52 protein-coding genes and 1 other annotated feature (2 of these 53 only partly in view) are annotated in these 57,671 nt (G+C 53.5%); of the genes, 31 read left to right on the plus strand and 21 right to left on the minus strand.

Features of this window, described 5'->3' with window-relative positions:
• A protein-coding gene (gene pspA / locus KP80_RS00580) for a phage shock protein PspA (protein WP_052281619.1) crosses the window boundary here: on the minus strand, positions 1-601 show its 5' portion. It extends 68 nt beyond the left edge of the window; 601 of the gene's 669 nt are visible here — the first part of the coding sequence; its start codon is at positions 599-601; its stop codon lies off the left edge, out of view.
• A gap of 152 nt (positions 602-753) precedes the next feature.
• Here pspA and pspF point away from each other — a divergent pair, with 152 nt between their 5' ends.
• The 19 genes from pspF (at position 754) to osmB (ending at position 21,875) form a co-directional block, all read left to right on the plus strand.
• Entirely contained in the window at positions 754-1,737 is a 984-nt protein-coding gene (gene pspF / locus KP80_RS00585) for a phage shock protein operon transcriptional activator (RefSeq protein ID WP_052281620.1), read from the plus strand.
• A gap of 311 nt (positions 1,738-2,048) precedes the next feature.
• A complete protein-coding gene (locus tag KP80_RS00590; protein WP_052281621.1) occupies positions 2,049-2,588 on the plus strand; it encodes a fimbrial protein in 540 nt (179 codons plus the stop codon).
• Between the two features lie 53 nt (positions 2,589-2,641).
• A complete protein-coding gene (locus KP80_RS00595; protein WP_052281622.1) occupies positions 2,642-3,328 on the plus strand; it encodes a fimbria/pilus periplasmic chaperone in 687 nt (228 codons plus the stop codon).
• Positions 3,329-3,348: 20 nt separating this feature from the next.
• Complete coding sequence (locus KP80_RS00600; protein ID WP_072129020.1) at positions 3,349-5,898, plus strand: fimbria/pilus outer membrane usher protein; 2,550 nt, start codon at positions 3,349-3,351, stop codon at positions 5,896-5,898.
• Complete coding sequence (locus KP80_RS00605; RefSeq protein ID WP_052281623.1) at positions 5,899-6,450, plus strand: fimbrial protein; 552 nt, start codon at positions 5,899-5,901, stop codon at positions 6,448-6,450.
• A 22-nt stretch (positions 6,451-6,472) separates the two neighbouring features.
• Entirely contained in the window at positions 6,473-7,543 is a 1,071-nt protein-coding gene (locus tag KP80_RS00610; protein WP_072129027.1) for a type 1 fimbrial protein, read from the plus strand.
• Between the two features lie 167 nt (positions 7,544-7,710).
• Positions 7,711-8,373 carry a helix-turn-helix domain-containing protein gene (locus KP80_RS00615; protein WP_082221699.1) on the plus strand — a complete coding sequence of 221 codons (663 nt, stop codon included), beginning with the start codon at positions 7,711-7,713 and terminating at the stop codon, positions 8,371-8,373.
• A 183-nt stretch (positions 8,374-8,556) separates the two neighbouring features.
• On the plus strand, positions 8,557-10,206 hold the full coding sequence (sapA, locus tag KP80_RS00620; protein WP_052281626.1) for an ABC transporter substrate-binding protein SapA: 1,650 nt from the start codon (positions 8,557-8,559) through the stop codon (positions 10,204-10,206).
• Positions 10,203-11,168 (plus strand): putrescine export ABC transporter permease SapB, encoded by a 966-nt coding sequence (gene sapB / locus KP80_RS00625; RefSeq protein ID WP_052281627.1) that lies wholly within the window; start codon positions 10,203-10,205, stop codon positions 11,166-11,168. The genes sapA and sapB overlap by 4 nt, the downstream gene beginning before the upstream one ends.
• Positions 11,155-12,045 carry a putrescine export ABC transporter permease SapC gene (sapC, locus tag KP80_RS00630; RefSeq protein ID WP_052281628.1) on the plus strand — a complete coding sequence of 297 codons (891 nt, stop codon included), beginning with the start codon at positions 11,155-11,157 and terminating at the stop codon, positions 12,043-12,045. Before sapB ends, sapC begins: the two co-directional genes overlap by 14 nt.
• A complete protein-coding gene (sapD, locus tag KP80_RS00635; RefSeq protein ID WP_052281629.1) occupies positions 12,045-13,037 on the plus strand; it encodes a putrescine export ABC transporter ATP-binding protein SapD in 993 nt (330 codons plus the stop codon). Before sapC ends, sapD begins: the two co-directional genes overlap by 1 nt.
• 1 nt (position 13,038) lies before the next feature.
• Positions 13,039-13,845, plus strand: a complete 807-nt coding sequence (gene sapF / locus KP80_RS00640) for a putrescine export ABC transporter ATP-binding protein SapF (protein WP_052281630.1) — start codon at positions 13,039-13,041, stop codon at positions 13,843-13,845.
• A 123-nt stretch (positions 13,846-13,968) separates the two neighbouring features.
• Positions 13,969-14,757 (plus strand): enoyl-ACP reductase FabI, encoded by a 789-nt coding sequence (fabI, locus tag KP80_RS00645; protein WP_052281631.1) that lies wholly within the window; start codon positions 13,969-13,971, stop codon positions 14,755-14,757.
• Between the two features lie 206 nt (positions 14,758-14,963).
• Positions 14,964-16,121 carry a carboxymuconolactone decarboxylase family protein gene (locus KP80_RS00650; protein ID WP_052281632.1) on the plus strand — a complete coding sequence of 386 codons (1,158 nt, stop codon included), beginning with the start codon at positions 14,964-14,966 and terminating at the stop codon, positions 16,119-16,121.
• An 81-nt stretch (positions 16,122-16,202) separates the two neighbouring features.
• Positions 16,203-18,137: an exoribonuclease II gene (locus tag KP80_RS00655; protein WP_052281633.1), complete on the plus strand. Its 1,935-nt coding sequence runs from the start codon at positions 16,203-16,205 to the stop codon at positions 18,135-18,137.
• A gap of 150 nt (positions 18,138-18,287) precedes the next feature.
• Positions 18,288-20,273 (plus strand): cyclic di-GMP phosphodiesterase, encoded by a 1,986-nt coding sequence (gene pdeR / locus KP80_RS00660; protein WP_052281634.1) that lies wholly within the window; start codon positions 18,288-18,290, stop codon positions 20,271-20,273.
• A gap of 81 nt (positions 20,274-20,354) precedes the next feature.
• The gene (locus KP80_RS00665; protein ID WP_052281635.1) at positions 20,355-20,537 is read left to right on the plus strand and encodes a hypothetical protein; all 183 of its coding nucleotides are present in this window, start codon (positions 20,355-20,357) and stop codon (positions 20,535-20,537) included.
• A 72-nt stretch (positions 20,538-20,609) separates the two neighbouring features.
• On the plus strand, positions 20,610-21,359 hold the full coding sequence (locus tag KP80_RS00670) for a DNA-binding transcriptional regulator YciT (protein WP_052281636.1): 750 nt from the start codon (positions 20,610-20,612) through the stop codon (positions 21,357-21,359).
• 297 nt (positions 21,360-21,656) lie between these two features.
• Positions 21,657-21,875: an osmotically-inducible lipoprotein OsmB gene (osmB, locus tag KP80_RS00675; RefSeq protein ID WP_052281637.1), complete on the plus strand. Its 219-nt coding sequence runs from the start codon at positions 21,657-21,659 to the stop codon at positions 21,873-21,875.
• Between the two features lie 115 nt (positions 21,876-21,990).
• Here osmB and yciH read toward each other — a convergent pair whose 3' ends face one another.
• The 5 genes from yciH to pgpB form a co-directional block, all read right to left on the minus strand.
• Positions 21,991-22,317, minus strand: a complete 327-nt coding sequence (yciH, locus tag KP80_RS00680) for a stress response translation initiation inhibitor YciH (RefSeq protein ID WP_052281638.1) — start codon at positions 22,315-22,317, stop codon at positions 21,991-21,993.
• Positions 22,314-23,051 (minus strand): orotidine-5'-phosphate decarboxylase, encoded by a 738-nt coding sequence (gene pyrF, locus KP80_RS00685; protein WP_052281639.1) that lies wholly within the window; start codon positions 23,049-23,051, stop codon positions 22,314-22,316. Before pyrF ends, yciH begins: the two co-directional genes overlap by 4 nt.
• 150 nt (positions 23,052-23,201) lie before the next feature.
• Positions 23,202-24,371, minus strand: coding sequence for a lipopolysaccharide assembly protein LapB (gene lapB / locus KP80_RS00690; protein ID WP_052281640.1), 1,170 nt, complete (start codon positions 24,369-24,371; stop codon positions 23,202-23,204).
• A 6-nt stretch (positions 24,372-24,377) separates the two neighbouring features.
• Positions 24,378-24,686, minus strand: a complete 309-nt coding sequence (locus tag KP80_RS00695) for a LapA family protein (protein ID WP_052281641.1) — start codon at positions 24,684-24,686, stop codon at positions 24,378-24,380.
• 168 nt (positions 24,687-24,854) lie between these two features.
• Positions 24,855-25,580, minus strand: a complete 726-nt coding sequence (gene pgpB, locus KP80_RS00700; RefSeq protein WP_052281642.1) for a phosphatidylglycerophosphatase B — start codon at positions 25,578-25,580, stop codon at positions 24,855-24,857.
• A 167-nt stretch (positions 25,581-25,747) separates the two neighbouring features.
• Between pgpB and ribA the strand changes: the two genes are divergently transcribed.
• On the plus strand, positions 25,748-26,338 hold the full coding sequence (gene ribA, locus KP80_RS00705; protein ID WP_052281643.1) for a GTP cyclohydrolase II: 591 nt from the start codon (positions 25,748-25,750) through the stop codon (positions 26,336-26,338).
• A gap of 270 nt (positions 26,339-26,608) precedes the next feature.
• On the opposite strand, the gene acnA is transcribed toward ribA, so the two are convergent.
• The 5 genes from acnA to topA all read right to left on the minus strand — a co-directional run bounded on the left by acnA (position 26,609) and on the right by topA (position 33,989).
• A complete protein-coding gene (acnA, locus tag KP80_RS00710) occupies positions 26,609-29,284 on the minus strand; it encodes an aconitate hydratase AcnA (protein WP_052281644.1) in 2,676 nt (891 codons plus the stop codon).
• Between the two features lie 206 nt (positions 29,285-29,490).
• Positions 29,491-29,658 (minus strand): hypothetical protein, encoded by a 168-nt coding sequence (locus KP80_RS22970; RefSeq protein WP_156315542.1) that lies wholly within the window; start codon positions 29,656-29,658, stop codon positions 29,491-29,493.
• 2 nt (positions 29,659-29,660) lie between these two features.
• Complete coding sequence (locus KP80_RS22085) at positions 29,661-29,777, minus strand: YmiA family putative membrane protein (RefSeq protein WP_231625894.1); 117 nt, start codon at positions 29,775-29,777, stop codon at positions 29,661-29,663.
• 459 nt (positions 29,778-30,236) lie between these two features.
• Complete coding sequence (gene cysB / locus KP80_RS00715) at positions 30,237-31,211, minus strand: HTH-type transcriptional regulator CysB (protein ID WP_052281645.1); 975 nt, start codon at positions 31,209-31,211, stop codon at positions 30,237-30,239.
• 180 nt (positions 31,212-31,391) lie between these two features.
• Complete coding sequence (topA, locus tag KP80_RS00720) at positions 31,392-33,989, minus strand: type I DNA topoisomerase (protein WP_052281646.1); 2,598 nt, start codon at positions 33,987-33,989, stop codon at positions 31,392-31,394.
• A 394-nt stretch (positions 33,990-34,383) separates the two neighbouring features.
• On the opposite strand from topA, the gene KP80_RS00725 reads away from it, so the two are divergent.
• Complete coding sequence (locus KP80_RS00725) at positions 34,384-34,635, plus strand: YciN family protein (RefSeq protein WP_052281647.1); 252 nt, start codon at positions 34,384-34,386, stop codon at positions 34,633-34,635.
• A gap of 82 nt (positions 34,636-34,717) precedes the next feature.
• Here the strand turns inward: KP80_RS00725 and sohB are convergent, their stop codons facing one another.
• Entirely contained in the window at positions 34,718-35,764 is a 1,047-nt protein-coding gene (gene sohB / locus KP80_RS00730) for a protease SohB (protein ID WP_052281648.1), read from the minus strand.
• 252 nt (positions 35,765-36,016) lie between these two features.
• Here sohB and KP80_RS00735 point away from each other — a divergent pair, with 252 nt between their 5' ends.
• A complete protein-coding gene (locus KP80_RS00735; protein ID WP_052281649.1) occupies positions 36,017-36,778 on the plus strand; it encodes a YciK family oxidoreductase in 762 nt (253 codons plus the stop codon).
• A complete protein-coding gene (gene cobO / locus KP80_RS00740) occupies positions 36,775-37,365 on the plus strand; it encodes a cob(I)yrinic acid a,c-diamide adenosyltransferase (protein WP_052281650.1) in 591 nt (196 codons plus the stop codon). Before KP80_RS00735 ends, cobO begins: the two co-directional genes overlap by 4 nt.
• On the opposite strand, the gene KP80_RS00745 is transcribed toward cobO, so the two are convergent.
• From KP80_RS00745 to KP80_RS00765, 5 genes are all read right to left on the minus strand, one after another.
• Positions 37,337-38,311 (minus strand): helix-turn-helix transcriptional regulator, encoded by a 975-nt coding sequence (locus KP80_RS00745; RefSeq protein ID WP_052281651.1) that lies wholly within the window; start codon positions 38,309-38,311, stop codon positions 37,337-37,339. The two genes, cobO and KP80_RS00745, sit on opposite strands and share 29 nt — an antisense overlap.
• Positions 38,312-38,334: 23 nt before the next feature.
• A complete protein-coding gene (locus KP80_RS00750; protein ID WP_052281652.1) occupies positions 38,335-40,686 on the minus strand; it encodes a beta-glucosidase in 2,352 nt (783 codons plus the stop codon).
• Between the two features lie 17 nt (positions 40,687-40,703).
• Positions 40,704-42,065 (minus strand): MFS transporter, encoded by a 1,362-nt coding sequence (locus tag KP80_RS00755; protein ID WP_052281653.1) that lies wholly within the window; start codon positions 42,063-42,065, stop codon positions 40,704-40,706.
• A 186-nt stretch (positions 42,066-42,251) separates the two neighbouring features.
• Positions 42,252-43,157 carry a 23S rRNA pseudouridine(2605) synthase RluB gene (gene rluB, locus KP80_RS00760; RefSeq protein WP_052281654.1) on the minus strand — a complete coding sequence of 302 codons (906 nt, stop codon included), beginning with the start codon at positions 43,155-43,157 and terminating at the stop codon, positions 42,252-42,254.
• Between the two features lie 242 nt (positions 43,158-43,399).
• Positions 43,400-43,891 (minus strand): GNAT family N-acetyltransferase, encoded by a 492-nt coding sequence (locus tag KP80_RS00765; protein ID WP_052281655.1) that lies wholly within the window; start codon positions 43,889-43,891, stop codon positions 43,400-43,402.
• A gap of 95 nt (positions 43,892-43,986) precedes the next feature.
• On the opposite strand from KP80_RS00765, the gene KP80_RS00770 reads away from it, so the two are divergent.
• On the plus strand, positions 43,987-44,898 hold the full coding sequence (locus tag KP80_RS00770; RefSeq protein WP_052281656.1) for a LysR family transcriptional regulator: 912 nt from the start codon (positions 43,987-43,989) through the stop codon (positions 44,896-44,898).
• A 30-nt stretch (positions 44,899-44,928) separates the two neighbouring features.
• On the opposite strand, the gene KP80_RS00775 is transcribed toward KP80_RS00770, so the two are convergent.
• Positions 44,929-45,549 carry an L-threonylcarbamoyladenylate synthase gene (locus KP80_RS00775; protein WP_052281657.1) on the minus strand — a complete coding sequence of 207 codons (621 nt, stop codon included), beginning with the start codon at positions 45,547-45,549 and terminating at the stop codon, positions 44,929-44,931.
• Positions 45,546-46,427: an RNase RNM gene (rnm, locus tag KP80_RS00780; RefSeq protein WP_052281658.1), complete on the minus strand. Its 882-nt coding sequence runs from the start codon at positions 46,425-46,427 to the stop codon at positions 45,546-45,548. Before rnm ends, KP80_RS00775 begins: the two co-directional genes overlap by 4 nt.
• A 166-nt stretch (positions 46,428-46,593) precedes the next feature.
• Positions 46,594-46,686: a sequence feature (Trp leader region), on the plus strand.
• Between the two features lie 36 nt (positions 46,687-46,722).
• Between rnm and KP80_RS00785 the strand changes: the two genes are divergently transcribed.
• From KP80_RS00785 to trpA, 5 genes are read left to right on the plus strand one after another with little or no spacing between them, the layout of a single operon-like run.
• On the plus strand, positions 46,723-48,285 hold the full coding sequence (locus KP80_RS00785; protein WP_052281659.1) for an anthranilate synthase component 1: 1,563 nt from the start codon (positions 46,723-46,725) through the stop codon (positions 48,283-48,285).
• Positions 48,285-49,880, plus strand: coding sequence for a bifunctional anthranilate synthase glutamate amidotransferase component TrpG/anthranilate phosphoribosyltransferase TrpD (gene trpD / locus KP80_RS00790; protein WP_052281660.1), 1,596 nt, complete (start codon positions 48,285-48,287; stop codon positions 49,878-49,880). The genes KP80_RS00785 and trpD overlap by 1 nt, the downstream gene beginning before the upstream one ends.
• A 3-nt stretch (positions 49,881-49,883) precedes the next feature.
• Positions 49,884-51,242: a bifunctional indole-3-glycerol-phosphate synthase TrpC/phosphoribosylanthranilate isomerase TrpF gene (trpCF, locus tag KP80_RS00795; protein ID WP_052281661.1), complete on the plus strand. Its 1,359-nt coding sequence runs from the start codon at positions 49,884-49,886 to the stop codon at positions 51,240-51,242.
• Positions 51,243-51,251: 9 nt separating this feature from the next.
• Positions 51,252-52,445, plus strand: a complete 1,194-nt coding sequence (trpB, locus tag KP80_RS00800; RefSeq protein WP_052281662.1) for a tryptophan synthase subunit beta — start codon at positions 51,252-51,254, stop codon at positions 52,443-52,445.
• On the plus strand, positions 52,445-53,254 hold the full coding sequence (gene trpA / locus KP80_RS00805) for a tryptophan synthase subunit alpha (RefSeq protein WP_052281663.1): 810 nt from the start codon (positions 52,445-52,447) through the stop codon (positions 53,252-53,254). Before trpB ends, trpA begins: the two co-directional genes overlap by 1 nt.
• Positions 53,255-53,285: 31 nt before the next feature.
• Here the strand turns inward: trpA and KP80_RS00810 are convergent, their stop codons facing one another.
• Positions 53,286-53,741: a MarR family winged helix-turn-helix transcriptional regulator gene (locus KP80_RS00810; protein ID WP_052281664.1), complete on the minus strand. Its 456-nt coding sequence runs from the start codon at positions 53,739-53,741 to the stop codon at positions 53,286-53,288.
• Between the two features lie 74 nt (positions 53,742-53,815).
• On the opposite strand from KP80_RS00810, the gene KP80_RS00815 reads away from it, so the two are divergent.
• Both KP80_RS00815 and KP80_RS00820 read left to right on the plus strand, forming a co-directional pair.
• Positions 53,816-54,763 carry a quinone oxidoreductase family protein gene (locus tag KP80_RS00815; RefSeq protein ID WP_052281665.1) on the plus strand — a complete coding sequence of 316 codons (948 nt, stop codon included), beginning with the start codon at positions 53,816-53,818 and terminating at the stop codon, positions 54,761-54,763.
• A gap of 312 nt (positions 54,764-55,075) precedes the next feature.
• A complete protein-coding gene (locus tag KP80_RS00820; protein ID WP_052281666.1) occupies positions 55,076-55,708 on the plus strand; it encodes a LysE family translocator in 633 nt (210 codons plus the stop codon).
• 202 nt (positions 55,709-55,910) lie between these two features.
• Here the strand turns inward: KP80_RS00820 and KP80_RS00825 are convergent, their stop codons facing one another.
• Positions 55,911-57,671: the 3' portion of an alkyl/aryl-sulfatase gene (locus tag KP80_RS00825; protein WP_052281667.1), read on the minus strand. The gene runs 213 nt beyond the window's last position; the window shows 1,761 of its 1,974 coding nt (coding positions 214-1,974); the start codon falls outside the window, past its right edge — the gene reads right to left on this strand; its stop codon occupies positions 55,911-55,913.

The raw sequence follows: 57,671 nt of genomic DNA on the forward strand, positions 1-57,671 counted from the left end.
TCAGCTCTGCAAACTGCTGATCGAGTGATGGCTGTTTGCCAAAACGATGGCTTTCCGCTTCTGCTTCCATATGGTCAATACGGCGTTCAAAGGATTCGAAACGCGCCATCGCTTCATCCAGTTTACCGCTGTCCAGCTGACGGCGCACATCGCGGGAAGAGTTCGCCGCCTGATGACGCAGTGCCAGAGACTGCTGCCGAGCGCGGGTTTCACTGAGTTTATTTTCCAGCTCTCCGATCTCTTTTTTCATTCGCGCCAGGGTTTCATCCACCAGCGTCACTTCGTGCTCCAGCGTGGCGATAACGTCAGTGAGTTTTTGCTTCTCGATCAGTGCAGCGCGCGCCAGATCTTCTTTCTCTTTACGCAGCGCCAGTTCGGCTTTCTCTTGCCACTCATGCTGCTGCGCTAGCGCTTTCTCAACGCGACGGCTCAGCTCTTTCTTTTCTGCCAGCGCACGGGCAGAAGTGGAGCGGACTTCAACCAGCGTGTCTTCCATTTCCTGAATCATCAAACGCACCAGCTTTTGCGGGTCTTCCGCTTTCTCCAGCAGTGAGTTGATGTTGGCGTTCACGATGTCGGCAAAACGAGAAAAAATACCCATAATTCAATCCTCATAGTTCTGTGTATCGGGCTTAGCCCTGTGCAAAGACTATTACAACTTCCGTGCCAACTTTTTATCTTATTGATTATAAACGAAGTGATTGAAATCCGCACCGCGAACGCCTACAGTGAAATGGCGAATTACACCAACAAATGGCGAATTTCATCATGGCAGAATACAAAGATAACCTTCTCGGCGAAGCTAACCGTTTCCTTGAGGTGTTGGAACAGGTGTCACGCCTGGCGCCACTCAATAAGCCGGTGCTAATTATCGGCGAACGGGGAACCGGGAAAGAGCTTATCGCCAACCGCCTGCACTATCTCTCTTCCTGCTGGCAGGGGCCATTTATCTCGCTTAACTGCGCGGCGTTAAACGAAAATCTTTTGGACTCCGAACTGTTTGGCCACGAGGCTGGCGCGTTTACCGGGGCACAGAAACGCCACCCGGGCCGCTTTGAGCGTGCCGATGGCGGTACGCTATTCCTTGATGAATTGGCCACCGCGCCGATGCTGGTGCAGGAAAAACTGCTGCGCGTCATTGAATATGGCGAACTCGAGCGCGTTGGCGGCAGCCAGCCGCTGCAGGTGAACGTGCGTCTGGTATGCGCCACCAACGCCGATTTACCGAAGATGGTGGAAGAAGGGACTTTTCGCGCTGACCTGCTCGACCGCCTGGCCTTCGACGTGGTGCTGCTGCCTTCACTACGTGAGCGACGCAGCGATATTATGTTGATGGCAGATCATTTTGCGATTCAGATGTGTCGTGAACTGAAGCTGCCGCTGTTCCCTGGTTTTACCGAGCGCGCCCGCGATACCCTGCTGAACTACCGTTGGCCGGGCAATATCCGTGAACTGAAAAACGTGGTGGAGCGTTCGGTTTATCGTCACGGCAGCAGTGAAATCCCGCTTGATGAGATTGTTATCGACCCGTTCCACCGCCAAACAGTGGCTGAGCCGCAGCCTGTCGGCCAAGGGCCTGTGCTGCCGCTTGATCTCCGCCAGTTTCAATCGGTGCAGGAAAAGGAGCTGCTTGAGCAAAGTTTGCAGCAGGCACGATTCAATCAAAAACAGGCGGCCGAACTGTTGGGGCTTACCTATCATCAACTCAGAGCATTGCTCAAAAAGCATCAACTCTAACCTTCTCTCAGCCATATGCCCTCTCTGCCGAGGGCTGTCTCACTTTCAATGCGGCTGATTTATAAAAGATATTATTCACATGGCCATGTTAGTATCGGACAATAACGTCACGCCCTCTGTATTTTAAAAAATAAAAGATCCAAAAAGAGACAAATAATCACCGAAGATGGCTTTTAAAAGATTGAAATCCATTTCCGGGACGCCAATAATACCTATTAATATATACTTCGCCATTACACAGCTTGTAATGTCATTGTTCCACAATTCATTTTTTATATATCTAACGCTTAATTCATTTTGGAATTAAATAAATGTTAATCAACAAACCCCTCACATTCTGTGCATTGACGCTCTGTGGCATTTTTGCTGCTAATGCCGCAGACAGCAATACCATTACATTCACAGGCACAGTCATTGAAGATGCTTGTACCATTTCAATCAATAACGGCAATGCCACGCTGGATTTAGGTTCAACCTCAGCCAGTGATATCGCCATAGCAGGGCAAACAGGCGCACCGAAAGAGTTTCAGGTCAGTTTAACCTCCTGTCCAGAAGCCGCTGCAGGTGTACCGACTAAAGCATTTATTAAATTTACCGGTAAAACAGATGGTAATCAGACCTACTTTATAAATGATACCACCAGCGATACCCCAGCAACCAATACCGGCGTCATGATTAAAGATAATCACGGCACCGCCATTGTGAGTAACGACGGCAATACTCAGATCGATTTACCTGCCGCAGGTGGCGATATCAACATGCAATACACTGCCATGCTGGTCGCTACGGCAGATCTGCCAACCAAAGGTGATGTCTCCAGTACGATGACCTACACCGTTAGCTACGAATAATTAATCGGCAAGTGCTAAATCCTCATTTAGCACTTGCTTTAATGAGTATCTAAATGAATCTTTTAAAACTTGCTCTTATTCCTGTTATCAGCGGCCTATATATTAACAGTGCTGCGGCGAGCGTGACCATCGGTGGTACTCGGATAATTTATGATGGCAGTAAAAACGAGACCTCGTTATCGGTCGAAAATAAAGATAAAGTCAGTAATCTGGTGCAATCCTGGATTACCCCTGCCGACGCCAGTACGCCGGGAAAAGAGGCAATAATTGTTACCCCGCCCCTATTTCGTCTGGATGTCGGCGATAAAAATGCATTGCGTATTGTCCGCTCAGGATTGCCAATGCCGGAAGACCGCGAAAGTATGTACTGGCTAAATGTGAAAGGCATACCCTCCACCGGTGACATTCAACCTGGTAATTCGGTACAAATTGCCGTCAATTCCCGAATTAAACTCATTTATCGTCCAAAGTCACTCTCTGGGACGTCCCCGGAGCAATTTACACAAAATATCAAATGGTCTATTTCAGCAGGCTCACTCATCGTCAATAACCCGACGAATTACTACATGAACTTTGCTGTGGTTAAAATTAATGGTCAGGTCATCGACAATGCTACCTGGGTGTCACCAAAATCTACAGCCAGCTTCAAATTAGCCTCGGGGATCACCGGCGGGAAGATATCGTGGAGGCTGTATAACGATTTTGGAATGGCCGGAAAAGAACACACCGCGTCAATTTAAATTGATATTCAAGAGTGAGCATGAGTCGATTATTAATATCAACACCGCCCCTCATTTTATTAATTATTTATTCCTCAAGCGAAGTAGCGTCTGCCCGGGAGCACTTCAACCCGGCGCTACTTGAAACAGGACAGGGAATATCTGCTAATGTCGATCTTTCAGCTTACGAGAGAGGCTCGCAGGCGCCCGGAAAATATCGCGTTGATATTTATCTCAATAATAAGCAAGTAGACACGCGTGACGTCGATTTTATCGAGCAAATTGCCTCCGCCGATAAAAGCAACCTCATCCCCTGCCTTTCGCTGAAACAGCTAAAGGAATGGGGCGTAAAAATTGATGAATATCCTGGCATAGCGACTGATGACAGCCGCTGTGCCAATCTCTCGGCGATCCCCGCAGCCGCTACGGAACTTCAGTTTTCTCGTCAGCGTCTGAATATCAGTATCCCGCAGGCGGCTCTGCTCTCACGACCTAAGGACTATGTGTCCCCTGATAAATGGGATGAGGGCATTTCCGCCCTACTGCTTAGCTATAACCTGAGTGGTATCACGACCCGTAAGCGCAATAGCAGCGGCCAGGATGGCGACAGTCAATATGGCAGCTTTCATCCAGGCCTCAACATAGGCCCCTGGCGATTCAGGAATTTTACCACGTGGAACCATGATAATACCGGGGAGAACAACCTTGATTCCGTATACAACTATGTTTCCCGAGACATCAAGTCGTTAAAAAGCCAGTTAGTGCTTGGGGATAGTAATACCAAAAATGACGTCTTTGATAGCCTTGCGTTTCGCGGTGCCTCGCTCGCATCTGACGATGACATGACGCCCGATAGCGTCAGAAACTATGCGCCCGTGATTCATGGTATTGCTAAATCCAATGCCGTCGTGACCGTGATGCAAAATGGCCACAGTATTTATAAAACAACGGTGGCGCCTGGCGCATTTGAAATTAACGACCTCTTTTCCACCGGCAGCGCGGGCGATCTTCAGGTTGAAATTAAAGAGTCAGATGGCAGCGTACAGACACTTATCGTTCCATACGCCTCATTACCGGTACTGCACCGGGAAGGCCATTACGATTACAGCATCGTCGCCGGTAGAACTCACGTCGGTAGCGGTAAAGAAGCCAGCTTTACACAATCTACGCTCATCTATGGTCTGCCACATGGCCTGACGTTATACGGTGGCGTGCAATATGCCGATATCGACTACACCGCGCTATCGGCCGGGCTGGGCGAAAACCTGGGTAACTTCGGTGCCCTCTCTTTTGACATCACTCAGGCCTGGTCAAAACCTTACCGCACAGGCATGGACGACACCCGAACTCAGTCCAACGATAGCGGCCAGTCTCTTCGTTTGCGATACAGCAAAGATATTCTGACGACCGGCACCAATTTCAGCATCGCCGGGTATCGTTACTCTACCCGCGGCTATATGTCGCTTCCGGACGTGCTGCAAAGTTACGATGATACGAATTTTACTGGCCACAGCAAAAACCGCACCGAATTTACTATTTCACAAGACATCGTGTACGGTTCGATTGCCGCTAGTTATGTCAATGAGCATTATTGGGATAAGAGCCGCATGTCATCCGTCAGCGTCAGCTATAACAATAGCTGGCGCGGTATAACTTACGGATTCAGCTATACCTATAATCTGAATAATGATGACAATACGGATAGCGACGACGTCCACAATACAAGCGACAGCAGTGACGAGCGCCAATTTTCCTTTAACCTCAGTATTCCCTTCGACTCGTTTTCATCAGGCAGCTTTGTTAACTACAGCCTGAATAACACCCGTCACGGAGCAACAACGCACAACGTCGGCATTTCCGGTACCGCGCTGGCTGACAATAGCCTGAACTGGAGCGTTCAGGAAGGCTATTCCAACGACGACAATCAAACCAACGGCAGTCTCTACGGCAATTATCAGGGCCGTTATGCCGAGCTCAGCAGCGGCTATGCCTATGACGGCAATAGCCATCGACTGAACTACGGGATTCAGGGCGGTATCGTTGCGCATAAAAATGGCATTACGCTGGCACAATCACTGAACGACACCATCATATTAGTCAATGCCCAAGGGGCAAAAGACGTTCCCGTCAGCAGTCAGACGGGCGTCATGACCGATAGCCGTGGTTTTGCCGTGGTTCCCTACGCCAATCCTTATCACAAAAACAGTATCTCTTTGGATACTGAACAGATAACCAGCAGCAACGTCGATCTGCACGATACCACCCAATACGTTTACCCCACCCGTGGCGCCGTTGTAGAGGCAGGATATCGTGCCAGCATTGGCTATCGCGCCCTGTTCACATTGATACAGGCAAATGGCAAACCGGTGCCATTTGGCGCGATGGTGAGCCCGACCGGCACGCCAACGGAGAAAGACAACAGCAGCATTGTTGGCGATGAAGGGCAGGCTTATTTATCCGGCTTGCAAGACACGGGGAAACTGCAGGTTAAGTGGGGAACCACCCGCGTAACCCAATGCGTTGTGAACTATTCATTGCCTAAGAAGAAAAGTCTCTCGGGTATCGAAATACTGCATGCTGAGTGCCTCTAAATGACGCTTCATTTATTGAAAAAAACCTGTACGGCAAGTCTGGTAAGCGTTCTGTTAAGCGGACCCGCTTTGGCCTACAACACCAGCGATACCATTCAGGTACAGGTGATGGGGCAAATCGTGACTGCGGTTTGCGAAGTTGCCGTTGATAGCACCGTCGACCTTGGTCAAGTCGAAAGAAGCGATCTTTCTATTCCGGGCGGGAACAGCGGCTCCGTCACCTTTGCGGTCACACTGACCCAATGCTCACCGGAGCTAACGCAGGTCACCATTGGTTTTAGCGGCACGCCCTATACCGCCGATCCTGCCTACGCTCAGGCGATTTACGCCAATGAACTCGCCGACGGTGCCTCCGATGTTGGCCTTCAACTTCTCAATCTGGACGGCAAAACGATGGTTAATTTAGCCAACGGCGTGAACTACACCATGCCACTGGATGCAGGGGTCGATAGCAAGGTGCTGCACTTTATGAGCCGAATGTATACCCCGCACGGCACACCCGGCGCAGGCGACTTTAAAAGCGCCGTGACGCTCAACTTTACCTATCAATAATAATCACGGTACTCAGATGCACATGAAGACAAAATGGCTACTCTTTCTCTTTTCCCTGCTGGTATTCACCCAGCATAGTCTCGCTGCCTGCAAACGCGGTGGCGGCGTGTTTGCCGATAAAAGCATGGCCACCTCAACAGTCGCGCTACCCGCAAACGTGGTGGTCGAAAGCCGGAGTTACGCTGCCGGCGAAAGCATTTATCAATCGGGCTGGAAGGCAGGGTCCAATGATGACCTCACCATTGAAGGCTGCGGCAGGAACTATGTTGTCGGCTTTTTCTATCTCAACAGCCCACAGGTTGATAGTGCTGCAGGCACCCAGGTCATGCCCACCAATATTCCTGGTCTTGGTGTAAAAGTCACAACCCAAAATCAGGCGGGGCCCTACGATGGCGTGATGGCCATTGATAATGACTGGCACGACGGTGACGGTAAAAGTACCCATACGCTAAGTAATTCACAATATCAGGTTGAACTGGTGGCGCTTGGCGGCCCTATTTCATCCGGCAATCTAACCTTCAGCAGCCCTCTTGCCCAGGTTGAGTTTCGTGAAAGTAAAAGCCATAGCAACGGCGATGTCGCCTCAAACGTGGTGCTGACCAATACCGCAGTGACCGTTAAAGCGATGGGCTGTAACGCCGATGTTTCCTCAATCAGCTTTAATTTTGGCATGATCAAGCTGGCGGCATTTGATGCCGCAAGTAAAGTTTCCGCCCCTGATACGCAGAACATCACCCTAAGCTGTGAGCCTGGCACCAACGTCTCTTTATCCGTCAATGCAACGGCAGCCGCGGGAGATAACGCTAATAATACGGTGTTAGCCTTAACGGGTGCCGGCAGTGACGGCGTTGCCACCGGCATAGGCGTACAGTTAGGGTTAAAAGCCAGCGGCTACGATAGCGGTGCAAATGGCCTGCCTCTTAACCAAAGCATTCCTTTGTTCACCTCTTCAAGAAGCGGTGTGTCCTACAACAGCGGCGGAGCCTCCGCTCAGGAGCAGCTAACCTTCAGCGCCAGCTACTATAAAACCGCAGCAGCAGTAACGGCGGGATCGGCAAATGCCACCGCGGTGCTTTCGCTAACATATAATTGATATGAATATTTTCAACCATAAGTAATATAAAAACAGAATATATAATGCACACGCATGCGGTAATTATGAATTTATGATTTAGTGAAAAGCGATTTACAGTTCATGTGATGATTCATACCATTCATAACTTGTTTTATGTGAATTAATATATCAAGGACGATAAATTCATGAATAATTCAATAAGAAATTCCGCGCATCAACTCTGGGGAGAAAAGCCGATTCTCCACTACCACATCATTATGGATACCATCCTGCCGCTGGCGAGAATCATAGACTGTCCCAAAAATAAAAAACTTAACCTGATTCACTCTGGACAAGACGTTTGCTACTTTTTATTCGAAGGCTACGCCGCGCTGTGCCGAAGTCCTGATGGTCTGGTGCTCAGCAATATCCGTACCCCGCATATTTTCGGTCTCAATAACATCATCTTGCCGTATATCGAAAAGTATTATATCCGGGCAGAGAAAGAGTGCGTGATCATGATGGCCGATGCGTTGGCCGTTAAAAAAGCCATTGAAGATAACAATCTCTGGGAGAGTCTGGCCATTATTCTGGCCTACCAGTCATATGAATTCAGCAGCATCATCAATCTGTTCACCGGGCGTTCCAGTTATGAACTGATTTGCTACCAAATCATCGCATTAATGAATGAACCCGCAGAGATCCGGATGAACGTGACGCCTGCCCAATACATTATGGATAAAACTCTACTTTCACGCAGCTATGTGATGAAAATCATCGCCCAACTCAAGCACAGTGAAAAAATTACGATTGAAAACAAAACGCTAGTCTGCGCAACGCCACTGATTAACGAGCTAGCACAGCATTAACGCCCCTATACTGGCGGCCACACCCAGCCCTCTATTCTCATGTTGAACAGAGGGCAGAAACCTTCTTTTATTCAGATAACCCTACTCGACTGGCGACTTTTAAGGCAGTTGAATTCATACATTTTCCCCTGACCGCCGTAAGTGCGATACACTTTGCAGATCAATCGAAAAAACAATGAAACTATGCGCCTGAATTTGTCACCTTTACTGGCAGCACTGGGGTTAATCTGCGGCCAGGCGATTGCCGCACCGCAACCGCTCTCCCCGCCCCGTGCCGACATACGCGACAGCGGCTTTGTCTACTGCGTTAGCGGGCAGGTTAACACCTTTAACCCGCAAAAAGCGGGCAGCGGACTGATTGTGGATACTCTGGCAGCTCAGCTTTACGATCGCCTGCTGGATGTCGATCCCTATACGTATCGCCTGGTACCGGAGCTGGCTGAAAGTTGGGAAGTCCTGGACAATGGCGCGACCTACCGCTTCCATTTACGCAGCGATGTTCAGTTCCAGACCACCCGCTGGTTTACCCCAACGCGCGCGCTCAATGCCGACGACGTGGTATTTACCTTTGAGCGTATTTTCGACCGCAAGCATCCGTGGCATAACGTCAACGGTAGCGCCTTCCCCTATTTTGACAGTCTGCAGTTTGCCGACAGCGTGCAGAGCGTTCGCAAGCTGGACAACCATACCGTTGAGTTTCGTCTGACGCGTCCGGATGCATCGTTCCTTTGGCATCTGGCCACCCACTACGCCTCGGTCATGTCAGCAGAATATGCCGCGAAGCTGACTCAGCAGGATCATCAAGAGCTGCTCGACCGCCAACCGGTTGGCACCGGCCCCTTCCAGCTTGATGAGTACCAGGCTGGGCAATATATTCGCCTGCAGCGTCACCCTAAATTCTGGCGAGGTACGCCGTTAATGCCGCAGGTGGTGGTTGACCTGGGGTCCGGGGGAACCGGACGTCTATCGAAACTGTTAACCGGCGAGTGCGATGTCCTGGCCTGGCCTGCCGCCAGTCAGCTCACTATTTTACGTGATGATCCGCGGTTACGCCTGACGCTGCGCCCGGGCATGAACATTGCCTATCTGGCGTTTAATACCGACAAACCTCCGTTGAATAATCCCGAGGTGCGTCATGCACTGTCGCTGGCCATCAACAACCAGCGTCTGATGCAATCGATTTATTACGGTACCGCTGAAACCGCGGCCTCTATTTTGCCGCGCGCTTCCTGGGCTTACGATAACGAAGCTAAAATTACCGAATACAACCCGAAAGAGGGTCGCCGACGGTTGCAGGCGTTGGGAATCGACAAGCTAACGCTGCACCTGTGGGTGCCAACCAGTTCACAGGCATGGAACCCAAGCCCGCTCAAAACTGCGGAACTTATTCAGGCGGATATGGCGCAGATTGGCGTGAAAGTGGTGATTGTGCCGGTTGAGGGACGTTTCCAGGAAGCCCGGTTGATGGACATGAACCACGACCTGACGCTTTCTGGCTGGGCCACAGACAGTAACGACCCGGATAGCTTCTTCCGTCCGCTGTTGAGCTGCGCGGCCATCAACTCGCAGACGAATTTTGCCCACTGGTGCAATCGCGAGTTTGACAGCGTACTGCGAAAAGCGCTGGATTCGCAGCAGCTGGCTTCACGCATTGATGCCTATGATGAAGCACAGCAGATTCTGGCACGCGAACTGCCTATTCTGCCGCTCGCCTCTTCGCTGCGTTTGCAGGCCTATCGCTACGACATGAAAGGACTGGTGCTGAGTCCGTTTGGCAATGCTTCATTCGCGGGCGTATCACGGGAAAAAGAAGAGAAGGTGCAGAAACCATGATTATTTTCACCCTTCGTCGCCTGCTACTGCTACTGGTCACGCTCTTTTTTCTGACCATCGTCGGCTTTTGTTTAAGCTACTTTACGCCGCACGCTCCGCTGCAGGGAGCATCGCTGTGGAACGCCTGGGCATTCTGGTTCGATAGCGTAATGCACTGGGACTTCGGCGTCTCCAGTATCAACGGCCAGCCCATTTCCGAACAGCTTCGTCAGGTTTTTCCAGCGACCATGGAGCTGTGCATCATGGCCTTTGGCTTCGCGCTGCTGGTCGGTATTCCTGTCGGCATGCTGGCGGGGATAACCCGCAATAAATGGCAGGATAAAGTTATCAGCTTTTTCGCCCTGCTCGGTTTTTCTATTCCGGTATTCTGGCTGGCGCTGCTGCTCACGCTGTTCTTCTCGTTAACGCTGGGCTGGCTGCCGGTGTCCGGTCGCTTTGACTTGCTCTATGAAGTCAAAAATGTCACCGGTTTTGCGCTGATTGATGCCTGGCTGTCCGACTCGCCATGGCGTCACGAGATGATCATGAGCGCCCTGCGCCATATGGTGCTGCCGGTGCTGACTCTGGCCGTCGCGCCAACCACCGAAGTGGTTCGACTGATGCGCATCAGCACCATTGCTATTTACGATACCAATTACGTGAAAGCGGCTGCCACCCGCGGGGTGTCGCGCCTGACCATTCTGCGTCGCCATGTGTTACACAACGCACTGCCGCCGGTGATCCCACGTTTAGGGCTGCAATTTTCCACCATGCTGACGCTGGCGATGATTACCGAAATGGTCTTTAGCTGGCCTGGACTTGGGCGCTGGATGATCAACGCCATTCGCCAGCAGGACTACGCGGCGATTTCTGCGGGCGTGATGGTAATCGGTGCATTGGTGATCATTATTAACGTGATCTCCGATATTTTGGGTGCTATGGCTAACCCGCTGAAACATAAGGAATGGTATGCCTTACGATAGCGTCTACCTTGAAAAGCGGCCGCCGGGCGCACTGCGCACCGTGTGGCGCAAATTCTACGGTGATACCACCGCCATGATTGGCTTTTACGGCTGCATTGGGCTGGTTGTTGTCTGCGTATTCGGCGGCTGGTTTGCCCCGTACGGCATCGACCAACAGTTCCTGGGGTATCAGCTGTTACCGCCGTCATGGTCGCGCTATGGAGAAGTGTCCTTCTTCCTGGGGACCGACGATTTAGGCCGCGACGTACTGAGCCGCTTGCTAAGCGGTGCTGCGCCAACGGTTGGCGGTGCCTTTGTCGTGACGCTTGCTGCCACGGCATTTGGCCTCGTACTGGGTGCGTTTGCCGGATCAACCCATGGTTTACGTTCTGCGGTACTTAACCACATCCTGGATACCCTGCTGTCGATCCCTTCTCTGCTGCTGGCGATTATTGTGGTGGCCTTTGCTGGCCCGCATCTCTCCCACGCTATGTTTGCTGTGTGGTTGGCCCTGCTGCCGCGTATGGTGCGTTCCATCTATAGCATGGTGCACGATGAGCTGGAGCGTGATTACGTTATCGCGGCCCGCCTCGACGGCGCTACCACGCTGAATATTCTGTGGTTCGCCATTTTGCCTAATATCGCCGCGGGCCTGGTCACCGAGATCACCCGCGCCCTGTCAATGGCGATCCTCGATATCGCCGCGCTCGGTTTCCTCGATCTTGGCGCGCAGCTGCCGTCACCAGAATGGGGCGCGATGCTGGGCGATGCGCTGGAACTGATTTATGTAGCACCGTGGACGGTGATGCTGCCGGGTGCCGCAATCATGGTTAGCGTACTGCTGGTTAACCTGCTGGGTGACGGCATTCGCCGCGCCATTAATGCGGGGGTGGAATAATGCCATTACTTGATATTCGCAATCTCACCATTGAGTTTAAGACCAATGATGGCTGGGTAAAGGCCGTCGATCGCGTCAGCATGACGCTGGCGGAAGGCGAAATCCGCGGGCTAGTTGGCGAGTCGGGTTCAGGCAAAAGTCTTATCGCAAAAGCCATTTGTGGCGTGAACAAGGACAACTGGCGCGTCACCGCTGACCGCATGCGTTTTGATGATATCGACCTATTACGCCTTTCTAACCGTGAACGTCGTCGGCTGGTTGGGCACAACGTGTCGATGATCTTCCAGGAACCGCAGTCATGTCTCGACCCGTCTGAGCGCGTCGGCAAACAGCTGACGCAAAACATTCCCGGCTGGACCTTTAAGGGCCACTGGTGGCAGCGTTTTGGCTGGCGTAAACGTCGCGCCATTGAGCTGCTGCACCGCGTCGGCATCAAAGATCATAAAGATGCTATGCGTAGCTTCCCCTACGAGCTGACCGAAGGGGAATGTCAGAAAGTGATGATCGCCATCGCGCTGGCTAACCAGCCGCGCCTGCTGATTGCCGATGAGCCGACCAACGCCATGGAGCCGACCACTCAGGCGCAGATCTTCCGTCTGCTGACCGGCCTTAACCAAAATAACAACACCACTATTCTGCTGATTTCACATGACTTACAGATGCTGACCCACTGGGCGGATAAAATTAACGTCATGTACTGTGGGCAAACGGTAGAAAGCGCTCCCAGCGAGGAACTGGTCAGTATCCCTCATCATCCTTATACCCAGGCACTTATCCGCGCCATCCCGGATTTCGGCCGTTCGATGCCGCATAAAAGCCGTTTGAACACCCTTTCGGGCGCGATCCCACTTTTGGAACAGCTGCCCATGGGCTGCCGCCTTGGGCCTCGTTGCCCCTACGCCCAGCGTAAATGCATTGAAACCCCGCGTCTGACGGGAGCGAAGAATCACCTGTTCGCCTGTCATTTCCCGCTCAATATGGAGAAAGAGTGACATGGTCGAAACCTTACTCGAAGTGCGTAATCTGAGTAAAACCTTCCGCTATCGCACCGGTTGGTTCCACCGCCAAACGCTTCAGGCGGTGAAGCCGTTAAGCTTTACCCTGCGTGAAAAACAGACGCTGGCGATTATTGGCGAGAACGGTTCCGGTAAATCGACGCTGGCCAAAATGCTGGCCGGTATGGTTGAACCGACCACCGGTGAGCTGCTGATTGATGACCATCCGCTTGAATATGGCGATTATTCGTTCCGTAGCCAGCGTATTCGCATGATTTTCCAGGACCCGAGCACCTCGCTGAACCCACGTCAGCGTATCTCGCAAATCCTCGATTTCCCGCTGCGTTTGAATACCGACCTCGAACCGGAAGATCGCCGTAAACAAATTATCGATACCCTGCGGCTGGTCGGGCTGCTGCCAGACCATGTGAGCTACTATCCCCATATGTTGGCCCCAGGGCAAAAACAGCGTCTGGGGCTAGCACGTGCGCTGATTCTGCGCCCCAAAGTCATCATCTGTGACGAAGCGCTGGCGTCGCTGGATATGTCGATGCGTTCGCAACTTGTTAACCTGATGCTGGAATTACAGGAAAAACAGGGTATCTCTTATATCTACGTCACCCAGCATTTGGGGATGATGAAACACATTAGCGATCAGGTTCTGGTGATGCATCAGGGCGAAGTGGTCGAACGCGGCAGCACGGCTGACGTGCTCGCCTCCCCGCTTCACGATTTAACTAAACGGTTGATTGCCGGGCATTTTGGCGAGGCACTGACCGCCGATGCGTGGCGCAAAGACCGCTAGTCAGACCGCGCTGTAGTGGTCGGAGTAACGATTTCTGGCGACTCATGCTAGAATCGCCGCGATTTAACGGCCGTCTGCGTTTTTAACAGGCTGCCATAACAATGAATATAAGGATTAATAGCTATGGGTTTTCTTTCCGGTAAGCGCATTCTGATTACTGGCGTCGCCAGCAAACTGTCCATCGCCTACGGTATTGCACAGGCAATGCGTCGCGAAGGAGCTGAACTGGCGTTCACCTACCAGAACGACAAACTGAAAGGCCGTGTAGAAGAGTTCGCTGCCTCTCTGGACTCCAGCATTGTGCTGCCGTGCGATGTGGCTGAAGATGCGAGCATCGAATCCCTGTTCACTGAACTGGCAAAAGTATGGCCGAAGTTTGACGGCTTCGTTCACTCCATCGGTTTCGCTCCAGCAGACCAGCTGGACGGTGACTACGTGAACGCAGTCACCCGTGAAGGCTTCAAAATCGCTCACGACATCAGCGCATACAGCTTCGTTGCAATGGCCAAAGCCTGCCGCAGCATGCTGAACCCAGACTCTGCCCTGCTGACGCTGTCCTACCTGGGCGCAGAACGTGCGATCCCTAACTACAACGTGATGGGTCTGGCAAAAGCGTCTCTGGAAGCGAACGTACGCTACATGGCTAACGCCATGGGCCCAGAAGGTATCCGCGTGAACGCCATCTCTGCGGGTCCAATCCGTACGCTGGCCGCTTCCGGTATCAAAGATTTCCGTAAAATGCTGGCACATTGCGAAGCAGTGACCCCAATCCGTCGCACTGTGACCATCGAAGACGTGGGTAACTCCGCCGCCTTCCTGTGCTCTAACCTCTCCGCTGGTGTTTCCGGCGAAGTCCTGCACGTTGACGGCGGTTTCAGCATCGCTGCAATGAACGAGCTGGAACTGAAATAAGTTTACTGCACTAAAAACCGGGGTCGCCGCTCGACGCGGCCCCGGGGATTCCCCCTATCCCGCCTTTGTTATTCCTGTAAGTTATTAATTAGCACCGAACAATATTTTCTCCCTCGTCACGCATGCGCCAGGATAATTACCCATAACGATCCGGCAACATCATTTTTGAAGCGGCTGGCTCGCCACCTTCAAATCAAGGAACTCCCATGGAGCCACGCCACGTTTCCGGCAAAAACCACTGGTATCATGAAACCCAGTCCAGAACCCAGCACAGCGATGTGATGCCGCTGGTTCCTGAAGCCGCGCACGTTGACGACCGATTTTTACTCGATTTGGCGCTGCCTGATGCCCTGCAAAGCGCTGGCCAGCAGTGGCTCTGCGCGGCACGCCAGTTAGCTAACACGCTTTTCCCCGATGCCGTTGCCACCAGCCGACTGCGCACCTTCAGCGCCTACGACCGCTTAAGCACCGCCTTGACCGTCGCCCAGGTTTCCGGCGTACAGCGCCTGTGCAACCATTACGCCGCCCGTTTGGCACCATTGCCTGGCCCGGACTCCTCACGTGAGAGCAACCGCCGTCTGGCGCAGATAACCCAATATGCGCGCCAACTGGCAAGCTCACCGTCGATAATTACGCCAAGATCGCGACAGCAGCTGGACGATGTTGGGCTCACACAGCACGATATTATCCTGATAAACCAGGTTGTCGGTTTTGTCGGCTTCCAGGCGCGTGTCATCGCGCTATTCCAGGCCTATATGGGCTTCCCGGTGCGTTGGATCCCCGGTATGCCGATACAGGAAGATGCCGATGGCGGACCGTTCCAGCAGGAAAACCTGCCGTGGCACACCGATATGGATGTCATCGAGGCGCATCAAGCCAATACCCCACAGGGTGAAGCGCTTGCTCGTTGGCTGCATGTCCCTGAACTGACGGCCCTGGCGCCCGTTCTCGCCCAGGAAGAAGCGGTACTCAACCGTTTGGGCGAGCTGATCGACGCGCTATCGTTTGCCCATCCACTTCAGCCGCTTTTTTCGCTGATTCCCGCGCGGATTAACGGTAGCGTCAGCTGTTTTAATGACTACAGTAGCCAGTGGCAAGGTGCCAGCGGCCTGCCGGAGGCGGTACGCAACGGCGAGCGGGCAATCCAGGCATGGTGTCACCATTATCCCTGTGAACGCGCTGTAGCGCTGGCAACCCAGTTGCTCACCCGCGCACCGGACCGTTTTAGCACCGCTCAGTTGACACCCCTCATTGAACAAGGGCTTTCCACGCCGGATGCCATTGCACTGCTCGCCTGGAGCGCGTTAAGCGGCTGGTTAAACCGCCTGCGCATCGCGCTTGGCAGCGCGCAACAAGTTACGTAAAAGGGTGAAACAGCGCTTGCTGCGACCCCTGGATTCGCGTAAAAATGTCAGCCGCTCTTTTGGCCACGAAAATAGAACATTATGCTTCAGGATAACCCGCTGCTCGCGCAGCTAAAACAGCAACTTCATTCCCAGACGCCACGTGCAGAAGGGGTCGTTAAAGCCACGGAAAAAGGTTTCGGTTTCCTCGAGGTAGACGCGCAAAAAAGCTACTTTATTTCGCCGCCGCAGATGAAAAAAGTGATGCACGGCGACCGTATTATTGCTGTGATCCACGCCGATAAAGGGAAAGAGAGCGCCGAGCCGGAAGAACTGGTTGAGCCGTTCCTGACGCGCTTTGTGGGGAAAGTTCATCGTAAAGATGATCGTCTGTCCATCGTGCCCGATCACCCGCTGTTAAAAGATGCCATTCCTTGTCGCGCTGAGCGCAGCGTGACACACGATTTCAAAGAGGGTGACTGGGCCGTTGCAGAAATGCGCCGTCATCCACTTAAAGGCGACCGTACTTTCTACGCCGAGCTGACCAAATTCATCACCTTTGGCGATGACCACTTTGTTCCGTGGTGGGTCACCCTCGCCCGCCATAACCTGGAAAAAGAAGCGCCAGACGGCGTCGCCACCGAGATGCAGGATGAAGGGCTTGAGCGTCGCGATCTGACCGCGCTCGACTTCGTCACCATCGACAGCGCCAGCACCGAAGATATGGACGATGCGCTGTATGTTGAAGAAGGCGCAGATGGCAAACTGCTGCTCACTGTCGCTATCGCCGATCCTACGGCCTGGATTGTTGAAGGCAGTAAGCTTGACGATGCTGCGAAGATTCGCGCATTCACCAACTACCTCCCGGGCTTTAACATCCCGATGCTGCCGCGTGAGCTGTCCGACGATCTGTGTTCGCTGCGAGCCAACCTGGTACGCCCGGTTCTGGCCTGCCGCATGACGCTCTCCGCCGACGGTACCATTGAAGACAATATCGAATTCTTTGCCGCCAACATCGAGTCCAAAGCCAAACTGACCTACGACGATGTTTCGGGCTGGCTGGAAAATAGCGGCAATTGGCAGCCACCGAGTGAGGCCATTGCCCAACAGATCGCCCTGCTCGCCCGCGTTTGCCAGGTGCGTAGCGAATGGCGTAAAACCCACGCGCTGGTCTTTAAAGATCGCCCTGACTACCGCTTCGTATTGGGCGAGAAAGGCGAAGTGTTGGATATCGTCGCTGAACCGCGTCGTATTGCGAACCGCATTGTCGAAGAGTCGATGATTGCCGCTAACATCTGCGCTGCCCGCGTGCTGCGCGATAAACTCGGCTTTGGCATCTACAACGTCCACACCGGTTTTGCCCCAGACAACACCGAAGCGCTGGCCGCTCTGTTGAAAACGCACGATGTTCATGTCGATCCGGTTGAAGTGCTGACGCTGGAAGGCTTCTGCAAACTGCGCCGCGAACTGGATGCTCAGCCAACCGGCTTCCTCGATAGCCGTATTCGTCGCTTCCAGTCGTTTGCGGAAATCAGCATTGAGCCAGGCCCGCACTTTGGTTTAGGTCTTGAAGCCTACGCCACCTGGACATCGCCAATCCGTAAGTACGGTGACATGGTCAACCATCGTCTGCTGAAGGCAATTATCAAAGGTGAATCCATTGCTCGTCCGCAGGATGATGTGACCGTACAGATGGCCGAGCGCCGCCGTCTCAACCGCATGGCGGAGCGCGATGTGGCCGATTGGCTGTATGCGCGTTATCTCAAGCCGCAGGCCGATACAGAGACGCGCTTTGCCGCTGAGATTATCGATGTCAGCCGCGGCGGTATGCGCGTGCGTCTGGTCGATAACGGCGCCGTTGCCTTTATCCCGGCCCCCTTCCTGCACGCCGTGCGTGATGAGATGGTATGTAGCCAGGAAAATGGCACCGTGCAGATCAAAGGTGAAGTGGCCTATAAAGTCACCGATGTCATCGATGTCACCATTGCAGAGGTTCGCATGGAGACCCGCAGCGTGATTGCCCGTCCGGTTGTCTAATCCGCACTAAACGGCCCTCCGGGGCCGTTTTTTTTATCTTCCGCACATCTCCCCACTTTTTTCCCAGCGAAATCGCGAAAAACGTTCACACTAATTACCAGGGTTTAGGTTTCCGGGCACACTTGAACGCGGGTGTAAATGGGAGAAAAAATGACTCAGTCTTTGGCGCAGAATCTTCTTGATCCCAATACCGGTGAAACCAGTCTCTATTGGCGGCTATCACGCGATAACCCTATCCTACACCTCAGTGTTGACCCGGACTCCACTGCCGAACTCACGGTAACATTGAGTGAAGATAATGTCCGCCGTATCCAGGCGATGACCGTCACCACCTCCAGCGCCGCCGTGAATATCCAGCTCAATGGCTACGACGTCCCTGTTCACTTGATTGGTCGAAAAATCAGTTGTACCGAATGGGCCGGGACGGCTTCTTCCTGGTTTGATACTTCTTCCGTCGCCCGCGACCTGCTTCAGGGTTTACTTTTCGCCGAGCAGGTTGTGTCTGAGGCCAATGCGGTGATCGTCATCCTCGATCGCGATGGAAAAATTCAACGCTTCAACCGCTTGTGCGAAGAGTACTCCGGTCTGAAAGAGCAGGATGTGATTGGCAAAACGGCGTTTGAACTGTTCATGACCAACACCGAAGCCGCAGCGGCAAGACATAACGTGACCCAGTTTTTTTCTAACGGCGGCCCCTATGAGGTTGAGCGTTGGATAAAAACGCGCAAAGGCCCGCGGCTGTTTTTGTTCCGTAACCGCTTTGTCCACAGCGGTAGCGGTAAAAATGAAATTTATCTCATTTGTTCAGGCACCGATATTACCGAAGAGCGCCGCGCACAGGAACGCCTGCGGGTACTGGCGAATACCGATACGGTGACCGGGTTGCCTAATCGCCACGCGATAAATGAACTTATCGGTGACGCGATTGACCATCGTAGCCCCGAAGAACAAATCGGCCTGGTGTACTTTGATCTCGATAACTTCAAGAAGGTCAACGACGCCTACGGCCATATTTTTGGCGATCAGCTGCTGCAATCGGTAGCGCTGTCCATTTTGAGCTGTCTTGAAGAGGGTCAGACGCTCGCCAGGCTCGGGGGCGACGAGTTTATCGTCCTGGCGACCAAAACATCTCAGAGCGCGTTAGAGGCGATGGCATCACGTGTGCTTACCCGGCTTCGTGACCCTTTCCGTATCGGACTGATCGAAGTGTATAGCGGATGTTCGCTGGGGATTTCTATCGCCCCACAGCACGGCCAGGACCGGGAAAGCTTGATTCGTAATGCCGATACCGCTATGTACACCGCAAAGGAGAACGGTCGTGGGCGTTTTAGCGTCTTTACGCCGGAAATGAATCAGCGCGTATTTGAGTACTTATGGCTGGATACCAATCTGCGTAAAGCGCTGCAAACCGATCAACTGGTGATTCATTATCAGCCGAAAGTGGCGCTGGATGGCACAGTACACAGTCTGGAAGCGCTGGTACGCTGGAATTCACCGGAGCGTGGGCTTATCCCACCGATGGACTTTATCTCCTACGCGGAAGAATCGGGGCTCATCGTACCGCTGGGGCGATGGGTTATGCTGGATACGATTCGCCAGGCGGCGCTCTGGCGCGATAAAGGCATCAATCTGCGGATCGCTGTGAATGTCTCGGCCAGGCAGTTGGTCGACCAATCGATCTTCAGCGAGCTCACTCAAGCCCTCAAAGCACAGAACTTTGATCGTTGCCCGATCGATATTGAGTTAACCGAAAGCTGCCTTATCAATAACGCCGAACAGGCGCTGGAGGTCATCCAGCAGTTCCGTTCGCTGGGCGCACAGATCCATCTCGATGATTTCGGCACCGGCTACTCTTCTCTGTCACAGTTGGCGCGCTTTCCCATTGATACCCTCAAACTCGACCATACCTTTGTGCAGCGCGTGCATGACCGTTCAGTTTCGCAGTCACTGGTGCTGGCGATCATTGCCGTGGCTCGCGCGCTAAATTTGCGTATTATTGCGGAAGGGGTTGAAGACGTCGCCGATGATCTATTTTTGACGCAAAATGGCGTCGATGAACGCCAGGGTTACCTTTTCGCACGCCCCATGCCCGCCGCCGAGCTTGAACACTGGCTGCAGGCGCATTTGGGGTTATAAGCTAAGCCATTTTTTCACTTCTCTTTTGGCAGTATTTTTTGCATCATTGATTTCAATCGAATTTATCAACAGGATCCTACTATGACCGAGCTCGATGCGCGTCAGTTAGCCCAACGTATTGATACCGTCCTTGATATTCTGGTCGGCGGCGACACCCATTCCGCTATCCATAATCTGGAAATATTAAAAGCGGAATTACTGGCGCACGCTGCAGACGAACGCGACAACCGATCAGGTCAGCCAAAATCCCCGTGGGAAATCTGACACCATTCGCCCTGCGTAGCGCGGTTAGCATATTAACCGCCATCTTCGCACAGAGATATTGATGCATTGATTATGAATTCCCGACAGCAAACCATTTTACAGCAGGTCATTGATAAAGGCCGGATGAGCGTTGCCGAACTGGCAAAATTAACCGGCGTCTCGGAAGTGACCATTCGCCAGGATTTGAACCTGCTGGAGAAACAGAGCTACCTGCGCCGCACCCACGGTTTCGCCGTGCCGCTGGACAGTGAAGATGTTGAAACTCGCATGATGAATAATTTTGCGCTCAAACGTGAGCTGGCCGATTTTGCCGCTTCACTGGTGCGTCCGGGCGAAACGGTCTTTATCGAAAACGGCAGCAGCAATGCCCTGCTGGCGCGTGCGCTGGCCACGCAGCCGGATATTACGATTATCACCGTCAGCAGCTATATTGCGCATCTGCTTAAAGAAACGCCGGGCGAAGTGATTCTGCTGGGGGGCATCTATCAGAAAAAAAGCGAAAGCATGGTCGGACCGCTTACCCGCCAATACATTCAGCAGGTGCATTTTAGCAAAGCGTTTATTGGCATCGATGGCTGGCAGCCAGAAACCGGTTTTACCGGTCGCGATATGATGCGTGCGGATATCGTCAATGCGGTGCTGGAAAAAGGCAGCGAGGCGATTGTGTTAACCGACAGCTCAAAATTCGGTGCGATTCATCCCTATCCACTGGGCCCAATGAGCCAGTTCAATCGGGTGATTACCGACGATCATTTGTCGACGGAAAAACAGCTGCAGCTTGAGCAAGCCGGACTGACGGTTAATATCGTCAAACGCCCGTAGTCATCTCCACCCGGTGCAATCTTGCATCGGGTTTTCCCTCCGTTTTCACCAAAGAATACCCCGTCTCGCTATGAGAGTTTTCCGACCCCGCAATTAAGATTTTTTACCTGTCTACAACATCACAAAATCGTAAAATTACTGTTAGCGATATAACAGGAAGTAACTATCACTTGCGTAACTTTTAGCAACCAATTTACAACCTGCGCAACCAGTTTCACGGACATCGCTCTGAGTACTTCTGGCAACTGCTATAATGAAAGGGCTTCTTCCGTGAATAGAATATTCAGGAGAAATAAAATGAATTCAATGAGCAAGAAAATGACTGCCGCAGTTTTAGCCGTAACGCTGGTCATGTCGCTGAGCGCATGTTCTAACTGGTCCAAACGTGACCGTAACACCGCGCTGGGTGCCGGTGCTGGCGCCATCGGTGGTGCTGTATTAACAGACGGTAGTGCGCTGGGTACATTGGGTGGCGCTGCGGTCGGCGGGATTATCGGCCACCAGGTTGGCAAGTAATTCAGCATAACGTCGTTGATTCGACGCGAATATCAGGGCTCCGTATACAGTCGGGGCCCTTTTTATTGATGAGAATAGTGTCCAGGCACGATCACCGCACCCGGGAGGCTGTAGTTTAACCGCCAGCCAGTTTTACCTTCATTCCTTTGGCTTCTAGCAGCGTTTTTAACAGATCGCGTTTATCGCCCTGAATTTCAATCACGCCGTCTTTGAGCGAACCCCCGCAGCCACATTTCTTCTTCAGTTCCGCCGCTAATTTTGCCAGCGCATCGTCGTCGAGATCGATACCGGTGATGAGGCATACACCCTTGCCTTTACGACCGCTGGTCTGTCGCTGGATACGCACCACACCGTCACCTTTTGGGCGCTCAGCGGCAACTTTCGGCTCATCGATACGGCCGCTTTCCGTCGAATAGACCAGACGGCTGTTGCTGTCGTTCATTTCGCCCCCAAATTCAGCGATGCGTTAATACTGCGCAGAGTCTGCGCCGGATCGGCGGACTGCGTGACCGGGCGACCGATAACCATATAGTCAACGCCTGCGGTCTGCGCCTGTTCTGGCGTCATAATACGGCGTTGATCGCCTGCATCACTGCCAGCAGGACGAATGCCCGGTGTAATCAGTTTAAACGCCTGACCGAGCTCCCGCTTGAAGCGCACCGCTTCTTGCGCTGAGCACACCACACCATCAAGTCCGCAGTTTTTGGTCAACTGCGCCAGTTTTGCTGCATAATCAGCCGGAGATAAATTAATGCCCAGATCCTGCAAATCGCTGGATTCCATGCTGGTCAACACGGTCACCGCAATCAGTAATGGTGCGTCTTTGCCAAACGAGGTCAGCGCTTCACGGGCCGCCGTCATCATTCTCGCCCCGCCGGATGCATGTACGTTCACCATCCATACGCCGAGATCCGCTGCAGCAGCTACCGCGTGCGCCGTGGTGTTTGGAATATCATGGAATTTCAGGTCCAGGAAGATATCAAATCCGCGCTGCTGTAGGTCGCGCACCAGCTGTGGCCCAAACAGAGTAAACATCTCTTTGCCGACTTTCAGTCGGCAATCGCGTGGGTCAATACGGTCAACAAAGGCCAACGCCTTGTCGCGATTATCATAGTCGAGAGCAACAACAACAGGAGAGGAAGTAACGGCACGGGAAGAAGATGAAGCAACGGACATGACTGGACCTTCTTATTGATGGGCACGCGGGGTGCGGAAAAGGTAAACGGGCAGCATTCTACCTGCACCACCCAGCGCGCACAATGCCGGAGGCTACCGTCGGGGGAAATTAGAGTATGTTGTAACTATACAGGGCGTTTTTTTGGAAATTTACTGGCCGTCGAGACCGCGAATCGGTTTAATCGTCGACCACGCCCGACAGGACGGACAGTGCCAATACATGGTGTAGGCAGTGAAACCACACTTTTGACAACGGTAGCGCGGTTTGCTGCGTACCTGCTCGCCCACCATGTCGCGCAGTACCATCAGGCTCTCTTTCGCGCGCCCTTCCTCCGCCTCGTTCAGGTGGTAGTCCATCAGCTTATGGAACACGCGCATCGTCGGATGGCGTTGCAGCTGGCGCGTCACGTAAGTCTGCGCCACTTCGCTGCCTTTACCCTGCTCAACCACCTGCGCCAGCATCAATTCAGCCGTCGCACCGGTATTTTCTTCCACGCAGCGCTGTAGGAAATGTTCCCACTCGCTGGTTTTACCCAACTGGTGATAACAGGTTTGCAGCATTTCCAGCGTTTCGCTGACCAGCTCTTTATCCTGATCGATAACCCGCAGCAGGCAGTCCATGGCTTTGGCATAATCGCCCTTTGCCATCCACGCGCGGCCCATCATGATAGATACGCGCGCGCTAGACGGGTCGGCCGCTGCGCCGCGTTTAAGCAACGCCATGGCTTTATCCAGGTCGTCATTGCCCATCTGCTGCAGCGCCAGCTCGCACCAGAAATGGGCGATTTCGCCACGATGTTTGTCTTTACCGAGTTTCACCAGACGCTCGGCGGTATCAATGGCTTTTTGCCAGTCGCTGGTTGCCTGATAGATTTGCAGCAGCTGCTGTAGCGCGCTGATGCGGAAGTCGGTTTCATCCACCAGCTGATTGAACATATCTTCAGCGCGATCGTACATCCCGGCCGCCATGTAATCGCGGCCGAGCTGTTGCACTGCCAGCAGACGCTGATCGTAGGTCAGCGAAGCGCTTTCCATGAGGGTTTGGTGAATACGGATGGCACGGTCAACTTCGCCGCGCGAGCGGAAAAGGTTCCCCAGCGTCAGGTGAGCCTCCACGGTGCCGGTATCCTCTTTCAGCATATCGAGGAACAGGTCAACCGCTTTGTCCTGCTGGTTGCTTAAAAGAAAGTTCACCCCTGCCACGTAGTCACGCGACAAGCGGTTCGCTTCGTCCTGTTTGGACTGTTGTGCACTTCTGCGGCCCATATACCAGCCGTAAGCGGCGGCGACGGGTAAAAGCAGAAACAACAACTCCAGCATAGCTAATTATTCCTTCGCCATCGGGGACGCCGGCGTTTCCGGAGTGACCGTATCTGGCGCAATCTGGTGCTCCAGTCTTTTAATTTTACGTTCTGCGCGCAGCAGCGATACGCGAACGCGTAACCAGAACAGGCCGCAAACCAGCCAGCCAATAGCGAAACCTACGGCAAACAGCACCGCCAGCAACGTCGAAATTCTGAATTCACCCTGAGCCAGTAAATAGTTAAAGGTCACGAGCTGATCGTTTTGCGCACCCAGTGTCACTGAGATGACGAAAATCGCTAACACCAATAAAAAAATCAGTAGGTATTTCACATTACTTCCCGTTATGCGGCTTTTGCAGCGTATACACAGCACCCAGCCTTATAAAATAACATCTTCACCGCGACGACGAAATGGAAAAGCGTGCCGTAAGTTAACGATCTGAGGGTAACCACGATGAAAATCAACCCTTTCCCTCTTTTCCCGGCGTCGCGCCCTTTTTTATGTCTCTTTTTCCAACAATCCACCTAGCCGTTGTATCAACCAGCACGCCAGCGTGGCGATAATCCACGACATCACCGTCGCCACCATCAGATCCAGCGGCCAATGCATGCCCAACAGCAGGCGGCTCCCCATGACGCCCACGGCCCATGCCATTGCCAACGTCAATCCCAGCGCATGACGACGCGACCACAAGAGCCCCACCAGCAGTAATGCCCAGGTAGCAGCAAACATCGTGTGTCCGGACGGAAAGGCAAATCCGGTTTCTTTTTGCCAGTGATGGCGTAAAAAACCGGGAATATCATTTTGTTGCGCCAACTGTTCTTTGACCAATGCGCTACGTTCACTGCGCTTTAAAGTGTAGAACTGCTCAACGGGAATCTGCTGTGTTTTTTCAAGCCAGAGGACAAAGGGTCTTGGCTCCTGCACCTGTTCCTTGACCAGCGATTTTGCTCCCTGCCCCAAAACCACTGCCCCGCTGAGAACAGCCACCACGATTACCGACATGCGGAAATTTGGCCTTAACCGCCACAGCACCACGCCACAAAGCACCAGATGCGTTATCACGCCCCAAGGTTGCGTCACCGTTTCAGTAATCGCATACAGCGCGTGAAGCCCCCATCCACTCGGCCCAGGTAACCACTGCCAGCCGGTCAGCCAGACCACAAATGGCATGAGTAAAAGTATGGTGGCGGCGAGTGTCGTTCGTCCGGCAATAGCGCGCATTTCTCTTCCTTTTTCTATCAATGTCACTACGTTAGCAAAAAATATCATGTCAATTTTGTGCGCTTTACAAGCGGTTGCCCGCGCATCATTAGGTGAAGTAAAGCACGTTGTGGCAAAATAAGGAAAACAGAAGGCGCTAATGACGCTGAGATAATCTGGAGAATCACATGCAGCTTAAACGTGTGGCAGAAGCCAAACTGCCAACCCCATGGGGCGATTTCCTGATGGTGGGTTTTGAAGAACTGGCAACCGGTCACGATCACGTGGCGCTGGTTTTTGGTGATATTACTGGGCAAACGCCCGTGCTGTCGCGAGTTCACTCTGAATGTTTGACTGGCGATGCGCTCTTTAGCCTGCGTTGTGATTGCGGTTTCCAGCTCGAAGCCGCACTGTCGCATATCGCGGAGGAAGGTCGCGGTATCCTGCTGTACCATCGCCAGGAAGGTCGTAACATCGGCCTGCTGAATAAAATTCGCGCCTACGCGCTGCAGGATCAGGGCTACGATACCGTCGAAGCCAACCATCAGCTCGGGTTTGCCGCCGATGAGCGTGACTTCACGCTGTGCGCCGATATGTTCAAGCTGCTGGGCGTTGATGCCGTTCGTCTGCTGACCAACAACCCGAAAAAGGTTGAGATCCTGACCGAAGCAGGTATCAACATCGTTGAGCGCGTTCCGCTGATTGTTGGACGCAACCCGAAAAATGCCCACTATCTCGACACCAAAGCGGCAAAAATGGGCCATCTGCTCAAACAGTAATACGGTTGTCGCCGTTTATGCCAATAAGCGGCGACACTTTCTTCGCATCACCTGGTCAGTTCACTTCGTTCCCCCGCTTCTTGTATCCCTTCCCTTTCTCGCGGCATACTTATCACGCGGTTTGTACAGCCCATTGCAGAAAGTTGCCCGCGGTCTTCACCCGAACAATACTTCCCTGCTGAGATTCTGCTTCTGGAACGTTAAGCGGCTGCTTCAGATATCCGCAGCCGCGCTTACGATAAGGTGAGGGCCCACAATAGGCCCGGTTATTTAATTCAGCATATTACGTATGACATAGTGCAGGATGCCGTCATTCTGGTAGTAAGTCAGCTCGGTTGCGGTATCAATACGGCAGCGACACAACAACGTCTGCGGCTTCCCATCGGCGCGCGTCACCACCACCGGAATTATCGCTCCCGGACGCAACTGCTGTAGTCCGGTAATATCAATCCGTTCGTCCCCGGTGAGATTGAGCGTTTTGCGCGTTTCCCCCTGCGGGAATTCCAGCGGCAAGATCCCCATACCAATCAGGTTCGAACGGTGAATACGCTCAAAGGATTCAGCGATCACCACGCGAACCCCCAGTAGACGGGGGCCTTTCGCCGCCCAGTCGCGGCTAGAACCAGAGCCATACTCCTTACCTGCAATGACCGCCAGCGGCGTGCCTTGAGCCTGATAGTGCATCGCGGCATCGTAAATCGACATCACGTCATTGCCCGGCAGGAGACGAGTCATACCGCCCTCCACGCCCGGCACCATTTCGTTACGAATACGAATGTTGGCAAAGGTGCCGCGCATCATTACCAGGTGATTACCTCGGCGTGAACCGTAGGAGTTAAAGTCACGGCTGGCAACGCCATTTTCCTGTAAATAACGCCCGGCCGGGCTATCCACCTTAATACTGCCTGCGGGGGAAATATGGTCGGTCGTCACCGAATCACCGAGCATTGCCAACACCCGCGCACCGTGGATATCCTGCACCGGGTCGGGCGTCACTCCCATCTGATCAAAGAAAGGTGACAGACGGATATAGGTTGAATCAGCCTGCCAGCCGTAGGTATCCGACGCGGGAACCTCAATGGCCTTCCATTCCGGCGTGCCGGCAAACACTTCAGCATATTCTTTATGGAACATCTCGGTGGAAACCTGCTGCACCGCCTGGGCTATCTCTTCGCTGCTTGGCCAGATATCTTTCAGATAAACCGCTTTCCCATTACCGTCATATCCCAACGGCTCGATGTTAAGGTTGAGCTTCATATTGCCCGCCAGCGCATAGGCCACCACCAGCGGCGGTGAGGCCAGCCAGTTGGTTTTCACCAGCGGATGAATTCGACCTTCAAAGTTACGGTTACCCGACAGCACCGCGCCGACCGTCAAATCCCCCTGCTTTATCGCGCTTTCGATGGGCTCCGGCAGCGGGCCCGAGTTACCAATACAGGTGGTACACCCGTAACCCACCAGATTAAACCCGAGCTGGTCTAAATACGGCGTCAGCCCGGCATGGGCCAGATAGTCAGAAACCACTTTAGAACCCGGTGCCAGCGATGCTTTCACCCATGGCTTCGGCATCAGCCCACGCTCTACGGCTTTTTTCGCCAGCAGCCCGGCCGCCATCAGCACGCTTGGGTTAGAGGTGTTGGTACAAGAGGTAATCGCCGCAATCACCACCGCCCCTTCCGGCAGCGCGTATTGCTGGCCGTTAAGGCTAAAGGCGATGGCTGATTTTTCCGTACCCGCCGCATTAACTTCAAGTTCAGTAGCGGCATTAAATGCCTGCGGAACATTGCCTAGCGCAACGCGATCCTGCGGGCGTTTCGGCCCGGCGAGGCTGGCCTCGACATCGCCCATATCCAGCGCCAGACTCTGTGTAAACACCGGCTCATCGCCGCTTTGACGCCACATTCCCTGGGCTTTGGCGTAGGCTTCCACCAATGCCACCTGTTCATCGCTGCGCCCGCTGAGGCGCATATAAGACAGCGTCACATCATCAAGCGGGAAGAAACCGCAGGTGGCACCGTATTCTGGTGCCATATTGGCGATAGTGGCTCGGTCTGCCAGCGGCAGTGAATCCAGACCATCGCCGTAAAATTCGACAAATTTGCCCACCACGCCGAGTTTACGTAGCATCTGCGTGACCGTCAGTACGAGGTCAGTAGCGGTGATTCCTTCACGGAGCTTCCCAGTCAGCTTGAAGCCAACCACGTCAGGGATCAGCATTGATACGGGCTGCCCCAGCATGGCCGCTTCGGCCTCAATGCCACCCACGCCCCAGCCCAGAACGCCAAGGCCATTAATCATGGTGGTATGCGAGTCGGTACCGACAAGCGTGTCGGGGTAAGCGACCCATTCATCACCTTGTTGATCGCTCCAGACCGCCTTGCCGAGATACTCAAGGTTAACCTGGTGACAAATCCCGGTACCTGGCGGCACAACGCGGAACTGGCTAAAAGCCTGTTGTCCCCAGCGCAGGAAGGTGTAGCGCTCATGGTTTCGCGACATCTCAAGGCGGACGTTTTCTTCGAAAGCATCATCGTCGCCGAAATGATCTACGGTCACCGAGTGGTCAATCACCAGATCCACCGGCGATAGCGGGTTCACTTTGCGGGTATCGCCCCCTAATCGCTTCACCGCCTCACGCATCGCGGCCAGATCGACGACGGCCGGAACGCCAGTGAAGTCCTGCATCAGGACGCGCGCAGGGCGGTAGGCAATTTCACGATCCGCATGGGCGTTTTTCAACCATCCCGCGAGAGCCTGAATATCCTCGGCCGTCACCGAATCGCCATCTTGCCAGCGCAGCAGGTTTTCAAGTAGGACTTTCAGGGATTTTGGCAGGCGGGAGAGATTTCCCAACGTGTTGGCGGCGCGCGCCAGGCTGTAGTAGTGGTAGGTTTTATTTTCGACCTGGAGCGTATCCTTGCAGGCCTCTCTTAGTGTTAACGACATAGCTCCTCCTTAAATAGCGGGTATCACGACTCTCCTTAGGGGATATATAAAAGATAACACACCCAGCGGATATCGCCGGGAAAGGGCTCAGATTGATAAATATGATCAATACGTTATTAGAACTAGCAACCGTCTGGAATTAATAGCAGGGAAAGGATTGGCTTCGTATTTTGGTAACAAATGAAGGGCAGAGAATAACCATGAGATTATTGTTTCTTATTCTCATCCTGGTTAAAGAGATCAATAAAATCCTTTTGTTCGGGCGTCAATTTCCATTCCGCAGGAATATCGACTTTATTATTTTTTTCGGCAGGAGTTTTCTTTGCCGCAGGCGCTCTCGGCTTAACAGGTTTGACACGTTCGGACGTCAGCATAGTCAGCCCCAGAACTTCCAGGCCAGGTAGGCAATCGCCAACCAAAACAGCGCGGAACCCAGGAATACGCTTAACCACGCCTTACGTTTCATGCCAGAGCCTTTATTTTCTGCTGCCATGACGCCTCTCTCACAATCGATATTACTTATCATTTTCACACCAATTAATTGTTACAACTAATCATCGCTGAGATAAATCCTAAGTAAATTCTAAGCAAAAATCCAGTGATTTTGCGAATTGTGCGCAGAGATTTATTTATTCTTTTGACGACAAATAGATATTTGAGCAGAGAAGTTTGCCTAACGTTAAATTTATTTCTACTTTTGCTGCATTGTTGCTAATAGGAACAATTCTTAATCAAGAAATTAGCGCAATTTCGAGGGCTTATTGTCTAAATAATTAGGGTTAAAGAAAAGGGGCAAGACAGGGATCTCATCAGATTACTCAATGAGGGGGATTCGGGCGATCAATCCGGACAGTCGTCAATGCAACATAACGTTTATGGGGGGATAGGTCCGGCACGCTGTCGGGATTAAAAGGCTATCCGCCTCCTGTGCAGGAGACGGATAAACTGAGGGTTATTTTTCTGGCAGCTTTATGTCGTTGAACATCGCTTCAATGTCTTCATTAGAACGCAGCGCGACCGCCGTATCGACCACATCACGCGTTAAATGCGGCGCAAAACGCTGGATAAAATCATACATATAGCTACGCAGGAAAGTGCTGCGGCGGAAGCCAATTTTGGTGGTGCTGTGGCTGAAAATACCTTCCGCATCAAGCTTCACCAGGTCCGGATCGGAAATCGGATCAACAGCCATGCTGGCGATAACCCCAACCCCGAGTCCAAGTCGGACGTAGGTTTTAATCACGTCTGCGTCGGTTGCGGTGAAGACAATTCGCGGCGTCAGCCCTGCCCGGTTAAAGGCGGTATCCAGTTCGGAACGCCCCGTAAAACCAAAGGTATAGGTCACCAGCGGATACTGCGCCAGCTCTTCAATCGTCACCGAGGTTTTCGACGCCAGCGGGTGCTCCGGTGTCACCACGATGGAACGGTTCCAGTGATAGCACGGCAACATCACCAGATCATCGTATAAATGAAGCGCTTCGGTAGCGATGGCAAAGTCAGCGTTGCCTTTTGATACCGCTTCAGCGATTTGCGTGGGCGACCCCTGATGCATATGCAGGGAAACGCGCGGGTAGCGTTCGATGAAACCCTTAATCACGCCCGGTAACGCATAGCGCGCCTGAGTGTGGGTCGTGGCAACGTACAATGAGCCCTTATCTGGCCAGGTATGTTCACCTGCAACCGATTTAATTGCGTCGACTTTAGATAAGACTTCACGGGCAATTCGGATGATTTCCTGGCCTGCGGGAGTCACCTGCGTCAGGTGCTTACCGCTACGAGCAAAAATCTGGATACCCAGCTCGTCCTCCAGCATACGGACCTGCTTGCTGATGCCTGGCTGCGAAGTGTACAGCCCTTCAGCGGTGGAGGAGACGTTAAGGTTATGATTAACCACCTCAACGATATAGCGAAGCTGCTGTAATTTCATGCGCTTGTATCCAGTCTGCACTTGGGAATAAGTTATAAAGACGATTTAATCATAAGAAATGCATCTTCTATAACCACTATATCATTTATAGCAAGTGTGTATAGATGGAAACAAAAAATAATAACGAGGTTATAAAAAAGGGCCGCAATGCGGCCCTTTGTAAACGTTACGCGATGAACGTTACTTTTTAGCTTCAACCCATTTACCGTCAACGAAGAACGCTGACCAGCCGGTTGCTTTACCGTCTTTCTCAGAGGCAACGTACTGCTGCTTGGTTTTACGGCTAAAGCGCACCATCGTCTTGTTACCGGCAGGATCCTGCTGTGGCGCATCGGCCAGGTAACGCAGTTTTTCCGGTAGACGATCGCGGAAGCGGTACAGCTCTTCAACCAGCGGCGCGCGCGTTTCGCGTGATTTCGGGAAGGTGTTGGCGGCCAGGAAGACCCCGGCGGCACCGTCACGCAGCACGAAGTACGCATCGGACTTCTCGCACGGCAGCTCCGGTAGCGGAACCGGATCTTCTTTCGGCGGCGCAACTTCACCGCTACGCAGAATCTTACGGGTGTTCTTACATTCGTCGTTGGTACAGGCCATGTACTTACCAAAACGCCCCATTTTCAGGTGCATTTCGGAACCACATTTTTCACACTCAACGATTGGGCCGTCATAGCCTTTGATGCGGAACTCACCCTCTTCAATCTCGTAGCCGTCGCAGGTCGGGTTGTTACCGCAGACATGCAGCTTGCGCTTAGGATCGATAAGGTAGCTGTCCATCGCCGTACCACACTTCTGGCAGCGGCGTTTGGCGCGCAGCGCGTTGGTTTCCGCGTCGTCACCTTCCAGCACGTTCAGTACTTCGTTTTCCGGCACCAGGTTAATGGTGGTTTTGCAGCGTTCTTTGGGCGTCAGCGCATAGCCGGAACAGCCAAGGAACACACCGGTGCTGGCGGTACGGATACCCATTTTACGGCCGCAGGTTGGGCAGTCGATGCTAGTCAGCACCATCTGGTTTGGCTGCATGCCGCCTTCTTCCGGCGCTTTCTCCGCGGTTTCCAGTTGCTTGGTGAAGTCACCAAAGAACAGATCCAGAACCTGCTTCCACTCGGCTTCGTGGTTAGCCACGCGGTCGAGATGGTCTTCCATCTGCGCGGTAAAATCGTAGTTCATCAGCTCGCGGAAGTTTTCTTCCAGACGATCGGTAACGATCTCACCCATTTTTTCCGCATAGAAACGGCGGTTTTCAGTCCGCACGTAACCGCGATCCTGAATGGTCGAGATGATCGACGCATAGGTTGACGGACGGCCGATACCGCGTTTTTCCAGCTCTTTAACCAAAGACGCTTCGCTAAAACGCGCAGGCGGTTTGGTGAAGTGCTGGGCCGGTGTCAGTTCAACCAGACTCAAGCTGTCGCCCTGTTTAACCACTGGCAGAACACGGTCTTCATCACCTTTACGCAGCGCTGGCATCACTTTGGTCCAGCCGTCAAAGCGCAGGGTACGACCGCGCGCTTTCAGTTTGAAATCACCCGCCTTCACGGTCAGCGTGGTGGAGTCATACTGGGCAGGCGTCATCTGACAGGCAACAAACTGGCGCCAAATCAGCTGGTACAGTTTCTGCGCGTCAGCTTCCATGTCTTTGAGCGACTCAGCAACAACGTTCACATCAGAAGGACGAATCGCTTCGTGCGCTTCCTGCGAATTTTCTTTGCTGGCGTACTGATTAGCGTTCTCCGGCAGGTATTTTTTACCGAAGTTGTCACCAATGTAGTCACGCACCATGTTGACAGCATCCTGACTCAGGTTGGTGGAGTCAGTACGCATGTAAGTGATGTAACCCGCTTCGTACAGACGCTGCGCCATCATCATGGTTTTCTTCACGCCAAAGCCCAGACGGGTACTGGCCGCCTGCTGGAGCGTGGAAGTAATAAATGGTGCACCAGGCTTGCTGCTGGTCGGCTTATCTTCGCGCTCAAGCACGCTGTAACCGGCTTTTTCCAGCAGGCTAACGGCCGCCATCGTTTCATCACGGTTAACCGGACGGAACGGTTTGTCAGCCTTGTGCGTGACCTGCAACGCCAGCGTGTCACCGCCCGGCGTGGTGGTAGTTGCGTCCACTTCCCAGAATTCTTCCGGAACGAACGCTTTGATTTCGCGTTCACGCTCAACCACCAGACGCACCGCTACGGACTGAACGCGACCGGCGGATAAACCGCGGGCGATCTTTTTCCACAGCAGCGGCGACACCATGTAACCCACCACGCGATCCATAAAGCGGCGCGCCTGTTGTGCGTTAACACGGTCGATATTTAGTTCACCCGGCTTTTCAAACGCCTGGCGAATCGCATTTTTTGTAATTTCGTTAAACACCACGCGGCTATAGCGTGACTCATCCCCACCAATGACTTCCCGCAGGTGCCATGCAATGGCCTCCCCTTCGCGGTCAAGGTCAGTTGCGAGATAGATGTGGTCGGCTTTTTCAGCCAACTGTTTGAGTTCCGAAACAACCTTTTCCTTGCCCGGCAGCACTTCATAGTGTGCAGCCCAGTCATGCCATGGGTCGACGCCCATGCGATTAACCAGCGCGCCTCGTTCATCCTTTTTAGGCTTTTTGGCCGTTTTGGTGGAGGTAGAGTCAGCGCTCTTTTTGGCTGCTGAGCCACTGGTCGGCAAATCGCGGATATGACCGACGCTGGACTTAACCACGTAGTCATTACCCAGATACTTATTGATCGTTTTGGCTTTTGCCGGGGACTCAACGATAACGAGAGCTTTACCCATAATCACCTTACCTAATTTGATTCTTCCAGGAATACATCGCACATGTTCCACATTCCACTGGCGACAAGCCTTGTATGTTGCGGCAACGCCAAAGGATATCAACCCTTTACTGACCGGTATTTGATACAAGCAGCCAGGTGGCTGAGTTTACAGACTTTTTTTCGTCAGACGTTATAGCACGAAGAATATTTGGTCGAATGTCAAGCAAATCTGTTGCCAGATCGCCGAAAGCGTCACACTGTACCTGATAAAATTCGTTACGCAACTTTATTAGCATGCAAACACCAATCATGCCAACTCTGAGGTAGAATCATTGCCCCTGGTAAATGTCGGGAAAATTTGCCCGAAATCAACACCCGGCGTAAACTAGGGCCGCAAATTTGAGGAGTTGAATATGTCAAATACTAGCCAACCAATCGATCGTCAGACTCTGCTTATTGAAGCAAACCGACTCATTCGTGAGCATGAAGATACTTTAGCGGGAATTGAAGCCACTGGCGTAGAACAGCGCAACGGCGTGCTGGTATTCAGCGGTGAATATTACCTCGACGAACAAGGACTGCCGACGCCAAAAAGCACGGCGGTATTTAATATGTTCAAGTATCTTGCCCACCAGCTGTCTGAAAAATATCACCTGGTTGACTGACCGTCAGACTCAATCTGAGCGCGGTTGAAATGGCCCGGTAAACGTACGTTTGCCGGGCTTTCTTTATTATAGCGGGGATGAATTACAGCAACGGTTTTTGCCCACGCTGCCACCAGCGCATCATTAGGTTATCGGCGCTTTCCGCGGCGCTGCCGGTAAAACGGTCCATCATTTTCTTACGCTGCATAAAGCGCACGCTGATCACGTCACGCCCATCCATCAGTCCTAGCAACAGTTCATCACTGGTACCGACTTCATCAACCAGCCCTTTTTCCTGAGCCAGCGAGCCGTACCAGTGTTCACCGGTTGCCACCTGATCGATATCCAGCGATGGGCGCATCTCTTTCACGAAATCCTTGAACAGATGATGCGTTTCATTCAGCTCTTCACGGAATTTCTGCCGCCCTTCATCGGTATTTTCGCCCAGCAGCGTCAGGGTACGCTTGTACTGCCCGGCGGTATGGAGTTCGATATCGATATCTTTGTTTTTCAGGAAGCGGTTGAGGTTAGGGATCTGGGCCACCACGCCAATCGAGCCGAGAATAGCAAACGGTGCTGCGACAATTTTGTTTGCCACGCAGGCCATCATGTAGCCGCCGCTTGCCGCCACTTTGTCAACGGCAACCGTTAGCGGAATTTGCTTGTCGCGGATACGCTGAAGCTGAGATGCCGCCAGACCATACCCGTGTACTACACCGCCTGGGCTCTCCAGACGCACCACCACCTGATCTTGCGGCGTGGCAACCGTCAGCACCGCGGTAACCTCTTCACGCAGCGAGGAGACCTCGTGGGCATCCATACTGCCTTTAAAATCAATCACCCACACCCGTGGCTTACTGGTGGTGTCGGTTTCGCCCTGCTTCGCTTTGGCTTTTGCTGCTTTCGCTTCCAGCTTCAGCTTTTTCTTTTGCGCTTTATGCCAAAGCTTTTGCTGTGGCCCGTCCAGCAGCGCGACCGCTAAATCTTCCTGCATCTCTTTATGCTGCTCGCTGAGATTGGTGATCCGCAGTTCACCGCGCTGACGTTTACGCTGAGTCAGGTTGACAATAAGTACCGCGATAACGGCAATGGCGACGACAACCGTGACGATTTTCGCCAGAAACAGACCATATTGAAAAAGTAATTCCACACATCCACCTTGTACAAAAATCACAGAATCTGCCGCTAAGTGTACAACACCGCGCCCAGCACGTCTCGACTGCAGTATCCACTCTCGAGTCGGCTTCCAGTTTACTTTTTTGCTGATGAAATCATTGCAAATTGTTAATTCCTGGTTGTCTCTCCTGCTCGCTGATTGAAATAGCGCGGATAATCAGGCATAAAGCCCAAAAGCCATGAAAAGTACATAGAATATGGCTGCCAGAGGCCATAAGGAGTCACCGTGCATTACCAACCCCAGCTTGACTTGTTGCAGAATCGTATCATCCTGGTGACCGGCGCCAGCGATGGCATCGGTCAGGAAGCGGCCGTCACCTACGCGCGTCACGGCGCCAGCGTCATTTTACTCGGCCGCAGCGACGATAAACTGCGCGCCGTCGCTGAAGAAATCAGCCAGACTGGCGGCATTCCTGCCCGCTGGTACACGCTAGACCTGCTCACCTGCACGCCGCAAGAGTGTCAGAAACTGGCACAGCAAATCAGCCTACATTATCCGCGCCTCGATGGCGTACTGCACAACGCCGGTCTGCTTGGCGATGTGGTGCCAATGGCGGAACAGGATCCGGCAGTCTGGCAACAGGTCATGCAGGTGAATGTCAACGGAACCTTTATGCTCACTCAGGCCCTGCTGCCGCTGCTGTTGAAATCAGAGTCGGGATCGTTGGTGTTTACCTCGTCGAGCGTCGGCCGTGAAGGACGCGCCAACTGGGGTGCCTACGCCGCCTCAAAATTTGCCACTGAAGGTATGATGCAGGTGCTGGCCGAAGAGTATCAAAGCCGCCATTTGCGCGTGAACTGCATTAATCCTGGCGGGACACGAACCAAAATGCGTGCCAGCGCGTTCCCCACCGAAGACGCCATGAAATTAAAAACACCCGCCGATATTATGCCGCTGTATCTGTGGCTCATGGGCGACGATAGCCGCCGTAAAACCGGTATGACTTTTGATGCCCAACCCGGGCGTAAACCAGGAATTGCAGAATGAGTGATGAACGTTATCGTGAGCGCCAGCAGCGGGTGAAAGAACGCGTCGAAGCACGTGTCGCCGCCGCCCAGGACACCCGTGGGATCGTAATTGTATTTACCGGCAATGGTAAAGGTAAAACCACCGCCGCCTTTGGCACCGCAACCCGCGCCGTCGGTCATGGTCATCACGTCGGGGTGATTCAGTTTATTAAGGGAACATGGCCCAACGGCGAGCGTAACCTGCTTGAGCCGCTGGGCGTTGAATTCCAGGTAATGGCTACTGGGTTTACCTGGGACACTCAGAACCGGGAAAGTGACACCGAGGCCTGCCTTGCCGTTTGGGAGCATGCCCGGCGTATGCTGGCTGACGAGACGCTCGATATGGTCCTGCTCGACGAGCTGACCTATATGGTAGCCTACGACTATCTGCCATTAGATGAGGTGTTAACAGCGCTGAAAAACCGCCCTGAACATCAAACGGTGATTATCACCGGGCGTGGCTGCCACCGGGACATTCTTGAGTATGCTGATACGGTTAGCGAACTGCGTCCGGTGAAGCATGCATTTGAAGCCGGTATCAAGGCGCAGATTGGGATTGATTACTAAGCGTTAGACGCTCGAGCAGCGCCCGATTGAGCGGCAGACACAGGCAGTCCTCACCGAGTGCTAGCTCGCTTTCAATCACGTTTTGCCGCGAAATAAAGCGTTTGCGGTATTCGGTTGGCGTTAATCCACAGTACTTATTGAAAGCGGCAATCAGGTATTTATGTTCCTGGAAGCCACAGCTGTGGCTAATCTCGGTTATCGGCGTGCGGGTATCACGTAGCAAGGTGCGGGCTTTGTTCAGCCGCACCAGCGTCAAATACTCTTTAAAATTGTGTCGACTCACTTTTTTAAACAGCCGAGAAAACCACGAATAGCTCATGCCGGTATGGCTGGCAACGTCGCTTAAGGTTAGCGGCTGGTCAAAATGCTGATTAATGTAGTCAATCCCTTCTTTTATCATCGCCTCTTCGCGCAGCGAGTTTTCCGCCCGCTGCGTCGGCTTCCCGGCGGCCACTAAGGCATCCAGCAGCAGGTAAATCGCGGCGATACGTTGAAATGGCGCACGGTCGTCGATTAACTGCTCCACTAGCGCTTTCAACCGCTGTAAAACGTGACGGTCCTCATCAGCGGGAAGCTGCACATGCGTTCGCCACTGAAGCGAGGGCGCCGGATGCAGCTCGTCAAAAAGCCCTGGTGAAAACTGCACCGTCAGCAGTTGACTGCCGGACTCTTCAGCATTGAGCGAATGCACTTCTTCCGCGTTGATATAAAGCATCTCACCGCTGGTCAGTTCAATGCTCTGTTGACCCACGGCAATGGAAAAACGCCCGTTCAGCACCGTTATTAACTCAGGTGCAGGATGCCAGTGAGGCTCGCAGTAACGAACCTCGGCGGCAAACACATTCAGCTTCTCGGCGTCAAAAGCAATCAGCTCGTAGCCGCTGTTAACGGTGTGAGCCCCAGTCTGAAGTGCCGGACGAGGGTGAGTCACTGAAAAAGGAAACACGGGCGCTCTCCTGTAGTTAGCCTTTATTGCCGTCCGGACAGTACCGCGTTAAGTTCATCTTTTTCAATATCCAACGCCAGAAACTCGGTCAGCGCGATGAATAACCCGCAGAACATATCAGGTGCCAGGCGGATTAGCTTTTCACGAATCTGTTCCGGCGCTAACGGGCTTTTCTGTGCAATCATCGCTACCACGCGGGCAAAAGCTTCCGGCTGTTGAATCAACTGCTGCAGCGAATTGTCATCACGCAGGGGAACGAAGCGCATCGGGCAGTCTACCTGAACCTCGGCATGTAATGGCAGATCGCGAGACGAGCGGCCAACATGAATTTGCCACAGGCCCGGCGTCACCACCCAATCTGCCAATCCTGGGTGATAGCAGGCCAGCTCTGTCACCGGCAACGCCAGAGTGACTCGCCGAGTTTCCCCGGCGGCCAGCGAGACTTTGGTGAAAGCTTTTAGCGCCTGCACTTCACGGATCAGTTCACCGCCCGGTGCGCTAACATACAGTTGGACAATCTCTTTGCCCTCAAGCGCGCCGCAGTTGGTCAAATCAAAGGCCACTGTCAGTGTTTCGTTTTCACCGATACGCGTCGCCGAGGTTTCAAGATTGGCATAGCTAAACTGGGTATAGCTAAGGCCAAAACCAAACGGGAACAGCGGCGTCAGGCGGCGTTTATCGTAGTAGCGATAGCCGACGAACAGCCCTTCACCATAATGATGACGCAGATTCTCACCGGGATAGTTCAGCCACGCTGGCGTCTCTTCCAGGGAATTCGGTACCGTCACCGTCAGCTTGCCGCACGGATTCCGCTTACCGAACAGAATCTCCGCCACCGCCCGCCCCATCCCCTGCCCGGCAAAAAAGGTCTCGAGCAGCGCTTTACACTCACCGAGCCACGGCATCACCACCGCATCGCTATTCGCCAACACCACGACCACATTGGGCTGTACGGCTGCCACTTCGCGAATCAGCCGTTCATGTACCGGCAGAATGTTCAAGTCCTGACGATCGCCATTTTCTCCGTCTTCGCCTACCGCGGTACTGACAAAAATCACCGCCACTTCGGCGTCCCTGGCCACTGCGCAGGCCTGAGCCAACGCCTGCTCATTGTCATGCAAATCATCCGGCGTGCCTTCCGCCCAACTGACGGTGAAATCGTCTCCGGCGAGATCGAAGATTTCATCCAGCGGACGGTCAAGGAGATAAGGCACCGTCGTCGCACAGCCAGAACCTTGAATAACCGGCTCTTGTGCGTGTTTTCCCAGGACTGCAATGCGGCGTGTTTTTTCCGGGCGCAGCGGCAACAAGTCGTCATCATTTTTCAATAACACGATAGATTCCGCCGCCAACTGCTGCGAAAGCGCATGATGCGCGGGAAAATCAGCCTGCGCATTCGGGCGACGATGACGCTGCACTTTATCCAGCAACGTCAGCATGCGGTGGCAAGCGCGGTCAACCACCGCCATCGGCACTTCGCCGTTTTCAATAGCCGCCAACAGCGTCTGTTTGTCACGGCGGGTTTCCGGCATCGCCAGATCGTTGCCCGCCATCAGCGACGCAGGACGATCTTTAATCCCGTACCAATCGGACATCACCAGACCGTCGTAGCCCCACTCATCGCGCAGGACTTTGGTCAGCAGGAACGGATCCTGCGACGTTTGCACGCCATTGAGGCGGTTATAGGAAGACATCACCGTCCACGGCTGCGATTTGGCAATCGCCCGCTGAAAGCCAGCGAGATAGATTTCGCGCAGCGCGCGTTCTTCAATAATCGAGTCCATTTCGGTACGACGATATTCGGAGTTATTCGCCGCGAAATGCTTCAGGCTCGCGCCGACGCCTTCGTCCTGCAGGCCGTTGATCAGCGCGGCGGCAATATCACCGCTCACGACCGGATCTTCGGCATAATATTCATAGCCACGTCCGGCCAGCGGCGTACGGCGGATGTTGATCCCCGGCCCCAGCAAGATGCCAACGCCCATATGCTGACATTCCCGTCCGAGCGCCTGCCCCATCTCATACACCAGCGCCACGTCCCAGCTACAGGCAAGGCTTGAACCATTAGGGAAACAGGTTGCGGGCAGCGAGGCGCTAAACAGCGCTTCGGTCCCGCCCTTTTCTGCTGACTCCTCGGCGTTGGCCCGATCCGCCGTCTGGGTGATGACCGAGATAAAGTCATCCATGCTCCATTTTTCACGTCCATCAATCTGCGCGCTACTGTATCGAACGCCATAGGTGCCATCGGTCATCACGATGTCATCGATACCGTGCTGCGGTAAATTCGCCGTACGCCATAAACCGCTGCCGGTAAGCAGTGCCACTTTCTCTTGTGCGCTCATCGCGGCAATAATGCTGTTAAAATCACGATTCATCTCTCAACTCCCTGAGTTTATTGCGCGTTTTGTTTACGCAGGCTGATTTTGTGGACAATGTCTCGGTAGGTTTTTTCGTCCAGCGTATAGGCGGCGACAAATATCGCGCCGAGGGCAAACATCGCGCCGGGAAACAGCGTCATTAAAATATTGATACCGCCTAGCGCGCTGTCGCTGACATTGCCGGCATCATAGTGATAGTAATCGAGCATCCATCCAGCGCAGCCGCCGCCGATAGCCATTGCAATTTTGGTAATAAAGTTAAAGAAGCCATAAATTGCCCCTTCCGAACGCACGCCGTGATGCCATTCAGCATATTCCACGGTATCGGCAATCATTGACCACATCGCAACAAATCCCATACCTAAGGTAATACTGAAAAGACAAACGCCGCTCATGATTAACCAGATATTATTACCGGCCACAAAATACTGCATTAATACACCTAGCACACCGATTAACAATGCCAGCAGCGTCATCTTTTTCTTGCCCATTAAGGCAATAACCTTTTCTGAGATAACGGTACCAACAATATAGGCGGCGGATTGAATCATAAAGAAACTGGCGGTAAAGCCTTCATCGCCGATGATATATTTAATAAAGTAAATGGCGATGGCCATCCACACGGTATAGGCGATGTAGAAAAAGACTGTGAACAACGACAAATTAATCAGCGGGCCATTTCCGGTCACCGCGCGCAGCATTTCGCGCAGCGTCGGCGCAGGTGCATCTTCTTCGGCGCCCACGCGTTCTTTGGTCATACCAAAGCAGGCGAGGAACAGGAATGTGGCTAACATAGCAAAACAGGATACGGCAAAAACGTAGCCCAGCTGTTTGTCATTAAACGGTGAAATCAGTAAATCCGCAGTGGTTGAGACAATCAGATAGCCGACAATCGCCAGTACGAAGCGGTAAACCGACAGCGACGAACGCGAGGCTTCATGCTGGGTCAGGCGGTTGGTTAATGCGGAATACGGTGTGTTTACGGCCGTATAGGCGAGACAATAAATGGTGTAGGACACCAGCGCGAAAATGAATTTCGCCTCGCCGCCAAACGGCACAAAGCACAGAACAGTCAGGAAACCCAGCGGAATCGAACCGTATAATAACCACGGTCGTAGCTTGCCGTAACGGCTGTGGGTTTTATCAATGGCAAAACCAATCAGGATATTAAATATCGCATCTATCACGCGAGCGATAACAAATATCAAACTGGCCTGCACGGCGCTGATGCCATAAATATTGGTATAGAAAAACAATAAAAATAACGAAACAAAGCCAAAGGATAAGTTTGAGGCTAAATCACCAAAACCATAACCTATTTTTTCTTTAACACCAATGACCACATAGCTTGCCGAGAGTTTTTTTGTTGTATCCATTTCGGGCTACCTTTTACGTAATCTGTGGCAACAGTATATGGCGAGGCCTAATTTATCACTTTGCGTTATTTGTCCGGGGAATTCCCGTTTTTTGTCTTTATTCGGAAGTGTGAAAGAAATCACAGGAGAGAAGAGAGAATACCCAACAAAACGGCTTCCGGCGGGGGCCCACCGGAAGCCTCGTCATTACGCTTTACCGCTGTTACGGGTGCTGGAACGACGATTTGTATTATTACCCGCACCGGTTCCGGTGGTGGTATGGCGTTTTACCGCACGACGAATCTGATTCGCCTTCATACGACGGCGATCTTTTTCCACCGCCACTTTAGACGTGGTTTCCGCTGGCAGTTCTACCAGCTTACGCAGATAGTTGGTCTGCGCCAGATCCAGCTCGGTCCAGCCGCCGCGCGGCAGGCCTTTTGGCAGTTGGATGTCGCCGTAGCGAACGCGAATCAGGCGGCTTACCTGCACACCCACCGCTTCCCACAGGCGACGTACTTCACGGTTGCGGCCTTCGGTCAGGGTCACGTTGTACCACTGGTTAATGCCTTCGCCACCGCTGAATTTGATGGTTTTAAACGCCGCAGGGCCATCCTCAAGTTGAACGCCACGCGACAGCTGACGCACTTTATTGTCATCCACTTCGCCAAATACACGCACGGCGTATTCACGTTCAACTTCACGGCTTGGATGCATCAGACGGTTTGCCAGCTCACCGTCGGTAGTGAACAGCAGCAGGCCGCAGGTGTTCACGTCCAGACGACCAACGGCAATCCAGCGTGCGCCGCGCAGTTTAGGCAGACGGTCAAACACGGTAGGACGCCCTTCAGGGTCGTTACGCGTACAGAGTTCGCCTTCCGGCTTGTAGTACGCCAGGACGCGGCAGATTTGTTCGACGGATTCTTTAACGGAAATCAGGTGTCCGTCGATACGGATTTTGAGACCAGGGATCACTTCAACACGATCGCCCAGCTTGGCGATTTTGCCGTCGACGCTCACGCGGCCCGCTTCGATAATGGTTTCAATTTCACGACGGGAGCCGTGGCCGGCGCGCGCCAGCACTTTTTGCAGTTTTTCGCTTTTATCGCTCATTGAGCTTCCTTCAGGTGTCGCCTTCACAGGCGTCTTAGAGACTTCATTAGCAACGCGGGTAAAGACACCGGGCTGCATAAGCAGGCAAACAGCGGCGTTATAAGGCAACGCAGGCCGTCCACCCAGAATTGTGACCGCACATACTACACGAATTTTAGGAGAAAAGGGCAGCTTGTTCCTGTCCTTTTCTCCTCGTCGCAACCGTGTGCTTGAAGGAATCGTTTTAAAAATGTCGCTGGCGACTACAGCTTCTGCATCATTTCAAACCACTCTTCCCCACCGTGAGTAGAATCTGAGCGCTTAATAAACTGATAACCAAAGTGTTTATACATTTCTCGGTACTGAGATTTACACATCAGATAAATAGCGGTTTTTCCCTGCTGGCGCATATGCCCGATAAACGCCTGCATCATTGATGTCGACAGCCCTTTACCCTGGTGGTCTGGGTGCAACACCACCGACATAATCACCGCATTGGGCGCTGCCGGATCGTGGCCCACCAGTTCCTTAAACGCCTCATCCGACATCTCAACCTCCCAGGCACAGCCGGCATTGATGAAGCCTATGACCTCACCCTCTTGCTCCATACATAAAAAGCCCAGCGGGTAACCCGCAATTCTCAGGGCAATTTTCTCCCGGGTGGCAGCTTCATCTGCAGGGTAAGCGGTTGACTCAATGTCAAAACAGCGGTCAATATCAGACGGCGTGGCCTGACGAAAAATAGCATTGGACACAATGCCTCCAGTAGGCGTGAACGGATGAGAGTCGCTATTTTAGCGCCAGCATGTTATGAATACGCTGCATTCTTTTCACTGTTAAAATGAATATCATGCATCAAAATTTACGTCTGCTGGATCTTAACCTGCTATTGGCCTTTGACGCCCTTTATCGCCACCGGAGCGTGACCGAAGCCGCCAGCGAGCTGGCGATGAGCCCATCCGCATTTAGCCATGCGCTGGCGCGGCTGCGCAGCTCTCTAAACGATGCGCTGTTTATTCGCCAGGGCAGCCAGATGCAGCCTACGCCGCGAGCCGACTCGCTTTTTCCTGCGATATCTAGCGCACTGTATGCCTTAAACGGCGAGCTGGGCCAGGCCGATCGTTTTAACCCCGCCACCAGCAGCCAAACATTTACCTTCGCGGCCACTGATTATACCGCAGCCGTTTTCTTTCCTGAGCTCATTGCCCGATTACAATACGCCGCGCCGGGTATTCGGACCAAAATTGTCTATTCTCGCGAATACGACGCGCTGGAAGAGCTGCTGACCGGGCGAGTAAACTTTGCCGTGGGTTTTGAAGAGGGAAAAATGCAGCCACGCCATGGGCTGGCGTCGCTGGCGCTATTTACCGATGACTATGTGGTGGCGGTACGCAAGGGACATCCGCTCGCGGATAAAACGCTGACGCAGGAAAGCTATTTGCAGCTCGGTCATGTGGTGGTCAGCCCGTGGAATGAGCACCATCGTCCCATCGACAGCTACCTCAACTCTCAGCACCTCAGCCGTAAAACGGTGGTGGAACTGCCAAGCGTCATGTCTGCACCGTTTATCGTCGGGCGTACCGATCTGGCGATTACGCTACCGCGCCGCTGCGTTAATCAGCTATTTGATACCCATCAGCTCGCCGTGCATACGCCGCCCTTCCCGATCCCACCTTATACCTTGAAGGTCTACTATCGACCGGCCGGTGGGCAGGCCAAAGCGCAGCAATGGATGCTGGAACAAATCGGCACGCTGAATTAAAAAGCCCGGCGGGAAGCCGGGCCGTGATGCTTACATGAAGGGTTTCACGTCACCCACGCCTTCGCGGATGACCACCGGGGAATCCTCGGTGAGATCGACAACCGTCGTTGGCTGCTGGCCAAGATAGCCGCCGTGGATGATCAGATCGACCACTTTTTCCAGACGATCTTTAATCTCTTCTGGGTCGGATTCAGTGAATTCGCTCCCCGGCAGCATCAACGATGTCGAAAGCATCGGCTCGCCCAGCGTCTCAAGCAGTGCCTGAGCAATCGGATTTGACGGCACGCGCATCCCGATAGTTTTTCGTTTTTCCTGCAACAGGCGGCGCGGAACGTCCTTGGTACCCTTCAGAATGAAGGTGTAGTTCCCCGGCGTGTTGTTCTTAATTAAACGGAACGCCACGTTATCGACGTAAGAATAGGTCGACAGCTCGGACAGATCGCGGCACATCAGGGTGAAGTTGTGGCCGTCCGGCAGATGACGGATGCGGCAGATGCGCTCCATCGCCCCTTTATCTTCGATTTTACAACCCAGCGCATAGCCAGAGTCGGTGGGATAGACGATGACGCCGCCCTTACGCACAATTTCGACCGCCTGGTTAATCAGACGCGCCTGTGGGTTATCCGGATGGATATAAAAAAACTGACTCATGCTTCCCTCTCAATTGAATTCTGCGGCTGCTCCCAGCGCTGCCAGACTCCCTCGACGCCTGCGGGTAACCACAGTTTACGGCCCAGTTCAATCCACGGGCAGGGTTGATGGAAATCCGACCCTTGTGACGCCAGTAAATGATAGTCGCGGGCATAGGTGGCAAGCTGAGCGCGCTCGTGAGGCGCCTGCTGGCACTGGGAGACTTCCATCGCGTCCCCGCCGTGTTCACTAAAGTGTGCCAGCAATCTTTTCAGCCACTTGGCGGATAAATTATACCGCCCCGGATGAGCAACAACCGCTACTCCACCCGAATGATGAATGACATCAATAGCTTCCTTTATTGTACACCACTGTGGCGGAACGTAACCGGTTTTCCCACGTGCGAGATATTTTTTGAAAACGTCGCCGATATTCGTGGCTTTGCCCTGCTCAACGAGGAAACGGGCGAAGTGGCCACGCGTTACGGCACCACCCTCAGCCATTTTCAGTGCGGCTTCCCACGCGCCGGGAATGTTCGCCTTTTCCAGACGCTCGGCGATCATCTGCCCGCGCTGCTGCCGGCGGTCGATCTGCGCCTTTAAAAACGCGGTTAGCGCCGGGTTTTCAATATCAATATTAAGCCCAACGATATGAATTTCGTGGTTCTCCCACAGCGTCGAAATTTCAACGCCGGTAATCAGCTGTAGCGCCAGGCCGGCGCGCGCGATTTCAGCCTGGGCACGGGGGATCCCGTCAACGGTATCGTGATCGGTAATGGCCAGCGTGCCGACCCGCATTTCGCCCGCGCGGTGCACCAGCTCTTCCGGCGTCAGGCGGCCATCAGAGGCGATGGTATGGCTGTGAAGATCGTAAATCACTGCGTAATTGGTGTCGCTCAAAACCGCTCCCGTAGTACTGCTCATCATGTTTCGCGCCCTATCATAGCGGTATTACGCGGATTTCTAAAATCAGGGGTTGACTTTGCCCCTTCGAACTAGTTAACTAGTACGCAAGTTCACTTAGTAAAGGTATCTGAAAATGACACGTAACATGATTGCACTGCACGGCGGTTGGTGGCGTACTTCCCAGTAGGGCGGAGTCATCACGTCTGCGTAAAGCAAACAGATACCCAGCCCGCCAATGAGCGGGCTTTTTATTAAGCAAAAAAGATTAAGCAATCAGGCGAGAACAACGATGCAAACACAAAAACCCCTGCTCGAGCTTCTGACCAGTGACGCGATTTACCGTGAAAACCCAACCGCACTGTTCCATCAACTGTGCGGTGCGCGCCCGGCGACGCTGCTGCTGGAATCCGCAGATATTGATAGTAAAAACGATTTAAAAAGCCTGCTGCTGGTCGATAGCGCGCTGCGCATTACAGCATTGGGCGATACCGTCACCATTCAGGCGTTATCGGATAACGGCGCATCCCTGCTGCCGCTGCTTGATGCCGCGCTGCCTTCCGGCGTGGAAAATGAGCGCCAGCCAAACTGCCGCGTACTGCGCTTCCCGGCGGTGAGCAACCTTCTGGATGAAGATGCGCGCCTGTGCTCCCTGTCGGTGTTCGATGCCTTCCGCCTGATGCAGGAACTGGTTGTCGTGCCGCAGAACGAGCGCGAAGCCATGTTCTTCGGCGGTCTGTTTGCTTACGACCTGGTCGCGGGCTTCGAAGATTTACCGCAACTGGAAAGCGATACCGCTTGCCCTGATTACTGCTTCTATCTGGCGGAGACGCTGCTGGTCATTGACCACCAGACCAAAAACACCCGCATTCAGGCCAGCTTGTTTACGCCGTCTGATGCGGAAAAAGATCGTCTGCTGCAACGTATTGCCGATGTCCGTCAGCAGCTCAATGAGCCACCAATGGCGCTGCCGGTGCACGAAATTAAAGAAATGCGCTGCGAATGCAATCAGAGCGACGAAGAGTACGGCGATGTGGTGCGCAAGATGCAAAAAGCGATTCGCGCCGGGGAAATTTTCCAGGTGGTCCCTTCTCGCCGCTTCTCACTGCCGTGTCCATCGCCGCTGGCAGCCTATGACGTGCTGAAGAAGAGCAATCCTAGCCCGTACATGTTCTTTATGCAGGATAACGATTTCACCCTGTTTGGCGCGTCACCGGAAAGTTCGCTGAAGTATGACGCCACCAATCGCCAGATTGAAATCTACCCGATTGCCGGTACCCGCCCACGCGGTCGCCGCGCTGATGGTACGCTGGACCGCGATCTCGACAGCCGTATTGAGCTGGAAATGCGCACCGACCATAAAGAGCTTTCCGAACATTTAATGCTGGTCGATCTGGCGCGTAACGACCTCGCGCGTATTTGCACGCCGGGCAGCCGTTACGTCGCGGACCTGACGAAAGTGGATCGTTACTCTTTCGTGATGCACCTCGTCTCCCGCGTGGTTGGCGAGCTGCGTAAAGATCTTGATGTACTGCACGCCTACCGTGCCTGTATGAACATGGGCACCTTGAGCGGTGCACCAAAAGTTCGCGCCATGCAGCTTATCGCCGCCGCAGAAGGCAAGCGTCGCGGCAGCTACGGCGGTGCGGTGGGTTATTTCACCGCTCACGGCGACCTCGACACCTGTATCGTTATCCGCTCTGCGTTTGTTGAAAACGGTATTGCCACCGTGCAGGCCGGTGCTGGCGTAGTGTTGGATTCCGTACCGCAATCTGAAGCCGATGAAACCCGTAATAAAGCTCGTGCCGTACTGCGCGCCATCGCCACTGCCCATCATGCACAGGAGATTTTCTGATGGCTGACATTCTGCTGCTCGATAATATCGACTCCTTTACTTACAACCTGGCAGATCAGCTGCGTGCAAACGGCCACAACGTGGTGATTTACCGTAACCACGTACCGGCACAGACCTTAATTGATCGTCTCGGCACTATGGATAACCCGGTACTGATGCTCTCTCCAGGACCTGGCGCGCCGTCCGAAGCGGGCTGCATGCCAGAACTGCTGACCCGGATGCGAGGTAAGCTGCCGATTATCGGCATCTGCCTCGGTCATCAGGCCATTGTTGAAGCCTACGGCGGCTACGTCGGCCAGGCAGGCGAAATTCTGCATGGTAAAGCGTCCAGCATTGAACATGACGGCCAGGCGATGTTTGCCGGGTTAACCAACCCGCTGCCGGTCGCCCGCTATCACTCGCTGGTCGGCAGCAATATTCCCGCTGGCTTAACCATCAACGCGAATTTTAACGGCATGGTGATGGCGGTCCGTCACGACGCGGATCGCGTCTGTGGCTTCCAGTTCCATCCAGAATCCATTCTCACCACCCAGGGCGCACGTTTGCTGGAGCAGACGCTGGCATGGGCGTTGCAGAAACTGGAGCAAAGTAACACTCTGCAGCCGATTCTGGAAAAACTGTACCAGGCTCAAACCCTGACCCAGCAAGAGAGCCATCAGCTGTTCTCCGCCGTGGTTCGCGGTGAAGTGAAGCCGGAGCAGCTGGCTGCCGCGCTGGTGAGCATGAAAATTCGCGGTGAGAGCCCGAACGAAATCGCCGGTGCGGCTACCGCGCTGCTGGAGAACGCTGCGCCGTTCCCACGTCCTGACTATCCGTTTGCCGATATCGTCGGTACCGGTGGTGATGGCAGTAACAGCATCAACATTTCCACCGCCAGCGCTTTTGTTGCCGCTGCCTGTGGGCTGAAGGTCGCCAAACACGGTAACCGCAGCGTCTCCAGCAAATCAGGCTCTTCCGACCTGCTGGCGGCGTTCGGTATCAATCTCGACATGAACGCGGATAAATCCCGTCAGGCGCTGGATGAACTGGGCGTCTGCTTCCTGTTCGCACCGAAATATCACACTGGTTTCCGCCACGCGATGCCGGTTCGTCAGCAGTTGAAGACTCGTACCCTATTCAACGTGCTGGGGCCATTGATTAACCCGGCGCATCCGCCGCTGGCGCTGATTGGCGTATACAGTCCTGAACTGGTGCTACCGATTGCCGAAACCCTGCGCGTGCTGGGCTACCAGCGTGCAGCAGTCGTTCACAGCGGCGGTATGGATGAAGTTTCATTGCATGCACCGACGGTGGTAGCCGAACTGCACAATGGCGAAATTAAGAGCTACCAGCTAACTGCCGATGACTTTGGCCTTAAGCCTTATCACCAGGCTGAACTGGCAGGCGGCACGCCGGAAGAAAACCGTGACATTCTGACGCGCTTACTACAAGGTAAAGGTGAAGCTGCGCATGAGTCCGCCGTCGCGGTAAACGTCGCCATGCTGATGCGTTTGTACGGCCATGAAGACCTGAAGGCCAACGTTCAGCAGGTGCTCGATGTTCTGCACAGTGGTGCAGCTTACGACCGCGTCACCGCATTAGCGGCAAGAGGATAAAAAATGCAGACCGTATTAGCAAAAATCGTGGCCGACAAAGCGATTTGGGTAGAAGCCCGTAAGCAACAACAACCGTTAGCCTCGTTCCAGAATGATGTGCAGCCAAGTCAGCGTCACTTTTACGACGCACTGCGCGGGACACGCACCGCTTTCATTCTGGAGTGTAAAAAAGCCTCTCCGTCAAAAGGGGTTATCCGTGATGATTTCGACCCGGCGCGTATTGCCAATGTGTACAAGCATTACGCCTCGGCGATTTCCGTCCTGACGGATGAAAAGTACTTCCAGGGCAGCTTTGATTTTCTGCCGATTGTCAGCCAGATCGCGCCACAGCCAATCCTGTGCAAAGACTTCATTATCGATCCTTACCAGATTTATCTGGCGCGCTATCACCAGGCCGATGCCTGTCTGCTGATGCTGTCGGTGCTTGATGACGACCAGTATCGTCAGCTTGCCGCCGTCGCACACAGCCTGAGCATGGGCGTGTTAACTGAAGTCAGTAATGAAGAAGAACTGGAACGCGCTATCGCCCTGAAGGCGAAGGTGGTTGGTATCAACAACCGCGACCTGCGCGATCTCTCTATTGACCTCAACCGTACCCGCCAGTTGGCACCGCGTCTGGGCCATGACGTCACGGTTATTAGCGAATCCGGTATTAACACCAACGCTCAGGTTCGCGAACTGAGCCACTTTGCCAACGGCTTCCTGATTGGCTCGGCGATGATGGCGTATGACGATCTCAACGCCGCGGTTCGCCGTGTACTGCTGGGCGAAAATAAAGTCTGCGGGCTGACCCGTCCGCAGGATGCACAGGCGGCTTTTGACGCCGGGGCTATCTACGGCGGGTTGATATTCGTGCCAACTTCACCGCGTGCGGTGAGCGTTGACCAAGCCCGCGAAGTCATTGATGCCGCCGCACTGAGCTATGTCGGCGTGTTCCGCAATACACCGGTCGCTGAGGTCGTCGAACGCGCCACCACGCTGCAACTTACCGCCGTCCAGCTACATGGTGATGAAGACCAGCACTACATCGATAGCCTGCGCGCTGAACTGCCCGCCAACGTACAAATCTGGAAAGCCCTGAGCGTGGCGGACAGCCTGCCTGAGCGTAACCTCAATCACGTTGACAAATACGTATTCGACAACGGTCAGGGCGGCTCCGGCCAGCGTTTTGATTGGTCTCTGTTACAAGGTCAGGATCTGAGCAATGTGATTCTGGCCGGTGGTTTAAGCGCAGATAACTGCGTAGAAGCAGCCAAAAGCGGCTGCGCCGGACTGGATTTCAATTCAGGCGTAGAGTTACAACCGGGCATTAAAGATGCCAGCAAACTGGCCTCGGCATTTCAAACGCTGCGCGCATATTAAGGAGCAATAATGAGCACTTTACTGAACCCCTATTTCGGCGAATTTGGCGGGATGTATGTCCCGCAGATCCTGATGCCTGCCCTGCGCCAGCTGGAAGAAGCTTTCGTCAGCGCGCAGAAGGATCCTGAATTCCAGGCCGAATTTACCGATCTGCTGAAAAACTATGCCGGTCGTCCAACCGCATTAACCAAATGCCGCAACCTGACCGCGGGCAGCAAAACCACGCTGTATCTCAAGCGTGAAGACCTGCTGCACGGCGGCGCCCACAAAACCAACCAAGTGTTGGGTCAGGCGCTGCTGGCAAAACGAATGGGTAAAACCGAGATCATCGCCGAAACCGGCGCCGGTCAGCATGGTGTGGCATCAGCGCTTGCCAGCGCCCTGCTTGGCCTGAAATGCCGCATTTATATGGGCGCTAAAGACGTTGAGCGCCAGTCGCCAAACGTCTTCCGTATGCGTTTGATGGGCGCAGAAGTGATTCCGGTACACAGCGGTTCCGCCACGCTGAAAGATGCTTGTAACGAGGCACTGCGTGACTGGTCTGGCAGCTACGAAACCGCGCACTATATGCTCGGTACCGCTGCGGGCCCGCACCCGTTCCCAACCATCGTGCGTGAATTCCAGCGCATGATCGGTGAAGAAACCAAAGTGCAAATCCGTGAAAAAGAAGGCCGTCTGCCGGATGCTGTCATCGCCTGCGTCGGCGGCGGTTCTAACGCCATCGGCATGTTTGCCGACTTTATTGATGACACCAGCGTTGGCCTGATTGGCGTTGAGCCTGCCGGCCATGGTATTGAAACTGGCGAGCACGGCGCGCCGCTGAAGCACGGCCGCGTAGGTATCTACTTCGGCATGAAATCGCCGATGATGCAGACCGATGAAGGACAGATTGAAGAGTCTTACTCCATCTCAGCCGGCCTGGACTTCCCATCCGTTGGGCCACAGCACGCCTATTTGAACAGCATTGGCCGCGCGGAATACGTGTCGATTACCGATAACGAAGCACTCGATGCGTTTAAAGAACTGAGCCGCCACGAAGGAATTATCCCGGCACTGGAGTCATCGCATGCCCTGGCTCACGCATTGAAAATGATCCGCGAGAACCCGGAAAAAGAGCAGTTGCTGGTGGTTAACCTTTCCGGCCGCGGCGACAAAGACATCTTTACGGTACACGATATTCTGAAAGCGCGAGGGGAAATCTGATGGAACGCTATGACAACGTATTCGCCACACTAAAGGCCCGCAAGGAAGGCGCATTCGTTCCCTTCGTGACGCTGGGCGACCCGAATCCAGGCCAGTCACTGAAGATTATCGACACCCTGATTGAAGCCGGTGCCGATGCGCTGGAGCTGGGGATCCCATTCTCCGATCCGCTGGCTGATGGCCCGACTATCCAGAACGCTACCCTGCGCGCCTTTGCCGCCGGGGTTACGCCTACGCAATGTTTTGAGATGCTGGCAACGATTCGCCAGAAGCACCCAACCATTCCAATTGGCCTGCTGATGTACGCCAACCTGGTGTTCAATCGCGGCATAGATGAGTTCTACGCAGAATGCGCACGCGTGGGCGTCGATTCGGTGCTGGTTGCCGACGTGCCGGTGGAAGAGTCGGCCCCATTCCGTCAGGCGGCAATGCGTCATAACGTGGCGCCAATCTTTATCTGCCCGCCAAATGCCGATGAAGAGCTGCTGCGCCAGATTGCCGAACACGGCCGCGGTTATACCTACCTGCTGTCACGTGCAGGCGTCACCGGCACGGAAACCCGTGCGGCACTGCCGCTGCATCATCTGGTAGAAAAACTGGCTGAGTACAAGGCCGCGCCGCCACTGCAGGGCTTTGGTATCTCCGCGCCCGATCAGGTGACGGCCACCATCGATGCCGGTGCTGCTGGCGCGATTTCCGGCTCCGCGATTGTGAAAATTATCGAGCGCAATGTGGAGAATCCACAGGCCATGCTCGACGAGCTTGCAAGCTTTGTAAAAAGCATGAAAGCCGCCACCAAAACCGCATAACGCTTACGCCGCCTGGGGTAACTCAGGCGGCCTATTTTTGCTTCAGGCTATCCGCATATTTACGCGTGAGCCGAAATAATGCCTCGACCTCTTCTGGCGACCATGCCGCCAGTACCTGATTCATCAGCGTTTGTCTGGCCACCGCAATAGCGTCAAAAATCTCCCGTCCCTGCTCACTTAAAGTCACTTCGCTTATCCGCCGGTCCTGCGCGTTTGGCTGCTTGCACGCCAGCGATTGGGCTTCTAACTTTTTAACCTGACGGCTGACGGTGGTGTAGTCGCGTCCTAGATTATCGGCGAGCTCGACCACGCCAATCGGCCCGCAGCGGCCAATCGCCACCAGCAATGGAAAGAGAATTTGATCTAGCTGGACGCCCGCCGCCTGCAGCACCTGTTCGTCGCGCACCGGTTGATTCATTACACCAATGATATCGAGCAGTGCGCCATGAAATTCGGTGATGTCATATTTATTATGTGCATATTGCATATATTATCCAGCGGTGTATAGTGCCGTTATCTGATATGTGCATTTTACACATAAATCCTGACGGAGACACTTTTATGAAAGCAGCCGTGGTCTTTGACCTCGCACAAGGGCCGGTTTGGGCAGACTTTGCCGACCCGCAGGCCCGCGAACAACACACGCTGGTGCGTGTTCGCGCTGCCGCAATTAGCCACGTGGTGAAAAGCCGCGCCAGCGGTAAACATTACAGTTTTGATGGCACCCTACCATTCGGCGTCGGTATTGACGGAACCGGAACCTTACCCGACGGCCAGCGCGTCTATTTTGCCTTTCCCACCGCACCGTGGGGCAGCATGGCGCAGTACGCGCCGGTCGCGTTAAACCACTGTTTTCCACTGCCCGATGGGTTGGATGATGCCACCGCTGCCGCCATGGCAAACCCCGGTATGTCGGCCTGGGCTGCGCTGGTAAACCGAGCCGCCTTTAAAGCGGGTGAAACGGTACTGATTAACGGCGCTACCGGCACTGCCGGGCAGCTGGCGGTCCAAATTGCACGTCATCTGGGGGCTAAAAAAATCATCGCCACCGGACGCAATCCGCAGGTGCTGTCCGCGTTAGGTGCAGATGTCTGCATACCACTGACGGCGGATGATGCTTCGCTCAGCGCACAGTTTGCCGAACAGGCCAGCCAGCAAATTGATGTGGTGGTGGATTATCTGTGGGGCCACAGCGCCGAACTGCTGCTGCCGATCCTTGCCAAACGTAGTCCGGGGAATGCGCCTATTCGTTACGTGCAGGTCGGGTCACTTGCCGGTGCGGATATCTCACTCAATGGCGCAGTATTACGCTCAGCCCCATTGCAGTTGATGGGCAGCGGAATTGGTAGCCTGTCGATGCCAGCACTTTTGCAGGCGACGGGGGATATGCTGCAGGCTGCGGCCGTCGGCGGATTCACCATCGCCACCACCCTGGCACAGCTGCGTGATGTGGCAGCAGTCTGGCCGCTCGATGACAGTCAAAAGCGTACCGTTTTCCTTATCGAGTAAAAAAAATCGCTTTCACACAAAAGATAGGGTTGATATCTTAGATGAGAACTATTATCTTTCTCATTACCGAATGGTTGAGCAAAACACTCAGGTATTCGGTACGACATTGCTCACATTGCTTCCAGTATTTTTGCCCGCATTCTATGCGGGCTTTTTTTTGCCAGTCTGCCCTGCCCTTGTGGCCTCTTAGAACAAGGGAATAAGCTGGGTTATTGCCTTTGCTGCCAAAATTAACTGTTCATTGACAATTATCTCGCCCAGCAGCCGCGGAAGTCGTAGTATGAAAAACAATCGCTATGATGGAGCGCCAGCATGTCTGATTTCCATAACATTCTCGCCTTTGCACTCGTCTCTCTCGGTATGGCTCTTACCCCCGGCCCCAATATGATTTACCTGATCTCGCGTTCCATTTCCCAGGGACGTACGGCGGGTTTGGTCTCGCTTGGCGGCGTGGCACTGGGTTTTATCTTTTATATGGTCAGCGCGGCATTTGGCCTGACTGCACTGATGATGGCCGTGCCTTACGCCTATGACGCACTGAGAATCGCCGGTGTGCTTTACCTGTTGTGGATGGCCTGGCAGTCGGTAAGGCCCGGTGGACGTTCGCCATTTCAGCTTAAAAAGCTGCCTCAGCACAGCCCGCGCAAACTCTTTTTGATGGGTTTTCTGACCAATCTGCTGAATCCCAAAATTGCCATTGTCTATCTGTCGCTGCTGCCGCAGTTCATTAACCCCGGACACGGTAGCGTGCTGACGCAATCGCTTATGCTGGGAATGACGCAGATTGTGATTAGCGTATCTATTAATGCACTGGTGGCTATTTCGGCGGGGACAATCGCGCTGTTTCTGGTAAGTAAACCCTCGTTTGCCGTGGTGCAGCGCTGGCTGATGGGCGGGGTGTTAACGGGGCTGGCGGTGAAGATTGCGAGTGAATCGCGGCGCTAGCAGTGGATGTGCTCCGGCCGCGCAAATTGTACTGCTAGAAACGAAAAGCTGCCTGCGGGATAACACCGTGAGTTTAAGATTGAGATACCCGGGGCGACCGCCGGGTTTGGCGTTCCTCCGGCAACCAAATCCCGGCGTTTCCCCTAATCGCGTTACTTAAGTGAACGGTGTTACCCTGCCGGCAGCTTTTATGTTTTAACCCTTACGGCGTGACGATATTGAACCAGAAATCAAATTTGTCCATATAGCTGAGCATTTCGTCAAGCTTAGAACCATTGCCCGAAACCTTCACTTCACCGTTATCCTGAGCCTGTTTGAGCGTCTCTTGTTTCAGAATAATTTTGTTCAGTGTTGCGCGGTCCAGCGTGATGGTGGCATCCGCATCTTTCGCCACCGCATCAACGGTATGGTTCAGAACACCATTTTCCAGCTCCAGCATGTATTTACCGCCGTCGCTACCGAGGTCGATATTAAATACCGCTTTCGCGTTACCTGCTTTTTGGCCATTAATATGTACCGCCAGATAATCAAAGAACATTTCCGGGGTCATCGCACGAACGGTATCCGGGCTCGCGGTGTTCGGCGTTGGCAGCTTCTGCACACCATGACGAAGTTCCTGGGCGCCGGTCAGGTAGAAGTTGCGCCAGGTCCCGGCCTCAGCCTGGTAGCCTAATTGCTCCAGCGCATCCGCTTCCAGATTGCGCGCAGCGGCATTCTGCGGTTCAGCAAAGACTATCTTACTGGTCACCTGCGCCACCCAGCGGTAATTCCCCTGCTGGTAGTCGGCTTTGGCTTTTTGCATGATGGCATCAGAACCGCCCATGTATTCAACGAATTTCTTCGCCGCTTGTTCCGGCGGCAGCTCATCGAGGGTTGCCGGGTTACCATCAAACCACCCCAGATAATAGACGTAAGTGGCTTTCACGTTATGACTTACTGAACCGTAGTAGCCGCGACTGGACCACTGTTTTTCAAGGGTATCCGGTAATTTGAAGTTGGCTGCAATTTCATCCCGAGTCAGACCTTCATTCGCCATTCGCAGGGTCTGGTCATTGATATAACGATACATATCGCGCTGACCTTTCATCAGTTTAACGATATTGTCGTTACCCCAGGTCGGCCAATGGTGCTGGGCAATAATCACCTGCGCATCGCTGCCCCAGCGATCAATCGCGGCATTGATGTATTTCGACCAGGCCAGCGGGTCACGAATTTTCGCACCGCGTAGCGAATAGGTATTGTGCAGGGTATGCGTCACATCTTCCGCTGCCTCAATCATTTTCTTCTCTTTGACATACCACAGCATTTCGGAAGGCGCTTCTGACCCCGGAGCCATCAGGAAGTCATAGGTCAGACCGTCGATCACTTCCTCCTGCCCGGTTTTGGTGATGTAGTTTGTCGGTTGGATAAGCGTGACGGTACCCGCTGAAGTGGTCGTACCGAGACCTGCACCGACCTGACCTTTCGCATCAGGTTTAAGCAGGTTGCCGTACATATAGCTAGCGCGGCGGCTCATCACGTTACCGGCCATGATATTTTCGGATACCGCTTCTTTCATAAAGCCATCAGGCGCATAAATTTTAACTTTGCCGGATTTCACATCGGCTTCGTCAATCACGCCGCGAATACCCCCGTAGTGGTCAACGTGGCTGTGGGTGAACAACACCGCGACCACCGGTTTTTTACCCCGGTTGGCGTAGTAAAGATCCATCGCCTCTTTTGCCGGTTCTTCGCTGAGCAATGGATCAATGACCGTAATGCCCTTTTCGCCTTCGATAATGGTCATATTCGAGAGATCCTGATTACGGATCTGATAAACGCCATCAGTGACTTTGAACAGCCCGCCGATATTGATCAGCTGAGACTGCCGCCAAAGGCTTGGGTTAACCGTATCCGGCGACTTTTGCCCTTCTTTCACGAAATCATATTTCGCGTGGTCCCAGATAACGTTTCCCTGCTCACC

Source organism: Kluyvera genomosp. 1 (genome assembly GCF_001266615.1).
GTDB lineage: Bacteria > Pseudomonadota > Gammaproteobacteria > Enterobacterales > Enterobacteriaceae > Kluyvera > Kluyvera cryocrescens_A.

Coding starts and splice junctions, on each gene's coding strand:
- pspF (WP_052281620.1), top strand. CDS start 754: ATGGCGAATTTCATCATGGCAGAATACAAAGATAACCTTCTCGGCGAA.
- KP80_RS00590 (WP_052281621.1), top strand. CDS start 2,049: ATGTTAATCAACAAACCCCTCACATTCTGTGCATTGACGCTCTGTGGC.
- KP80_RS00595 (WP_052281622.1), top strand. CDS start 2,642: ATGAATCTTTTAAAACTTGCTCTTATTCCTGTTATCAGCGGCCTATAT.
- KP80_RS00600 (WP_072129020.1), top strand. CDS start 3,349: ATGAGTCGATTATTAATATCAACACCGCCCCTCATTTTATTAATTATT.
- KP80_RS00605 (WP_052281623.1), top strand. CDS start 5,899: ATGACGCTTCATTTATTGAAAAAAACCTGTACGGCAAGTCTGGTAAGC.
- KP80_RS00610 (WP_072129027.1), top strand. CDS start 6,473: ATGAAGACAAAATGGCTACTCTTTCTCTTTTCCCTGCTGGTATTCACC.
- KP80_RS00615 (WP_082221699.1), top strand. CDS start 7,711: ATGAATAATTCAATAAGAAATTCCGCGCATCAACTCTGGGGAGAAAAG.
- sapA (WP_052281626.1), top strand. CDS start 8,557: ATGCGCCTGAATTTGTCACCTTTACTGGCAGCACTGGGGTTAATCTGC.
- sapB (WP_052281627.1), top strand. CDS start 10,203: ATGATTATTTTCACCCTTCGTCGCCTGCTACTGCTACTGGTCACGCTC.
- sapC (WP_052281628.1), top strand. CDS start 11,155: ATGCCTTACGATAGCGTCTACCTTGAAAAGCGGCCGCCGGGCGCACTG.
- sapD (WP_052281629.1), top strand. CDS start 12,045: ATGCCATTACTTGATATTCGCAATCTCACCATTGAGTTTAAGACCAAT.
- sapF (WP_052281630.1), top strand. CDS start 13,039: ATGGTCGAAACCTTACTCGAAGTGCGTAATCTGAGTAAAACCTTCCGC.
- fabI (WP_052281631.1), top strand. CDS start 13,969: ATGGGTTTTCTTTCCGGTAAGCGCATTCTGATTACTGGCGTCGCCAGC.
- KP80_RS00650 (WP_052281632.1), top strand. CDS start 14,964: ATGGAGCCACGCCACGTTTCCGGCAAAAACCACTGGTATCATGAAACC.
- KP80_RS00655 (WP_052281633.1), top strand. CDS start 16,203: ATGCTTCAGGATAACCCGCTGCTCGCGCAGCTAAAACAGCAACTTCAT.
- pdeR (WP_052281634.1), top strand. CDS start 18,288: ATGACTCAGTCTTTGGCGCAGAATCTTCTTGATCCCAATACCGGTGAA.
- KP80_RS00665 (WP_052281635.1), top strand. CDS start 20,355: ATGACCGAGCTCGATGCGCGTCAGTTAGCCCAACGTATTGATACCGTC.
- KP80_RS00670 (WP_052281636.1), top strand. CDS start 20,610: ATGAATTCCCGACAGCAAACCATTTTACAGCAGGTCATTGATAAAGGC.
- osmB (WP_052281637.1), top strand. CDS start 21,657: ATGAATTCAATGAGCAAGAAAATGACTGCCGCAGTTTTAGCCGTAACG.
- yciH (WP_052281638.1), bottom strand. CDS start 22,317: ATGAACGACAGCAACAGCCGTCTGGTCTATTCGACGGAAAGCGGCCGT.
- pyrF (WP_052281639.1), bottom strand. CDS start 23,051: ATGTCCGTTGCTTCATCTTCTTCCCGTGCCGTTACTTCCTCTCCTGTT.
- lapB (WP_052281640.1), bottom strand. CDS start 24,371: ATGCTGGAGTTGTTGTTTCTGCTTTTACCCGTCGCCGCCGCTTACGGC.
- pgpB (WP_052281642.1), bottom strand. CDS start 25,580: ATGCGCGCTATTGCCGGACGAACGACACTCGCCGCCACCATACTTTTA.
- ribA (WP_052281643.1), top strand. CDS start 25,748: ATGCAGCTTAAACGTGTGGCAGAAGCCAAACTGCCAACCCCATGGGGC.
- acnA (WP_052281644.1), bottom strand. CDS start 29,284: ATGTCGTTAACACTAAGAGAGGCCTGCAAGGATACGCTCCAGGTCGAA.
- KP80_RS22970 (WP_156315542.1), bottom strand. CDS start 29,658: ATGCTGACGTCCGAACGTGTCAAACCTGTTAAGCCGAGAGCGCCTGCG.
- KP80_RS22085 (WP_231625894.1), bottom strand. CDS start 29,777: ATGGCAGCAGAAAATAAAGGCTCTGGCATGAAACGTAAGGCGTGGTTA.
- cysB (WP_052281645.1), bottom strand. CDS start 31,211: ATGAAATTACAGCAGCTTCGCTATATCGTTGAGGTGGTTAATCATAAC.
- topA (WP_052281646.1), bottom strand. CDS start 33,989: ATGGGTAAAGCTCTCGTTATCGTTGAGTCCCCGGCAAAAGCCAAAACG.
- KP80_RS00725 (WP_052281647.1), top strand. CDS start 34,384: ATGTCAAATACTAGCCAACCAATCGATCGTCAGACTCTGCTTATTGAA.
- cobO (WP_052281650.1), top strand. CDS start 36,775: ATGAGTGATGAACGTTATCGTGAGCGCCAGCAGCGGGTGAAAGAACGC.
- KP80_RS00750 (WP_052281652.1), bottom strand. CDS start 40,686: ATGAATCGTGATTTTAACAGCATTATTGCCGCGATGAGCGCACAAGAG.
- KP80_RS00755 (WP_052281653.1), bottom strand. CDS start 42,065: ATGGATACAACAAAAAAACTCTCGGCAAGCTATGTGGTCATTGGTGTT.
- rluB (WP_052281654.1), bottom strand. CDS start 43,157: ATGAGCGATAAAAGCGAAAAACTGCAAAAAGTGCTGGCGCGCGCCGGC.
- KP80_RS00770 (WP_052281656.1), top strand. CDS start 43,987: ATGCATCAAAATTTACGTCTGCTGGATCTTAACCTGCTATTGGCCTTT.
- KP80_RS00775 (WP_052281657.1), bottom strand. CDS start 45,549: ATGAGTCAGTTTTTTTATATCCATCCGGATAACCCACAGGCGCGTCTG.
- KP80_RS00785 (WP_052281659.1), top strand. CDS start 46,723: ATGCAAACACAAAAACCCCTGCTCGAGCTTCTGACCAGTGACGCGATT.
- trpD (WP_052281660.1), top strand. CDS start 48,285: ATGGCTGACATTCTGCTGCTCGATAATATCGACTCCTTTACTTACAAC.
- trpCF (WP_052281661.1), top strand. CDS start 49,884: ATGCAGACCGTATTAGCAAAAATCGTGGCCGACAAAGCGATTTGGGTA.
- trpB (WP_052281662.1), top strand. CDS start 51,252: ATGAGCACTTTACTGAACCCCTATTTCGGCGAATTTGGCGGGATGTAT.
- trpA (WP_052281663.1), top strand. CDS start 52,445: ATGGAACGCTATGACAACGTATTCGCCACACTAAAGGCCCGCAAGGAA.
- KP80_RS00810 (WP_052281664.1), bottom strand. CDS start 53,741: ATGCAATATGCACATAATAAATATGACATCACCGAATTTCATGGCGCA.
- KP80_RS00815 (WP_052281665.1), top strand. CDS start 53,816: ATGAAAGCAGCCGTGGTCTTTGACCTCGCACAAGGGCCGGTTTGGGCA.
- KP80_RS00820 (WP_052281666.1), top strand. CDS start 55,076: ATGTCTGATTTCCATAACATTCTCGCCTTTGCACTCGTCTCTCTCGGT.